The sequence below is a fragment of the Saccharothrix sp. NRRL B-16348 genome, assembly GCF_001280085.1.
In the GTDB taxonomy this organism is placed as follows: domain Bacteria; phylum Actinomycetota; class Actinomycetes; order Mycobacteriales; family Pseudonocardiaceae; genus Actinosynnema.
Window position 1 is genome coordinate 57,672 of the sequence record NZ_LGED01000208.1, and the last position, 57,671, is coordinate 115,342.

Below are 57,671 nucleotides of genomic sequence, written 5' to 3' on the forward strand. Positions count from 1 at the left end.
ACTGTGGTTCCACCAGGCCCTCGACATCGCCGAAAGGCTGAACGACCCGCGCGCGAAGGCGGCCTCCTACCACCAGCTCGGCATGGTGGCGCAGGTGCGCGGGCAGTTCGACGAGGCCGACGAGTGGTACCGCCAAGCCCTGGGCATCAAGGAACGGCTGCGCGACCGATCCGGCATGGCCGCGTCCTACCAGGCGCTCGGAGCCCTGGCCATGCAGCGCAAGCAGCTCGCCGACGTCACGCGACACGTGGACCGGGCGATCGCCATCTGGAAGGACCTCGACGATCGGCGCAACGTAGCCGGTTCACACCTCCTGCTCGGCGAGGCGTTGCACGACCACGGGCACTGGGACGAAGCCGAGCGGAACTACCGCGAAGCCATCGCGATCCAGGAGGCGCTGAAGGACCACGTGCCGATGGCCGTCGCCTACGGGCAGCTGGGCCGACTCGCCGGGGACCGGGGTGACGCCGACGGCGCGCTGGAGTGGACCATTCGCAGCGTCGCGCTCTTCGAGCGGTTCCCGCACCGGACGACCGCCCCGGCGCACCACCAACTGGCGCGGTTGCACCGCGCGATCGGCGCGCAAGCGCTGGAACGACGCTGGACGGACATCACCGGCAGCCCGCTGCCCGCCGGGGTCCGGGAGTTCCTCGAAGCCAAGTCCAAGGAGGACAGTTGAGCCAGCAGAAACCGGTGACCCGCGACCCGATCGGCCGCACGGCGCGTGCCGCGGCCCGGCGACTCGCCCCCGACCACGGCCCGGAACTGGAGGCCCAGGTCGAAGCCGCGCTCTACGCCCGAAGCGCCAACCAGTACCTCGACCCGATCGCCCTCGGCTCCCTGATCGTCAGCGTCGCCACGCTGGCGTGGACCGTCTACAACGACGTGCGCGACAAATCCCCCAAGCCCTCGCGCGAGGCCATCACCGAACGAGTCCGGGCCGGCCTGAGCACCGACGACCCGAGCCCGGCAGACCTGGACAAGATCATCGACGCCGTGGTCGAAGAGATCACCGAGGACACCGAAGGCAACCGCTGACACCGTGCCGCCTCGGCCACTTGGCGCAATCGGCGATCGCCGAGGGGTCGGCCGTGGATGTTCGGCTGGTTGGTGCAGTCCGGGTTCGGGCCGAACCTGTGTGGTGCGGGTGCGGGGCTGGTGGCTTTATGGTGGTTCGCACCCGGTGCTTTGGGAGCCGCCTGTGTCTGGTCTCGGGGACCGCGCCCTCGTCCGCCGCCGCGCGACCTCATGACCGCACCGGTAATCCACTCGGTGGCCGACGCCGAACGCCTGGCGGCCGAGCACCTGGCCCCCGAGGTCCGGGACTTCGTCTCCGGCGGAGCGGGCGACGAGGTCACGCTCGCCGCCAACCGCGCCGCGTTCGACCGGGTGTCCGTGGTGCCCAGGTCACTGGTCGACGTGTCCCGGTGCGACACCGGCCGCGACCTGTTCGGCGCGTGGTCGTCGCTGCCGCTGGCGATCGCGCCGATGGCGTACCAGCGCCTGGTCCACCCGGACGGGGAGAGCGGTGTCGCGCGGGCGGCCGCGGCGGCGGGGGTGCCGAACGTGCTGGGCATGCTCGGCGCCGAGCCGATCGAGGACGTGGCGGCGGCCGGTGGCGCGCACTGGCTCCAGCTGTACTGGCTCAAGGACCGGCAGGTCGTCGCGGACCTGCTCCGGCGGGCCGAGGGCGTCGGCTGTCGCGCGGTCGTCCTCAGCGTCGACGTGCCGGTGATGGGGCGGCGCGTCCGGGACCTGCGCAACGGGTTCGCGCTGCCGCCCGGCATGCGGCCGGTCAACATCGGCGGTGACGTCGGCGAACGCCGGGCCGGCGATTCAGCGGTGGCCCGGCACACCAGCGCCGTCTTCGACCCCTCCCTGAAGTGGAGCGACCTCGACTGGATCAAGGAGCACACGCGGCTGCCGCTGGTGCTGAAGGGAATCCTGAGCCCCGAGGACGCCCGTCAGGCCGTCGAGTCCGGTGTGGACGGTCTCGTGGTCTCCAACCACGGCGGGCGCCAGCTCGACGGCGCGGTGCCCTCCCTCGACATCCTTCCCGACGTGGTGGACGCGGTGGGCGGCCGGTGCCGGGTGCTGCTGGACAGCGGAGTGCGCACCGGGGTCGACGTCCTGCGGGCGCTGGCGCTGGGCGCGGACGCGGTCCTGCTCGGCCGCCCGGTGCTGTGGGGCCTCGCGGCGGCCGGGCGGCCGGGCGTCACCGCGGTGCTCGACGTCATCCGGCAGGAGTTCGAGACCGCGCTCCGGCTCGCCGGCTGCCGGGACGTCGAGGACGCGCGCCGGCTGCGCACGGTCAGGGTGTGAACCGCGCCCGCAGGTAGGCGGCGACCTCGGCGTGCGCCTCGCGGGCCGCGCCGAGGACTTCGGTCATCGCGAAGAACCCGTGCGCCATGCCGGGATAGCGCGTCGAGACGACGTCCACGCCCGACGACGCCAACCTCCGCGCGTACTCCTCGCCCTCGTCGCGCAACGGGTCGTGCTCGGCGGTCACGACCAGCGCAGGCGGCAGCCCCGACAGGTCGTCGGCGCGCAACGGCGACGCCAGCGGGTCGAGCCCGTCCGCCGGGTCGGCCAGGTAGTGCGACCAGTACCACGCCACCGAGTGCCGGTTGAACAACCCCGGGTCGTCGCTGTCGCGCAACGACTCCGTGTCCGCGCGGTAGTCGGTGTTGGGGTACACGAGCACCTGTGCGGCCAGCGACGGGCCGCCCCGCTCGCGGGCCAGCAGCGTCACGGCCGCCGTGAGGTTTCCGCCCGCGCTGTCACCGGCCACGGCCAACCGACCGGGGTCGACCCCGAACTCGTCGGCGTGCTCGGCGATCCACGCCACGGCCGCGTAGCTGTCGTGCACGGCCGCCGGGAACCGGTGTTCGGGCGCGAGCCGGTAGCCCACGGTGATCACCTGGCACGGCACCGCGTTGGCCAGCGACCGGCAGATCCCGTCGGACGTCTCCACGCTGCCCAACGCCCACCCACCGCCGAACAGGTACACCAGCGTCGGCAGCGGACCGGTGTCGTCGGTCGGCCGGTAGACGCGCACCGGCAGGTCGCCGCCCGGTCCGGGGACGTGGCGGTCCACCACGTGCCGCACCGGCTCGCCCGCGCCCGCACCCGCCCGGACGGCGGCCAGGTCGGCGGCGCGGGCCTGCTCGACGGTCAGCGTGTAGAGCGGCGGCACGCCGTCCGCGACGCGGCGGGCGCGCAGCTGCGCCACCTGGGGGTCCAGCGGCACGGAGGCCTCCTTCGGTCAGTCCTTGAGCACCTTGCGGATCGCGGTCGCGAGTTGGTCGCGGTCGGGCTGCACGGCCCGGTCGAGCGCGGGCGCGAATGGCACCACCGCGCCGTCCGGCCTGGTCACCCGCGCGGGCGGGGCGCTGAGGTCGAACCGCTCGGCGGCGGTGGCCAGCACCTCGGCGGCGATGCCGCACGTGCGGTTGGCGTCGTCCACCACGACCAGCCGCCCGGTGCGCCGCACGGAGCCGGCCAATCCGTCCCAGTCGAACGGGTAGACGGTGCGCGGGTCGAACACCTCCACGGACGCCTCCCCCGCCAGTTCGTCGGCGACGGCCAGCGCATCGTGCACCAGGTGGCCGATGGCGACGACGGTGACGTCCGAGCCTTCGCGGTGCACCCGCCCGACGCCCAGGGGCACCGGGGCCAGCGTGGCGAAGTCGACGTCCACCCGCACGTCCAACGCCCCGGCCGGTGCGAACACCACCACCGGGTCGTCGTCGCGGATCGCGGACACCACCAGCCCGTAGGCGTCCTCGGGCGTCGCGGGCACGACGGTCTTCACGCCCGCGTGCGCGAACAGGGCGTAGGGGTGGTCGGAGTGCTGCCCGGCCCAGCCGGCGCGCGACCCCGAGCCGGGCACCAGGTAGGTCACCGGCACGGCGGTCTGACCGCCGGTCATCAGCGAGAACTTGTGCGCCTGGTTGACGATCTGCTCGAACGCCAGGAACAGCAGGGCCGGGATCTGGAACTCGATGACCGGCCGCATCCCGGCCAGCGCCGCCCCGGTGGCGAACCCGGTGAACGCCTGCTCGGACAGGGGCGTGTCGAGGACGCGCTCGGGCCCGAACCGGCCGAGCAGCCCGGCGGTCACGTTCGACACCGCGACCCGGACGTCCTCGCCCAGCACGAACACCGCCGGGTCACGGGCCAGCTCGTCGCCCAGCGCCCGGTTGAGGGCCTTGCGGTAGGACAGCCACGGCATCAGCGACCGTCCCCCGGTCGACCGCGCAACCCGGTGGCGTACAGGTGGTCCAAGGCGTCCTCCGGGTCCGGGTGGGGGCTGCTCAACGCGAACGCCACCGCGTCGTCCACAAGAGACTCCACTTCGGCGTCGACACGCTCACGGTCCACATCGGACAAGCGGGAACCCTGGATTTCCAACGGGTCTCGCGACCGTCCTTTGACGATCTCGTCGTCCGGGCGATACCGAACCCGCGCACGGTGCTCCCACGTGTGGTGCACGTCGAACCGGTAGGTCACGCACTCGATCAACGACGGCCCGCCGCCCGCCCGGGCGCGGTCGACGGCGGTGCGCGCGGCGTCCAGCACGGCCACGGGGTCCATGCCGTCGACCGTCGTCGACGGGATGCCGAACGCCTCGCCCCGCCCGGTGATCGTGCCCGCGACCGCGTCCGCCACGGTCAGCGTCGTGGCGTAGCCGTTGTTCTCGCAGACGAACAGCACCGGCAGCCGCCACAGCGCGGCCAGGTTCAGCGACTCCAGCAGCACGCCCTGGTTGACCGCGCCGTCGCCGAAGAAGCTCACCGCCACCCGACCGTCACCCGCCCGCTTGGCCGCCCACGCCGCGCCCGCCGTGATCGGCGCGTTCGCGCCGACGATGGCGTTCGCGCCGAGGATGCCCAGCCGGAAGTCCGCGGCGTGCATGGACCCGCCGCGCCCCCGGTTGAGCCCGGTGGTGCGGCCGGCCAGCTCGGCCAGCACCCGCTTCGGGTCGGCGCCCTTGGCCAGCACGTGCCCGTGCCCGCGGTGGGTGCTGGTGATCATGTCGTCGGCCCGCAGCGCTGCGCACACCCCGGCGGCGACGGCCTCCTGCCCGGTGCAGGGGTGGATGCCGCCGACGATGTCGCCCGCGCGGACCAGCTCGACCGCCCGTTCCTCGAACCGGCGGATCAACCGGACGGTCCGGTACAGGTCGGCGTGCGCCGCCGCGCTCAGGAGCGCCACAGCGGCGGGCAGAACTCCGGGTCCGCGTAGTCCGGCCTGCCGTCGTGCGTGCGGCGCACCAGCGAGTCGTGGTTGTAGAACGCCGAGGTGCCGTCGGCGAGCCGGAAGTCGCGGAAGGCGTTGTCGCCGTCCTGGAGGTGCAGCGAGATCGCCTGGCGCGGCCGGGTCGACCGGTTGGCGGCACTGCCGTGGTAGGTGCGGCAGTGGTGGAAGCTCATGTGCCCCTTGGGGATGATCATCGGGATCTTGGACACACTCACGCCGTTGTGGGCGGCGTTGGCGGACAGCAGGTCCTCCAGGTGGTCGTGGTCGCGGTCGGCGAAGTGGCGCGTGGTGCTGTCGTCGAACCCGACCTCCTCCCAGCGGTGGCTGCCGTCCACCATCGTGATGGTGCCCAGCTCCTCGTCGCAGTCGTGGAACGGGATGAACGCGGTCAGCATCCGGTCGGAGGACGACGACGACCAGTAGTGCTTGTCGAAGTGCCACGGCACGACGTTGGACGGCTCGTCGGCGATCGGCGGCTTGTAGATCAGGGTCGACTGGAACACCCGGATCTCCGACGCCTCGGCCAGGCGCGCCGCCACCGCGCCGATGATCGGCTTGAGCAGTGCCTTGGCGATGCCGTCGCTCTCGTAGTGCACGTAGTCGTTGTGCCGCTGCACGTCGCCGTGCGCGGGCTCCCAGTAGGCCAGGCGCGGTGGACGGGAGGGCAGGCGGCGGCTGCGCTCGCCCTCGTAGTAGCGGTCCACCGCGGCGGCCAGCTCGTCCACCTCGTCGTCGGACAGCAGCTTCTTCGACAGGTACCAGCCGTGCTCGGCGAAGAAGCGGACCTCGTCGTCGGTCGGGAGCAGCTCCCGTTCCCGCTCGGTCAGCGCGAGCGCGTTCACCTCGGTCACTTGTCCTCCCCAGCGGTGGTGCCGGACAGTTCACCGCGCTTGGCCTCGTACAGGGCGCGGATGTTGCCGCTGCCGAAGGTCAGCGCGCCGCGGCGTTCGATGATCTCCAGGAACAGCGTGCGGCGGACGTGCACGGACTCGGTGAAGATCTGCAGCAGCTGGCCCCAGTGGTCGCGGTCGACCAGCACCCCGAGGCGGCGCAGCTCGTCCAGCGGCGCGTCCAGGTGGCCGACGCGGTCCTCCAGCGAGTCGTAGTAGGCGCCGGGCGTGCCCAGGAAGCGGACGCCGTGCCCGGACAGCGTGCCGACCGCGCGCACGATGTCGTCCGTGCCGAACGCGACGTGCTGGACGCCCGCGCCCTCGTGCCAGGTCAGGAAGTCGTCGATCTGGCCGGGGGTGCGGTCCGGGTCGGGTTCGATCAGCGTGAACGTCACCTGCCCGGACGGGCTCTGCACCACCTTGGAGTCCATGCCCTGCCCGCCGACCTCCACGTACTCCTCGAAGATCTGCTCGAAGCCGAACACGTCGACGTAGTAGCGCGTGGTCGGGCCCAGCCGCCCGGCGGGCACGCAGATCGCGAGGTGGTCGATGGCGCGCAGCAGCTTGCCGTCGCTGTACGGGTCGGGCTCGTCGACGACCAGCGCGCCGGGCAGGAACTCGCGCCGCGCGCCGTGCCGCTCCACCAGCCGGTGGGTCACGTCGGAGAAGCCGGAGACCTCCGCGACGACGACCCGCTGCTCGCCATCGCCGTAGACCTTCGGCGGCGACAGGGGTTGCGCGCCGCGCTCGACCAGCAGCCGGTACGCCGCCGCCGCGTCGTCCACGCCGATGCCGACGACGGCCACGCCGTCCCCGTGGCGGCGCACGTACTCGGTGGCCGGGTGCTCGGCGTTCAGCCCGGAGGTCAGCACCACCTGGATCTCGCCCTGGCGCAGCAGCAGCGAGCGCTGCTCGCCCAAGCCCGTCTCGGGGCCGCCCTGGCCGCGCACCTGGAACCCGAACGCGGTGCACAGGTAGAACGCCGCCTGCTTGGCGTCGCCTACGTACAGTTCGATGTGGTCGATGCCGGAGATCCGCATCAAGCCGCCCCGATCGCTTCCCGCAGCACGTCGACCGCGCCGTCGATGGTGGTCATCCGACCGTACTGGTCCTCGTCCAACTCCAGGCGCGCCCCGTAGCGCTGCTCGACCTGGTGCAGCAGCCAGGCCAGCTCCATCGACTCGATGCCCTCGGGCACGTCCCGCGCCGACCTGCCGTCGAGGCCGGCGAGCATCGCCACGACCTCGTCCCGGCCCGGCGCCGGCCCACCCACCCCGGCTCCCCCGTCCGCGACGGGGCGGTCTGGCGTCCTCATCGGATCACCTTCCTTCTCGCTGGGCCTGGCGGAGCACCGACCGGTCGCGCACGAGTTTTCCCGTGGTGGTGCGCGGCATCGCCGCCAGCACGTGCAGCTGTCTCGGCCGCTTGTAGCCGGCCAGCCGCTCGGCGAGACCGGCGCGGACGGCGTCGACTGACGCGCCCGTCGCGAGCTGCACGTAGCCGGTGATCACGTCGTCGTGCAGCACGACGGCGGCCTCGACGCCCGGCAGCGCGGTCAGCGTCGCCTCGACCTCGGTCAGGTCGACCTTGAGCCCGCCCACCGAGACCTGCGAGTCCAGCCGGCCCTTGACGGTGACCAGGCCGGTGGCCGGGTCGACGACGCCCGCGTCCCGGGTGCGCAGCCACCCGTCGGACCAGCGGGTCGGGTCGGACAGGCCGACGTAGGGCGATTCCGGCCTGCTCACCAGCAGTTCGCCGGCACGTTCGACAACGGCGAGGCCGGGTGCCGGGGTCAGCGCGGGGCGGTGCGCGCCGAACAGGTCGGTGGCGATGACGCCGACCTCGGTCATGCCCCACATGTTGCCCAGCGGCACGCCGTACTTGTCCAGGAACGCGGTGGCCGTCGCGGCGGGCACCAGCTCGCCGCCGGTGGTCATCCGCTTCAACTGGGGCAGGCGCGGCGGTTCGGCGACCGAGGCGAGCAGTCCGATGTGGAACGGGACGCCGAGCACCGTCGCCGGGCTGGTCTCGGCGGCCACGGCGGCCAGCACGCCGTCCCCGGTGAGCCGTTCCGGCGGCCGGATCCGGACGCCCGCGTGCAGCCCGTAGAGCAGCGCGCCGACCAACCCCAGCACGTGCACCATCGAGGCGAGCACGACGATCCGCTCGCCGGGCAGCGGCACGCCGTCGATGCGCGTGTAGCGGTCGACCTCGGCGATCAGGTCCGCCGCGGTGCGTCCGATCACCTTGGACGGTCCGGTGGAGCCGGAGCTGAGCTGGATCACCGCGTGCGGTGTCGCGGCGGGGCGGCCGGGGTGCGGGGTGACGGTCTCCTCGACGTCGGCGAAGGCGCGCAACGGGTTGCCGCGCACCACACCGGGCGCGACCACGACCTGCGGCGCCAGCCTTGCCAGCGCGGCGTCGACCTCGAACGGCGTGAGCCGGTGGTCCAGCAGCGCGACCTGCGCGCCGATCCGCCAGCCCGCCAACAGGTTCGCCACGTACGCCAGGGACGGCGGCAGGCGCAGCACGAGCGAGCCGCCCGCGCGCAGTCCCGCCGCTTCCAGCCGGACACGGCGCTCGGCGACCATGCGGCGCAGCGCGGCTCGGTCCACCGGGCCGTCGACGTGCAGGCACACCTGGGCGTCCGGGCCGCGCAGCAGGATCTCGTCCACCCACTCGGGGCCTGCCACCGGAGCGGACCCGGTCTCCGCGAGATGACGTGTCACGAACACCCCCGCCCGATCGCGCGCCTGCGGTGAACGAATGCCGAACTGATACGCGTGCCGAAGCGATACGGCAAGGAAATGAACGTGGTGAAGCCTACGTCACCGCTCGGCCGAGGCACTATCGGCCAATCGGTCGCGGGTGTCGTCGATCAATGCCGCCAGCCGGTCCAGCCCGGTGTCGATCAACTCCGGGGAAACCGCGCTGAACGAAAGCCGCAGCGCGTGCACGGGCGGCGCGCCGGCGTAGAAATGACCCATAGGCGTCCACAACACCCGGTAGTCGCGGGCGGACCGTTCCAGCAGCGCGTCGTCCACCGGGAAGGGAACGCCCACCACGACGAAGAACCCTCCGTTGGGCGCGGTCCAGGTGACGTCGCCGCCTTGCGGGAACCGCGCCGCGAGACCGTCCAGGACGCGGCGCAGGTTGCCCGCGTACAGCTCGCGCTGACGGGCGGTGGCGTCGGCCAGGCTGCCGCCGTGCTCGACCAGCGCACCACCGATCACGGCCTGCGCGATGGGCGAGGTGTTCACCGTGACCATGCTCTTGATCTTGGACAGCTCGTCGGCGAGCAGTCCCACCCCGCCGGACGCCGAGGCCACCCGCTGGTCGGCCACCACGTACCCGACGCGCGCCCCGGGCAGCACCGTCTTGGCGAACGACCCCAGGTAGATCACCCTGCGGTGCTCGTCCAGCGCCTTGAGCGTCGGCACCCGCGCACCGCCGTGGAACAGCCCGTACGGGTTGTCCTCGACCAGCAGGACGTCCTCCTCTCGCGCCACCTCCAGCAGCGCCCGCCGGGTCTCCAGGTCCATGCTCAGGCCGGACGGGTTGGCGAAGTCCGGCATCACGTAGCAGGCGCGCGGACGGCGTCCGGCGGCGCGCTCGCGGCGGATCACGGCCACCAGGTCGGCCAGGTCGACCCCGCCCGCCGAGGTAGCCACCGGCCGCACCGGCAGGTCGGCCAGCCGCGCCGCGCCGGTCAGCCCGACGTACGTCGGGGACACCGCGAGCAGGACGTCCCGGGTGTCGGCGCGGAATGCGCGCGCGACGAGGAACATCGCCTCCTGGCACCCCGCCGTGACGACGACCGACTCGGGGTCGACAACGGTTCCCTCGTCGCGCCGCAGGTTCTCGGCGACCAGTTCGTGGATGATGCCCTTGGTGCGCCCGTACTGCAATACGGTGCGCCGCACCTCGGCCGGTGTCAGTCCCCGTTTGCGTTCCAGGTGGTCGCCGAACAATCGCAGATATCGCGGCACGTCGGCCAGGTCGAAGAACTCCTCGGTGGGCCTCCCGGCGGCCAGGGAAATGGCTTCGGGATAGCGCCCGGCAATCTCGTTGAGGAAATTCATCGAGTGCGCCGCGGGATCTTCCAGACCGCCGAACAGGTCCGCGGTGGCCAGGTCGGCGGTCTCCGCGGTGCTCACGTCGCCTCCCCGCGCGCGGTGCGGCGGCGGTCGCGCGCGGCGAGCACCGAGCGCAGCAGGTCGTCCAGCTCGGTGTCGGACAGCTCGGCCAGCCCGTCGTCGGGTTCGGGTTGCCGCTCCGCGGTGACGATGGCCGCGAGCGCGGCGATGGTGGGCGTGGCGAAGATCCGGTGCAGCGGCAGGTTCACGCCGTAGGCCTCGGCGACTTTCGCGGCGAACCGCATGACCGTCAACGACCCGGCGCCGCGCCCGAACAGGTTGTCGTGCACGGCGATCCGGTCGGTGGTGCGCAGCAGGTCGGCCCAGATCCGCGCCATCGTCCGCTCGACGTCGTCCCGGGGCTGCCCCCAGTCGGGCTCGGGCAGGGTGTCGGACAGCTCGTCCAGTGCCACGAACAGCTCGGGGACCATCCGCTCCGGCAGCGTGGCGCGCAGGTGCCGCCGGAGGCCTTCGCCGCTCTCGTCGGACACCACGTACGCGACCAACGCCGTCTCGCCGTCCTTCGGCGCACCGATCACGACGGCGTCCCGCACGGCCCGGTGCGTTCGGAGTTCCGCCGCGATCCCACCGGGGTCCACCCACCTGCCGCGGACCTCCACCTTGGCATCGGTGCGCCCGACGAGGTCGAGGCGTCCGTCCTCCCGCCACCGCGCCAGGTCGCCGGTCGCGTGCTCGCCGACGTGCACCTCGCCGATGGCGCCGATCGGCACGGGCACACCGCGCTCGTCCAGGATTCCGGCTCCGGAGCGGTTCGTCGCGGGCCAGCGCCCGGCCACCGGCCAGAGCGCCGACTCGGCGTCGCCGTGGAGGTGCCACAGCTCCGTGCCCGGAGTGTCGAGTGCTTCGGCGAGCTCCGGTGTGAGGCCGGTGCACAGCCGCAGTCGCACGCTGTCCGGCACGGTCGGGAGGTGCCGCCAGGTGTACGCCGACGCGTGCAGGGCGGTGATCCCGTCCAGGTTCCTGCCATCGGTGACCACCACGTCCGCACCGCACACCAGGGGCAGCAGCAGTTCCATCAGGGCGACGTCGACAGCGGCGCCGACCGCGGCGAAACGATCTCCCGGGCCCAGCGGGAGATCACGGCGGAGCACCGCGAGCACGTCGGCCACCGCACGATGCGTGACGTCACGACCGTCGACGACGTAGGCGACCGGGTTCGGCTCCGCGGCGTCGATCGGCTCGCCCTCCGCCGAAGTGATCACGGTCGCGTCACCGATCGGGACGTGCTCCTCCTCGGTCACGACCAGCTTGAGCCCGGACTTCCGGACGCTCTTCTCCAGGCCGGGCAACGGGAGGTCCGGGTCCAGCAGCACGGCCGTCCGGCCCGCCCACCACGTGCCCAGCACGGCCACGAGCAGTCCCACACCGCGCCGGACGCACACACCGACGTGGTGATCCGTGCCCTGCTCGGCGATCACCCGGGCCAGCACAGCGGCACGTCGACACACCTCGGGCATGGGCACGGTGCCGGTGCTGTCGGTGACAGAGGCTGCCGACTCGCGGAGGGCCCGCACCACATCGAGGTCCGGCACCGTCGGGGCGACGGCCTCTTGTCCCGGCTGCAGCGGAAGGTCCGCGACCGGAGTGTCCGGGTGCTGCCCGGCGTGTTCGAGCACCGCCACGACCGATCGCAGGAACCGTTCCGCGAACGGCGTTGCGTACACGTCCGCGCGGTAGGCCAGCCTGAGGGTGCCGTTCTCCCCCGCGTCCAATTGGAAATCAGCCAACGGGAAGTCGGCCCATGCCTGACCGGTGGTGGAGAAGCCGACGACGGGACGGGCCACACCGAGTTCGGCGGCGAGCTTGTCGAACGGCAGCTCGTCGTGCGACAGCGCTTCCGCGGCCGAACCACGCACTCGCGCGTGCAACTCCGCGAACGTGCCGGTGACGGACACCCGCAGGGGCACGACGTCGGCGAACGGCCCCACGATCCGCTCCAACTCCGCCCGGACGCGCCCGCTGACGGGCAAGGCGATCACCAGGTCGCGCTGCCTGGCGTAGCGGGACAGCACGACCGCGTACGCGGCGAGCGCGGCGGCCTGGTCGCCGGGTGCCTCGGCCGTGACCTCACCCCAGGACGGCGTGGACGGCGGGTCGGCGGGCAGGGGAAGACCGGCGGGGGCGTCGCGCAGCGTTTCGCGCCACGGCGCCAGTTGCCGCTCCAACTCCTCCCCCGCCAGGCGTTCGCGATGCCACACGGCGTAGTCGCCGTAGTCCATCCAGAGTTCGGGCAGCTCTCCGCCTCCATACGCGGTGCACAACTCGTCCAGCAGGAGGTCCAGCGCCGGACCGTCGGCGACGACCCGGTGCGCGGACACGACGAGCGACGGCTGTTCCGGCGGCCCGACCAGCGCGACGCGCGCCAGCGGCGGCGTGGCCAGGTCGAACGGCTCGGCCGACTCCTCGTGCGCGACGGGCAGTTCGGCGGTGTCCGCCACGACCTGCTCCGGCTCGCCGTCGACCGTGACGACCGACGTGCGGAGGGCGGCGTGCCGGACGACCGCGGCGTCCACCGCCCGGCGCAGGGCATCGGGGTCCACCGGGCCGTCGAGCCGCCGGGCGCGCCGCAGCACCGCCGCCGGCCCGTCGAGCGACCAGTAGCGGAGCTGCGCGAACGAGAGCGGGTACCGCACGCGCTACCTCCCGCCGGTCGCGTCCGCCAGGATCCGCTGCCGCATCAGGAACTTGCGCACCTTGCCGGTCGGGCCGACGGTGACGCCGTCGTCGGCGACGGCCTCGACGCGCCGCAGCGTGCGGGCCGCCGCCTCCCCGAGCGCGCCGCGCACGACGTCCTCGTGGTCGGCCTCCGGGTCGGCGTCGTCGCGCAGGATCAGCAGCACGTCGGTCACCACCGTGCCGTCCGGCTGCTTGGCCGCCAGGACCGTGCAGTCGCGGACCTCGGGGCTGCGGGCCAGGATGCGCTCCTCGGTGAGCGCGGTGTAGATCCAGTTCCCGTCGCCCAGGTCGACCGCGTCGTTCACTCGGTCGACGTGGTAGTAGTAGCCGTCCTCGTCGCGGTACATGAGGTCGCCGGTGAGGTAGTAGCCGTTGAGGCGGGTCCGGTAGGTGGCCGCGGAGTCGTTCCAGTAGCCCGGGGCCAGCGTCGGCGACTTGAGGCCGCACTGCCCGACCTGCCCGACCGGCACCTCTTCCCCCGTCGTCACGTCCAGCAGCGCCACTTCGGCGAACGGGTACGGCTTTCCCACACAGCGGTCGTAGCGGTCGCTGCCGAGGCGGTGGGCGATGGCGAACGCGCCGTGCCCCATCTCGGTGGAGCCCAGCGTGTCGACGAACTTCGACCCGGGCACCTGGACCACGCCCTCGCGCGTCCACGTCGGGTGGCTGCCCGCCGCGACCAGCCGCCGCACGTGCGCCTCGTGCGCGCAGTCGCCGGTGCTCGACCAGTTGCGCACCGAGGACAGGTCGCGGGTGGACAGGTCGAAGCGGGCCAGTTCCGACCACGTCACGGCGAAGCCGTAGACGCCCGTGGGCCGCCAGCGCTCGATGGCGTCGAGGATCACCTCACCACTGCGCTCGAACGGCCCGCCCTGGTTGGACAGGCACAGGATCTCGTAGCCGTTGCACAGCGCCTGGTTGAGCACGATGATGCCGGCGGCGTGGGCGGCGGGCAGCGCGGTCAGCTCGCGCACCGGGCCGTGCGGCCGGGCTTCGGTGAGCCGCACCGCGCGGACGGCGGCGAACAGGCTGTGGTGCGAGTGGACGACCGCCGTGGGCGTGCGGGTGGTGCCCGAGGAGTGCGTGATGGCCACCGGGTCGTCGCCGTGGTGGCGGTAGTGCTCGGGCGCACCCCGCGGGTCGCCCGTGCCGATCTCCGCCGCGTCGCCGAGGATCGGCACGCCCAGGTCGTGCTCGCGCAGCGCCGCGTGGTCGTCGTCCACGACGACGCCGACGCCGCGCAGCTTGCGGATGAACTCCGCCGCCACGTCGATCGGCATGTTCGGGTTCATCAGCGCCGGGATCGCGCCGAGCCGGTTGAGGGCGAAGAAGTTGAGGAACACGTCCGACGCGGCGGTGACGAACAGCGCCACCGGGTCGCGCCGCCCGATCCCCCGGCGGGCGAACCACTCGGCCCGCGCGGCGACCCGTTCGGTCAACCGGCGCAGCGACAGCGGCGTCCACGCCGGGATGCCGTCCACGTCCACGTCGAAGCTCACGCGCGGCGCGTCGAGGTCCGCGCCGTGCTCGACGAGCATCAGCGGCACGTTGCCCGCACCCACGCGCATGTCCCGCGCGAGAGTCGTCCGCAGCTGGGCAGAACTCACGAGACCTCCCGGTTGAACAGGCGGATGGACCAGCCGACGGCCAGGCCGCAGGCGACGAGCATGACGATGCCGCCCTGCCAGACCGCGGGCGCGGTGAAGTGCCCGGTGAACAGGGCGCGCAGGGCGTCGGTGGCCCAGGCGAACGGGTTCCACAGCGCCACGTTCTGCACCCACAGCGGCGCCAGGGTCAGCGGGATGAGCACGCCGGCGAGCAGCGACACGGGCTGGCCGACGGTGTTGATCAGCACGCCCAGGCTGTTCTCGTTGCGGACCAGCAGGGCGATGGCGTAGGAGATCGAGATGCTGAGCAGGATGACCAGCGACAGCAGGGCGTAGGACACCACCAGGTCCAGCAGGTTCACCCGCAGCCCGAACGGCAGTGCCGCGATGGTGATCACCGTCGCCTGGAACTCCAGCAGCGCCACGTGCATCAGCGCCCGGCCCAGCAGCAGGCCGGTGCGGCTGACCGGGGTGACCCGGCAGCGGTCGATGATGCCCGCGCGCAACGAGCTGAGCAGGCCGTAGCCCGCGTACAGGCCGCCGAGCAGGCCCATCGCGACGAACAGGCCGGGCACGTAGACGGCGTAGGCGTCGCCGTAGCTCTCCACGCCCCGACCCGCCATCGCGACCTTGAGGAAGGGCGCGAACAGCACCAGGAACGTGATCGGCTGGGCCAGCGTCAGCGCGACCACGGTGGGGTTGCGCGCCATGATCCTGGTCTCGAAGCTGAAGATCAGCCAGGTGTCGCGGAGCACTTTCACGCCGGCCACCTTCAGTCGTCCAGGGTGCGGCCGGTCTTGGCCAGGAACACGTCGTCCAGGCTGGGCCTGCGGGACTCGATGGCGCTCGGCTCGACCCCGGCGCGCAGCAGCGCGGCCATGATCAGCGGGATGGCGGTGGCCGCGCCGTCCACGTACAGGCGCAGGGTCGCGTCGACCGCCTCCACGCCGCGCACGTACGGCTGCGGAGTCAGCACGTCGGCGGCGCGGCGCAGCTTCTCGGCGTCGACCTGGCCCGCCTCGTCGAGGGCCGCCAGGCCGACCGTGACGACGTCGCCGGAGATCTCCCGCTTGAGGTCAGAGGGCGTGCCCTCGGCGACGATCAGGCCCCGGTCGATGATGGAGATGCGGTCGCACAACGAGTCCGCCTCGTCGAGGTAGTGCGTGGTGAGGAAGACGGTCATGCCGTTGTCGCGCAACCGCCGCACCTCGCGCCACATGCGCGCCCGGCTGGGCGGGTCCAGGCCTGCGGTGGGCTCGTCCAGGAACATCACCGACGGCCGGTGGATCACGCCCAACGCGAAGTCCAGCCGCCGGCGCTGCCCGCCGGAGTAGGTGCGGACGCGGCGGTCGGCGAACTCCGCCAGGTCGAAGGTGGTGATCGCGGCGGCCGCCAGCTGCTCGGCCTCGGCCTTGCCCCGGCCGTGCATCCGCGCCTGGGCGACGAGTTCCTGCCGCGCCGAGGCGTCGTCGTAGGTGCCGCTGGACTGCGCGACGAACCCGATCACGTCGCGGACGCGCGCGGGCGAGCGCACCAGGTCCACGCCGCCGATGCGAGCGCTGCCGCCGTCCGGGCGGACCAGGGTGGCCAGCATCCGCAGCGTGGTCGACTTGCCCGCGCCGTTGGGCCCGAGGAACCCGAAGATCTCGCCCGCGCGCACCGCGAAGCCCACGTCCCGCACCGCTTCCACGGCCTTGGCCTTGCGTCCCCGTTTGCGATAGGTCTTGCGCAAACCGGACGCCTCGATGACCAGGTCCCGCCGCTCGCCGACGGCGGCTCGGTCCGGCACGACGGGGTCGCGCGCCGACAGCGTGGGGCGGGTGCTCATCCGCTGAGGCTAGGTTAGCTGCGGCGCAACGACAATCACGCTTTCGGACGCGCCGGCGCACCGCCGCGGGGAGTCATCCGCGCGCCGACGGCCGCGCCGATCGCCGCCACCGGGCGCGGCAGCAGCATGTGCTCGTGCTCGCAGTCCACTTCGACCACCTCCACCGGACCGTCGAGGTGGCCGTCCCACGACGCGACCTTCGCTTCGGTGCTCCGCCGCGTCCGGGTCGCCGACAGGAACAGCACCGGGCAGCGCACCAGGCCGGGCCGGTGCCGTTGCGCCACCGCGATGGTGTGGCGGATGACGCGGGGCAGCGCCCGCAACCGCCGGTCGGGCCACTCCGACAGGCCCAGCCCCGGGCGTCCGCGCACCACTTGGACCAGCCGGCCCACCGGGTCGGGGTCGTCCGGCTCGACCACCGGCTGGTAGCCGAACTCGCGCAGCACGAAGTCGCACAGCAGCCACAGGTTGTCGTCGCCGACGCCCAGGCCGTGCGGCAGGTCGGGCGTGGCGTCGCCGATGACCAGCAGCGCCACCTCGTCCCCTCGCCGCTGCAACTCCTCGGCCACCGCGTGCGCGGTGTTCGCGCCGAGGGACCAGCCGAACAGGTGGTAAGGGCCGGGGCGGGTGGCGCGGATCAGGTCGGCCCAGTCGCGGGCCGTCTCGGCCAGGTCCACCGGCAGCGGTTCGGGTCTCCGCAGCCCGCGGGACTGGAGCCCGTACACCGGGTGCGCCGCGTCCAGGTGCGGCAGCAGGGCCAGGTAGCACCAGCTCGCGCCGACCAACGGCGGCAGGCAGAACAGCGGCGCGCCGTCGCCGCCCTCGCGCAGCGGCAGCACCAGGTCCAGGATGCCGCCCGCGGCCCTGATGTCGGCCCGCCGCTGCCGCGCCCACGCGAACTCGTCCGCGGTGGGCAACGCCTTCGCTCTCAGCCCTTCCACGCGCCCATCCTCGCGGCTGGAGGCGGTCAGCCGCCAGCCGCCAGCGCGACGAGGTGCGCGGCGGCGGCGGGCGCGCCACCCGCGGCGGCGAACTCGTCGCCGATCCGGCGGGCGCCGTCCCGGTAGGCCGGTTGGTCCAGGACGGCGCGCACGGCCGCGTCCAGCTCGGCCACCGTCACGTCCAGGATGGGCACCTCGATGCCCGCGCCCGCCGCCGCGACCCGGTGCGACAGCGCCACCTGCTCGGCCCGGACCGGGGCGAGGACCATCGGGACCCCGTAGCTCAACGCCTCGTTGACCGCACCACCCGCGTGGCAGACCACGGCGTCCAAACGGGGCATCAGGTCCAGCATCGGCACCAGGTCGACGGCGATGGCGTTGCCGGGGAACGACTTCGCGTCCACCCCGGAGGTGACGAACACCGCCTGCACGTCGTCGGCCAGCGGCGCGAGCACCGCGGCGGCGCGCTCGTAGAAGTCGCCGATCATGTGGCCGACGATGGTGCCGACCGTGACCAGCACGTGCCGGCGGTCGTCGTCCCAGTCGTGCCAGGGGAATCCCGGGGCGTTGGGCCGCCTGCCCAGCGCCGCGCCGGCCAGCACCGTCCGGGGCGGCAGCGCGTCGGGCGGGGTGAGGCCGGGACTGGACAGGGCGATCACCAGGTGCGGTGAGAACCGGGGGTCCAGCGGCTCGTCGGCGGGCAGTCCGGCCAGCTCAACGGCCCGCGCGACCCGGTCGGCCACGAAATCGTCGAACCCGACCAGCTCGGGCGGTGGCGCGAGTTCCAGCAGGCCGGTGCACAGGCTGGCCCACCGCACGCCCCGGCGGTGCGCCACCAGGCCTCCTGCCAGCGCGTACTGCTCGGCGACCACGACGTCGGGCCGGTGGCGGACCACCGCGTCGTCCACCGCGTCGAGGATGAACCGGGTGAACGGCAGCAGGTAGCCGTCCCACAGCGCCCGGACGCCGGCCATGCCGGTCTCGGCGTAACGGCGGTAGGCGCGTACCCCGGTGGGGTGCACCACCGCGTCCGGACCGACCAGTGGGCGCAGCGTGTCCTCCGGACCGCACCACACCACCTCGTGTCCACTGTGGACGAGTTCTTGGCCGATGGCGAGCATCGGGAACAGGTGGCCTTGCAGCGGCAGCACGACGAGCAGGAACCGCGACATCGAACGATGATGGCACACATTGACGTCCGCCAGGACGCGTGGTGTGATCCCGATTGTGACCGCGCTCGACGCGGTGTCGGTGTACACGCCGGCTGTCCGCGTTCCCATCGAAAGCCTCGCCGAACCGCTGGGGTTGACCGACATGCAGGTCCGGCTCTTCCGGCGGTTCCACGGGCTCGGCGAGATCAGCCTCGACCCGGAGCGGTCGTTGGCCGACCTGTTGCGCGCGGCGATCGACGGCATCGGCGCGCTGCGCGGGCGTGAGCACCTGGTGCGGTACGTGGTCTACGGGCGGGCCATGCCCGTCGTGGTCCCGTACCCGGACAACCCGCTGCACGAGGTGTGCCGGGAGGCCGGGCTGGGCCACGCGCTGGCGTTCACCGTCACCCACCAGAGCTGCGCCAGCGGGCTGCTCGCCCTGGAGACGGCGGGGCGGCTGCTGGAGGCCGACCCGGACCCCGACGCGCTCGCGCTCGTCCTCACCGGCGAGAAGGCGTTCACCCGTGACGCGCGCCTGCTGCCGGGCACGTCGATCTTCGGCGAGGGCGCGTCGGCCGGCCTGGTCAGCGCGCACGGCCCGCGCGACCGGATGCTGTCGTTCGCCTGCGCCCAGCGCGGCGAGTTCGACACCGAGTTCGGGGAGAGCGCCGAGCGCTTCCAGCGCGAGTACCGGCCGTCCCTGGCCGGGGTGATCCGCGAGGCGGTGGACGAGGCAGGCCTGGCGCTGGACGACATCGCCTTGGTGCTGCCCCACAACGTCAACGTCGTGACCTGGCAACGGCTCTGCCTGCTGATGGACTTCCCGGTGGAGCGCGTGCTGCTGTCCAACGTGCCGGTCAACGGCCACCTGTTCTGCTCCGACGCGTTCGCCAACTACACCACGGCGCGCGAGCGCGGGCTGCTGCGCGAGGGCGACCGCTACCTCGTGGCCGCGGTCGGCGCGGGCGCCGGGGCGACGTTCTCCGCGATGGTGTTCCAGCACTGAGTCCCGTTCCGCCAGGAGGCCGCCATGACCGCACCCGAAGCCCAGGTCGACACCGAGTTGCGGCCCCGCGTGGTCGAGGCGATGACCGAGGTGATCGCACGGCTGTCCGAGCGGGACGGGCCGGTCACCGAGGACATGGACATGGCCGACGAGCTCGGCCTGAGCTCGTCGCTGGGCCTGGAACTGCTGCTGGAGGTCGAGGAGCGGCTGGGCGTGCAGATCGACGTGGAGAACATGCGCACCGACGAGCTGCGGACGGTGGGCCAGCTGGCCACGTTCATCGCCTCGCACTGCAGGCCCTGGTAGTGCGCGTGCTGCGCGCCGAGCGCCGGGTCTTCCCCGGCCCGGCGGTCTTCCTGGCCGACGACGCGCACCGGGCGGGTGTGGCGGAGTACCTGGCCGACCTGACCGGGTCGGCGCCGGCGCCGGAGCTGTCCGGCCAGTCCTACGGCGAGATGGCCGCCGCGCTGGTGGCCGCCGCCGCGGACGGGCCGGTGGACCTGCTGGTGCTGGCGTTCTCCATCCACGACATGTGGCCGGGCCGCGCCACGGCCACCTACCTCAGCCACGTCTGCCCCGGCACGCCGCTGGCGTTCGCGGTGTGCGACCAGGGCAGCGCCGCGCCGTTCACCGCGCTGCGCCTGGTCCGCGACCGCGCGCCGCGGCGGGCGCTGGTGGTGGCCGTCGAGCAGGGCTGGCTGCCCTACGACTCGACGGTGCCGCCGCCGCGCGAGCACCGCGGCGTCGCCCTGCTCTGCGGTGCCGACGCGGGCCACCGCGTCACCGACCTCCGCCAGTTCCCGGACGTGGCCCCGGAGGCCGCGGCGGAGCTGGCGGCCCGGACGATCGCCGACCTGTCCGCCGGTCACGACCGGGTGCGCCTCGTGCTGGGCGAGGCGCTGTCCGCGGTGTGGCCCGAAGACCCCGACCGCGTGCCCGGCGGTCAGCCGCTCACCGGGGTGTGGTGGCGGCTGGCCGACGCGCTCGCCGAGCCGGGTGGGTTGGTGGTGGTCGGCGAGTACGACCGCGAACTGCGCTACCTCTGCCTGGTCGGGATCGAGGTGCGCTGACCGGAAACCGGCCGCACGACGAAGGAGCACGCTTGACAGCCTCCCCTCCCTGAAGGGAGGGGTTCCCCGCCGGGCTCGCGCCCGGCAGTTCCTGCTTCTTCTCCCCGGAAGGGAGGTTTCGCCGGATGCCTCGCCGACTAGCGTCGGGTCGGTCTCACTCCGGCTCCACAGGCTGTGACCGCCTGCCCGGCGGCCAGGACGTTACGCGCGGCGTTGACGTCGCGATCATGCGAAACCCCGCAACCGGGGCACGTCCACTCCCGCACCCGCAGCGGCAGCGTGTCGAGCAGGTGCCCGCAGTGCGAGCAGATCTTGCTGGAGGGCAGCCAGCGGTCGACCACGACCAGGTCGCGGCCGTACCAGTCGCACTTGTACTCCAGCATCGACCGCAGGTCCGACCAGGCCGCGTCGGATATGGCGCGGGCCAGGGTCCGGTTCTTGACCATGTTGCGGACCGCCAGGTCCTCGATCACGACCAGTTGGTTCTCCTGGACGAGTCGGGTGGTCAGCTTGTGCAGCAGATCACGCCGGCGGTCGGCGATGCGGGCGTGGACACGGGCCACCCGCAGCCGGGCCTTGGCCCGATTGGCGGAGCCCTTCTGTTTGCGGGCCAGTACCCGCTGCGCGCGGGCCAGGCGTTCCCGGTCGCGTCGCTCGTGCCTCGGGTTGACGATCTTCTCCCCGGTCGAGAGGGTGACCAGGGAGGTGATCCCGGCGTCGACGCCCACGACGCGGTCGACGGTCGGTGCGTGGGCGACGGTCGTCTCCACCAGGATCGACACGTGCCACCGGCCGGCCGGGTCGCGCGAGACCGTCACCGTGGACGGCTCGGCACCCCGGGGCAGCGGCCGGGACCACACGATGTCCAGCGGTTCGGTCATCTTCGCCAAGGTGAGCCGGCCGTCGCGCCAACGGAACGCCGACCGGGTGTACTCCGCCGACGCCCTGCCGCGCTTGCGGGACTTGAACCGCGGGTAGCGGGACCGCTTCTCCCAGAACGCGGTGAACGCCGACTGGAGGTGCCGCAGCGACTGCTGCAACGGCACCGACGACACCTCGTTGAGGAACCCCAGCCCCTCCGTGCGCTTCCACTCGGTCAGCAGGGCCGAGGTCTGCGCGTAATTCACCCGGCGGTGCTCGCCGTACCACGCTTGCGTGCGGGCCTCCAACGCCCGGTTGTAGACCACCCGCACACACCCGAATGTGCGCAACAACTCCATTTCCTGCGCCGCAGACGGATGGAAGCGGTACCGGAACGCCCGCTTCACCACCTGCATGGATGACATGCCTCACATAACACCCCAGTGGGTGAGCCTTGCCGATGCGGTCGAGAGCATCGGTTTCCACCTCGGCGTGAACGCCGCGGTATCCACCGACAGGAGCCCAGAATGATCCCCCTGTTCAAGGTCGCGATGTCCGGTACCGTGCCGGCCCTCGTCGAGAAGGTCCTGACCAGCGGCTTCATCGGGCAGGGCGCCAAAGTCGACGAGTTCGAGGCCGCCCTGGCCACCCGGATCGGCAACCCGAAGCTCGCCACCGTCAACAGCGCCACCTCGGGCCTGCACCTGGCCCTGCACCTGGTGACCGGCGGCGTGGGCGGTGAGGGTGGCGAAGTGCTGACCACGCCGATGACGTGCAGCGCCACCAACTGGCCGGTGCTGGCCAACGGCCTGCGCCTGCGCTGGGTGGACGTCGACCCCGCCAACCTCAACATGGACCTGGACGACCTGGCCCGCAAGATCACCCCGCAGACCAAGGCGATCATCGTGGTGCACTGGGCCGGCTACCCGGTGGACCTGCGGCGGCTGGCCGAGGTGCTGGACCAGGCGGAGAAGGTGCACGGCGCGCGTCCCATGGTGATCGAGGACTGCGCGCACGCCTGGGGCGCCACGTTCGACGGCAAGCAACTGGGCAACCACGGCAACATCTCGGTGTTCAGCTTCCAGGCCATCAAGCACCTGACCGCCGGTGACGGCGGCCTCGTCGTGCTGCCGGACAAGGAGCTGGCCCGCCGGGCCCGGCTGCTGCGGTGGTACGGCATCGACCGCGAGACCAACGCGCGGTTCTCGTTCCTCAACGACATCCCCGAGTTCGGCTTCAAGTTCCACATGAACGACATCAACGCCACCATCGGCCTGGGCAACCTGGACCACGTGGACGAGAACCTGGCCAAGCACCGGCGCAACGCCGCGTACTTCGACGCGGAGTTGGCCGACGTGCCGGGCCTGGAGCTGACCGAACGCGCGCCCGACCGCGAGTCGTCGTTCTGGATCTACACGATCAAGGTCGACGACCGCGACGGGTTCATGCGCCGCATGGAGGAGGCGGGCATCATGGCCAGCCAGGTGCACGAGCGCAACGACGTCTACACGACGGTGCGCGAGTACGCCGCGCTGCTGCCCGGCCTGGACAGCGTGGGCACGCGGATGGTGTCCATCCCGGTCGGCTGGTGGCTGACCGAGGAGGACCGCGGGCACATCGTGTCCACCATCAAGGCGGGCTGGTAGGGACGCGCGCCGCGCCGGGACCCGGCGCGGCGCCTACCTCCGGGAGCGCGCGAAGGCGACGAACCGGTCGTTGGCCTCGGCCGTGCCGACGGTGACCCGCACGCCCCGCCCGTCCAGGCACGCCACCAGGATGCCCGCGGCCTTGGCGTCGGCGGTGAACGCGGCGCTGTCCTCCCCCAGCGGCAGCCACACGAAGTTGGCCTCGCTGTCGGGCGCGGTGTACCCGGCGTCGCGCAGCCCGGCGACCAGCCGGGCGCGCTGCGCGGCCACGTCGGCGCACCGCCGCGACAGCTCCTCGGTGACGTCCGGGTCGAGGGCGCGCAGCGCGGCGGCCTGGCCCAGGGAGTTGGTCAGGAACACCATGCCGGTCATCCGCGCGGCCATCACCCGGTCCGCGGGCAGCACCGCGTAGCCGACGCGCAGCGCGGCCAGGCCGTAGGCCTTGGAGAAGGTGCGCACCACGCACACGTTCGGGTGGTCGCGGTACAGGTCCAGCGCGTCGGGGAAGTCCGGGTCGGTGGCGAAGTGCCGGTAGGCCTCGTCGATCACCACTGGCACGTCGGCGGGCACGCGGCCGAGGAACTCGGCCAGCTCGGCGCGGCCCAGCGCGGACCCGGTGGGGTTGTTGGGGTTGCAGATCAGCACGCACCGGGTGGCATCGGTGACGGCGTCGGCCATCGCGCGCAGGTCGTGCCGGTAGCCGTCCATCGGCACGGGCACGCTCTTGGCGCCCGCGTTGGCGATGATCAGGGGGTAGCCCTCGAACGACAGCGCCGCGTGCACGACCTCCGGTTTCGGCCCGAACGACTGCACCAGGTGCTGCAGCAGCCCCGCCGAGCCCGGTCCGACGAGGACCGTCTCCGGGGTGACGCCCAGGTGCCGGGCCAGCCCGGCGGTGAGCGCCCCGGCCAGCCGGTCGGGGTAGCGGTTGAGCAGCGCCGCGCCCTCGGCGACCACCTGCCGCAGCGCGGGCAGCGGCGGGTGGGGCGTCTCGTTCATGGACAGGTCGTGCAGCCGGTCGGCGTCGACGGCGGTCATCGGACCTCGCTTCCCCTCGGGTCGACCGCGTGCGGGTCGTGGGCACGCCGGTCGGCGAGCACGCCCAGTTGGTAGAGCCGGTCGACGAACGTCAGCGGCCGGACGTCCGTGCCGGACATGTTGCCCGCGGTGCGCCGCAGCAGCCGGGGGTTGGCCGCGGTGCGGCGCATCATCCGCGCGCCGAGCAGCCGGGGTGCGCCGGACAGCGCGGTGATCATGCGGGCGGCGTTGTGGCTGACCTGCGCGATGTGGTCCAGGCTCGGCCGCCGGGCCGCCTCGTACGCCGCCAGCGCCTCGTCCACCGCCGGATCCCCGTCTCCCAGCGCTTCTCCCAGTGCCTCGGCCAGCGCCTCGGCGTCGGCCAGCGAGCTGTTGACGCCCTGCGCCGCCATCGGGTGCACGGCGTGCGCGGCCTCGCCGACCAGCGCCAGGCCGGGCACGGCCAGCCGTCCCGCCCGCAGCCGGGACACGCCGAACAGCTGCCGGCGGTGCAGGCTCGCCTCCAGCGCGGGCGCCAGCGGCGCGAGCGCGGGCACCTCGGCGAGCACGCCGTCGACCCAGCGGCCCAGCTCGGCCAACCCGGTGGCGCGGAACTCGTCCGGCGCGACCTGGACGTAGAGCCGGCAGCGGCGGCCGGGCAGCGGGTAGACCAGGCGCAGGCCGCGCGCGGTGCGGTAGGCCGTCACCTCGCCGGGCACGTCCACGTCGGCCACGTCGAAGGCCAGCAGCCGGTGCGGGTACTCGTCCCGGTCGACGGTGATCCCGGCGTCCTTGCGCAGCGCCGAGGACATGCCGTCGGCCGCCACGACCAACCGCGCGCGGACCTCGCCGCCGTCGGCCGCCACGCCCGCGACCCGTCCGCCATCGCGCAGCACCCCGCCCACGCGCACGCCGCGGACGATCTCCACGGTGTCGGGCAGCGAGCGGGTGATCGCCGCGCACAGGTCCTCGTAGGACGCGCACAGCACCTGCCGGTACGGGCCGGGCAGGGCACCGTACTCGACGGCCAGCAGCGCGGTGCCGTCGCCGTCGCGGATGGCCAGCCGGTCCACCGGGCGCGCGTCGGCGGCCCTCAGGTCGTCCAGGGCGCCCCAGTCGTCCAGCACGCGCACCGCGCCGGGCTGGAGGATCTCGCCCTTGGCGGTCGGCGCGGGGGTGCGCCTGCGGTCCAGCACCAGCACCCGCAGGCCGGTCGCGCCCAGCGCCCGTGCGGCGGCCAGCCCGCCCGCGCCCGCGCCGGACACCACGACGTCGACGGTCTCCGGCAGCGTCATCGGACGGCCGCCCGGTACTCGCCCAGCGCCTTGAGCGCCACGGCCTGCGTGACCACGCCGTTGGCGTAGCGCACGTGGTGGCGGATGTAGTTGCACACCCGCGTGGGCTCCCACCCGCCGTCGGGTGTGGCGACGGCCACCAGCCAGGCCACGCCCCGGTCCACCGCGTCCGCGCCCGTTCCCGCCGCCAGCAGCGCCTGGACCGCCCAGGAGGTCTCCTCGACCGAGCCCTCGGTCCCGTCGCCCGGGCCCCACGAGCCGTCGGGCAGCTGGGTGCGCAACAGCCACTCCACCGCCTTGCGCACGACCTCGTGCCCGCCGTGCCCGGCCCGCGCCAGCGCGCCGACCACGACGGCGGTCCCGGACGTGTGGTCGCGGTACCACAGGTTCTCGAACGTGCCGTCCGGGTTCTGCGCGGTGAGCAGCCACGCGACGGCGGAGGCCACGGCCGGGTCGTCGGCGGGGCGGCCCGCGTCCAGCAGGGCGTGGACGGCCTGGCTGGTGATCGCCGGGCACGGCCCGTCGTTGGCGAGCTTGGTGTCGCGGACCCACAGGCTCCACGAGCCGCGCGTGTCCTGCCGCCCGGTCAGCCACTCCAGCCCACCGCGCAGCTCGGCGTCCTCGGCGGCGCCGGGCAGCCCGGCCAGCGCGCTGAGGATCTCGGCCGACTCCAGCGTCACCGGCCAGCCGCGCCGGGTGGAGAAGCTCCAGCCGCCCGCCGGGACGTCGAGGACGGTGAACGGCTCGGTGGTGCGGGCGGCGTGCAGGAAGTCGCGGGCCGCGCGCAGCCGGGGGTCCCCTGCGTACCCGGCGGCGACCAGGCCGGTGGTGGCGTAGCCGGTGCGGGTCAGGTCGAGGTTGGCCACCGCGTCCCACGCGCCCTCGGGCCGGACCGCGGCGCGCAGCCAGCCCGCGATGGCGGCGGCGATGTCGGGTGCCTCGCCGGAGCGGGCCAGGCCGAGCAGCACCAGGGCGGCCGGCCACGGGTCCTCGCTGAGCGCCCCGGTGCGGCCCTCGTGCTCGTACACCGCGCGGACCAGTCGCAGCGCCGCCGGACGGGCCAGGCGCAGGGTGAACCGGCGCACCGGCCCCGTGGGCAGCAGGCCGTCCTGCATGAGCGCCAGGCCGACGAACGGCGCGGTGCGGAACGAGATCAGCCGCCGCCGCACCTTGTCGGCCAGCACGATCTCCAGCGGCAGCCGCCGCAGCGCACCCGCCTCGGCGGTCAGCCCGGCCAGGGTCAGGAACTGGCGGCACATCAGCGCGACCGCGCGGTCGGTCACCGCGTCCACGCCGCCCAGCGCGGCCAGCGCGGCACGCCCGGCGGTCACGGCCGTCGCGCCGCGCTCCGGGGAGACGATGTGCAGGGCGGCGGTGGCGATGGCGGTGGGCACGACCTCGCCGGGCGCGCCGTCCACCCCGCCCCAGGTGCCGTCGCCGTGCTGCCGGTCGCGCAGCCACGCCGCGCCGCCCTCGACCAGGTCGGCGTGGGCGACCGGGTCGGCGGCGTGCAGCGCCGTGATCGTGCCCGCGGTGCCCAGCACCGAGGCGGGCGGGTCGTCGGTGAACGCGCCGTCCGGGCGCTGCCGGGCCAGCAGCGCCTCCGCCCCGCGCTCCACGGCCCTCGCGACGTCGACCTGCGACACGGCTGTCATGTCTTGTCCTCCAACGGGATCAGGCGGCGCGGGCGGACCTCGGACGGCCGGGAGGTGCCCAGCTCGTGCCTGCCGCGCATCGCCGACTGCGTCCACCATGTCAGCGCGGCCAGCGGCAGGACCAGCCCCAGTTGCCAGCCGACGCCCAGGCCGAGGCCGACGACCGCCGAGGCGAGCACGAGCCGTTCGACCACCAGCACTTCGTGGCTCCGCAGCGCGACGACCACCGGCACGTCCGCGCGCCGCCGGACCAGGGGCGCCAGCGCGAGCACGCCCAGCGCGGCCACGACGGCCAGCGTCACCAGGTACGCCGTCCGGTCGCCGACCTCGGCCAGCAGCCCGCCCGCCACCGCCGCGCCGAGCACCGCCAGGTACAGCGCGAGGACCGTCCACACCGCGAAGGGCATGCCGCGGCGCACCGGCAGCGTGTCGTAGCCGCCCGCGCGGTCGCCGTCCACGTCGCGCAGCGTGCCGACCAGGTTGGACGTCGTGTCGTGCAGCCAGAACACCGCCGCCAGCGCCACCACCGCGGCGATCCCCGACGACGGCCACGTCCCGGCCACGCACACCCCGTACACCAGGGCGATCGCGCCGAGCGCGCCGCGCACCAGGTTGCCCGCGATGCCGCGCGCCTTGGCCCACCGGCTGTAGGCGACGATCCCGAACACGCCGAGCGCGGCGGCCAGCAGCGTCGGCCACCCGCCCAGCACGGCGATCGCCGCCACCACCAGCATGCACAGCACACCGCACGCCCGGGCGACGCGCGGGCTCAACCTCCCCGACGGGATCGGTCGGTGCGGTTTGCCGATGGCGTCCAGGTGCCGGTCGAAGTAGTCGCCCAGGTAGTGCCCGCCCAGCCAGCCCGCGGTGGGCGCGGCCCACGCCGCGAGCAGCCGCCACGGGTGCCCGGCCGCGCCGGCCAGGACCGCGCCACCGAGCCCAACCAGCCCGACGTACCAGAGCGTGTACGGGCGCCACGTCTCCACGTGCGCCCGGACCGCCGCGCCGAAGCCCACGTCCCGACCCTGGCCGGCCGGCGGTGCGCTCACCGCGCCCCGCTCGTGGTCCAGCGCGCGATGTCGGCCAGCGCGGTCGCGTGCGGCGACGGCGACAGCCCCGCCAGCCCGGCCAGCGCCCGCTCCACGTGGGACGCCATCCGCCGGTGTGCGCTCTGCACCGCGCCGGAGGCCGTCACCAGGTCCCGGACCCACCGCACGTCGCCCTCCTGTGCGGCACGGCGGCCCAGGACGTCCCGCAACTCCCGCCGATCGGCCTCGTCGGCCGCCTCGTAGGCCAGCAGCACCGGCAGCGTGGGCCGCCCGTTGAGCAGGTCGCTGTCAGCGGGCTTGCCGGTCTGCTCGGGCGTGGCGACGAAGGCCAGCAGGTCGTCGCGGATCTGGAACGCGATGCCGACGTTCTCGCCGTAGGAGGCCAGCATCGTGCCGGTGTCCGCGCCCGCGCCGCCCAGCGTCGCCCCGATGTAGCAGGCGGCCCGGAACAGCGCGCCGGTCTTGAGGCGCACCATCTCCTCGTACCAGCGCGCGCCCTCCTCCGGGTCGCCGACGAGGCGCGACTCCAGCACCTGGCCGCGGCACAGGTCGCGGCCGACCTCGGCCAGCTCGCCGACCGCCGCCACCACGCGCGCGGGCGAGGCCGACCACGGTTCGTCCACAAGGGACTCGAAGGCGCTGAAGATCAGGCCGTCACCCGCGACGATCGCGTTCGGGACTCCGTAGGCGGCGTGCACCGACGGCCGGCCGCGGCGCACGTCGTCACCGTCGATGATGTCGTCGTGCACCAGGGTCGCGGTGTGGACGTACTCCAGCGAGAGCACGGCCGCGGTGACGCGCAGCGGGTCGCCGCCGACGGCCTGCGCGGCGTGCAGCGCCATCAGCGGGCGCAGCAGCTTCCCCGCAGGCACCAGGGCGAACCGCGCCATGGAAGCCAGTTCGTCGGTCGTCTCCGGCCAACGGCGGCGCAGCTCCTCCTGGAGGAGCCGTCCCGACTCGCTGCGGGCCAGACCGTCGAGGAAAGTCCGATACTGCGGTGAGTCGGAAACGGTCATGCGCGTCCGCCCTTCGACAGGCGACAGGTTTGACGCTCAGCGTGACGGTAAGGCGCGGAGATTCGCCCGGCAAGAGGGCGATCAGCGCAACACCGCGCGGAACTCCATGAGCGCCAAGCCATCCGAGCCCGCGAACGTCCGCGCCGGCGCCAGTCCGACCGACGCGGCGAGCGCGTCGTGCGCCGCGCGGTCGCGCTCCCGGCCGCCCACCTCCACCAGCATCCGGAGGTCGAACGGCGACAGGTGCGGCACGTGCGGCTCGGTGGGCAGCACCTCGACCACGAGCACTCGTCCGTCCGGTCCTGCCGCTTCCGCGCAACGGCGCAGGATCGTCGCGGCGGAGGCGTCGTCCCAGTCGGTCAGCACGCGCGAGACGAGGTAGACGTCCGCGCCCGCGGGCAGCGGCTGGAAGAAGTCGCCCTCGACCGTCTCGACCCGGTCGCCCAATCCGTTCTCGGCGAACCGCGCCGCCGCCGTGGCCACCGGCTCCGCCCGGTCCACCAGCATCCCGCGCAGGTGCCCGTGCGCTGCCAGCAGCTCGGCCAGCAGCGCGCCCGACCCGCCGCCCACGTCGGCCACCAGCCCCACCTCCGGCCACGGGTAGAGCTTGGCCACCTGCGGCGCGGTGAACGCCTGGAGGCCGGCCATCAGCCGGTCGAAGTGCGCGCGGTACGCCGGAATCGTGTCCAGGTCGGACCAGAAGTCGAGGCCGTGCACCGACGCGTAGCCCGGTTGGCCCGTGCGCACCGCGTGCGGCAGGCCCAGCGCGGCCAGGTCCATCCGCGCCGGGAAGCCGTCCAGGTCGAGCCTCGTGCCGTAGCCGGTGTCGCCGCGGTCGCGGAGCAGTTCACCCAGTCCGGTCAACGCGAACACGTCCGGGGAGACCTCCGCGACCACGTCGCGGTGGACCAAGTGGCGCAACAACCGGCCGAGCGCGTCGCGGTCGGCGCCACAGCGCTCCGCCAGCGCGGTCAGGTCGGTGGTGCCGGCGGCGATCAGGTCGGGCACGCGGAGGGTGACCGCCGTGCGCACGGCCATCGGGGTGATCAGGTCGGTGAGCGCGTCCAAGCGCTCCCCTGCGTTCTCGGGCGCCATCGGCGCAGCGTCCCGAACCACACGACCGCAGTCAACCGTGGACCAATTCCCCTCCGTGGCACAGAATGGCCCGATGACGAGTGTGACCGCCCCGGAAATCCGCCTGGTGTCCGGCGCCCTCGGCGCGGAGATCAGCGGCATCGACCTGAACACGTTGACCGACGACCAGTTCGACCTGATCCGCGATCGGCTGCTGCGTCACCAGGTGGTGTTCCTGCGCGGTCAGCAGAACCTGACGCCTCGGGCGCACATCGACTTCGGGCGGCGCTTCGGCGAGGTGGAGCTGCACCCGTACCTGCCGCGGCTGGAGAGCCACCCGGAGATCGTCGTCATCGACTCGGAGGCCGGCGCGAAGGTCGACGTGTGGCACACGGACATGACCTTCCACGAGAGCCCGCCGATCGCGTCGGTGCTGCACCTGATCGACCTGCCGCCCACCGGCGGCGACACCATGTGGACCAACCAGTGCCTGGTGTACGAGTCCCTGTCGGCCCCGCTGCGCGACCTGGTGGACGGCCTGACCGCGATCCACACCATCCGGGTGGGCGACGAGTTCTCCAGCCGGGCCGAGCACCCGGTGGTGCGCGTGCACCCGGAGACCGGCCGCCGCTCGCTCTACGTCAACCGCCTCTTCACCTCGCACATCCCCCAGTTGTCGCGCAACGAGAGCGACGCCCTGCTGGAGTACCTGTTCCGGTTCTCCGAAGGTCCGCAGTTCACCTGCCGCTTCCGCTGGCAGCCCGGCGACGTGGCCATGTGGGACAACCGGGTGACGCAGCACTACGCCGTCAACGACTACCGCGAACGCCGCCGGGGCCAGCGCATCACGGTGCTGGGCGACGTGCCGACGGGCAACCCGCCGCGCTGGGAGCACTACGAGCCCGCGCCGGGTGAGCGGTACTGGCCCGACCGGGTCAACGCGGTGGAGAGCTACTGATCCTCCCGCCACACCACCGGGAACTCCTCGATGCCCCCGTTGATCCGGTCGTGGCGCCACGGCAGCTCCTCGACCGGGACCGCGGGCGCGAGGCCCGGAAGGCGGCGCAGCAGCGTCGCGATGGACAGCTCGACCTCCATCCGGGCCAGGGCCGTGCCCAGGCAGAAGTGCGGCCCGTAACCGAAGGCCAGGTGCGCCGTGCGGGGCACCCTGTCGATGTCGAACACGTTGGGGTCGTGGAAGACCCGGGGATCGCGGTTGGCCACCCACGGGACGGCCATGACGCGGTCCCCGGCGCTCATCGCGACGTCGCCGACGGTCACGTCCTCGGTGACGACCTGCACGCGGAACATGCTGCTGACTGCGGTGTACCGCAGGATCTCCTCCACCGCGGCGGGGATCTTCCCCGGTGACCGCACCAGGTCCGCCAGCTGCTCCGGGTGCTGGAACAGCACCCGCACGCCCGCGGCCGTCGAGCCGACCTCCAGGCCGCCGCGCAGCAACCCCATGGCCAGCACGATGATCTCCTCGTCGGACAGGCCGTGGTCGTCGCCCTCCAGCCACACCGACAACAGGTCGTCGCCGGGCTCGGCCCGCTTGGCGGCCATCTGCCCCGCCAGGTAGACCCACAGCGACTTCGCGGCCTCCATCGAGTTGTAGTCCACCACCGAGTTCAGGCCCGCGAGCCAGCCGTAGAACTGCTCGCGGTCGGCGGCCGGTACACCGATCACCTCGCAGATCACCAGCAGCGGCAAGGGCGCGACGAGGCCGCTGACCAGGTCGGCGGGCCGCGGTCCGGCGATCATCTCGTCCACCAGCTCGTCCACCAGTGCCTGCACGCGCGGGCGGTAGTGCGCCATGCGGCGACCGCCGAACGCGCGGCTGCCCACCCGGCGCACCGCCGCGTGCGCCGCGCCGTCCTGGTTGAGGTCGCGCAGCGGCGGGTGGTCCGGCGGCGGCTGGTGCAGCACCCGGCTGAACCGGGGGTCGGCCAGCACCTGGACGCACCCGGCGTAGTCCAGCACGAGCCAGGCGGGCTCCCCGTCGGGCAGCAGCACCCGGCTCACCGGGTCGGTCTCGATCATGCCGACCAGTTCCGGCGACAGCTCACCGGTGAACGGCTCGAAGGGGTACTGGCGCAGTTCGGGTGCGACGGCCACGGCGGATAACACTGCGCCCGAATCCCCTTTGCGTCAACGGATTCCGCACGACCTCAGCCCGGGGTTACCATGCCGGGTGCGCATTCTCATCTCGACGTGGGGCTGGCGTTCGCACTTCTACTGCCTGGTGCCGCTGGCGTGGGCGTTGCAGGCCGCCGGGCACGAGGTGCTGGTGGCCACCCAGCCGGGGCTGGCGCCGGTGGTGGACGAGGCCGGCCTGGTCGCCGTGCCGCTGGGACCGCACCTGGACTTCGAGGCCGTGTTCACCGACCGGATCGGCAAAGTCGGTGGCAGCACCGGCGACGGCACGCCCGATCCGGACGGTCCGGCGATCACCCCGGACGGCGGTGTGGTCCACATGGCCGACGCCTGGGTGGACGAACTGGTCGCGTTCGGACGGTCCTTCCGGCCGGACCTGGTCCTGTGGGAGCCGTTCAACCTCGCCGCGGCCGTGGCGGCGGCGGTGCTGGACGTGCCCGGCGCGCAGGTCCTGTGGGGGCCCGACCACGGCTCCACGCTGGCGTGGGACCACGACGGCGTCTTCGGTCCGATGGCACGGCGCTTCGGGATCACGCCGTCGGACGTGCGCCTGGCGGGCGGCCTGATGATCGACCCGGTGCCCGCGCCGCTCCAGGTGCCGCTGCCCGTGCCGAGCCTGCCGATGCGCTACCTGCCCTACAACGGCACCCACGTCCTCCCGCCGTGGCTGCACGAACCGCCGAGCCGGCCGCGCGTGTGCGTCACCGGTGGCACGGTCGCCGGGCCGGGACTGTCCGAGCGGGCCGATCTCGCGGACGTCATCCGCGCCGTGGCGGACCTCGGCGCGGACGTGGTCGTCGCCGTGGCCAAGGCCCACCGCGACGCGCTGCCGCCGTTGCCCGACATCGTGCGGGTGGCCGACGCGCCGCTCGCGCTGCGCCTGGCGCTGCCCGGCAGCGCGGCGTTCGTCCAGCACGGCGGTGCGGGCACGATGATGACCGCCCTCGTCCACGGCGTGCCGCAGCTGGTCCTGCCGCAGGTCGGCGACGAGCACTTCAACGCCGAACGCCTGCTGCTGTCCGGCGCGGGCCAGGTGCTGGAGGAGCCCGACGTCGCGTCGGTGCGCGACAGCGTCGCCGCGCTGATGGACGGTGGGCCGTGGCGTGAGGCCGCCGAGCTGCTGCGCGACCGCATCCACGCCATGCCCACGCCCGCCCAGGTGGTCGACCAGCTCGTCGCCTACGCCGAAGGAGGCCGCCCGTGATCCGCTTCCCGCTCCCGCCCGCGCCGTCGCTGCACCACCCGTCGCCGGAGTACGCGCGCCTGCGCGCCGAGGACCCGGTGCCGCGGGTGGAACTGCCCGACGGCACCCTCGCCTACCTCGCGACCCGGCACGCCGACGTCCGCACGGTCTTCAGCGACGCCAGGTTCAGCCGCGCCGCGGCCACCGGGCCGAAGGGGCCGGAGTGGGAGCTGGGGTCGCTGGCCGACGACTCGCTGCTGGGCATGGACCCGCCCCTGCACACCAAGGTCCGCCGCGTGGTCGGCAGCGCGTTCACCGCACGCCGCGTGGAGGACATGCGCGCGACGGTGGCCGGGCTCGTGGACGGCCTGATCGACCGCCTCGAGGAGGCCGGTCCCGGGGCGGACCTGAGCGCGCACGTGTCCGCGCCGCTGCCCATCGCCGTGATCAGCGGGTTGTTCGGCGTGGCCGACGAGGACCAGGACCGGGTCAAGGAGTGGTCGGACGCGCTGGTCGGCGATTGGCAGGCCGACCCCGGCCCGCCGCGCGCCGCGCTGGCCGCGTTCGGGGAGCTGATCGAGAAGCGGCGGGCGAACCCCGGCGACGACCTGATGAGCGCCCTGGTCGCCGCGTGGGACCGGGAGGACTCGCTGTCCGAGCGGGAACTCGTCTCGGTCACCGCCGGGCTGCTCGCCGGCGGCCACGAGTCGACCACCAACCAGATCAACCTGTTCGTCGCCGTGCTGTCCAGCCACCTCGACCAGCTCGCCGCCCTGCGCGGTGACGACCCGCGTGCCGTCGCGGTGGCCGTGGAGGAGCTGACCCGCTACATCCAGCTCGGCGAGAGCGGCATCCTGATGCCCAGGGTCACCATCGAGGACGTCGACCTGGGCGGCGTCCCGGTGCCGGCCGGCTCGGTCGTGCTGCCCGCCGTGGTGTCGGCCAACCGCGACGAGTCGGTGTTCCCGGACGCCGACCGGCTCGACCTGACCCGCTCCCCCAACCCGCACATCGCGTACGGCGCCGGCCCGCACCACTGCATCGGCGCTTCCCTGGCCCGCATGGAGCTTCAGGAGGCGTTGGGCGGCCTGCTGCGCCGGCTGCCCACCCTCAGGCTGGCGGTGCCGGAGTCGGAGCTGCGCCTCAAGCCCGGCCTGGTGGTCAGGAGCTTCCAGGAGCTGCCGGTGACGTGGGACCGATAGCGGGCGCCGTCGGGTCGAACGCGGCCGCCAACGCCACCTCCTCGACCGCGTGGAGCATCGTCTCCACCTGGTCGGTGGTGAGCACGGCCATGTCGAACACCATCTGGAGGTGGATCGTGCCGGGGCGGTCCTCGACGCTGATGAACAGCTGGTCGGGCATCGCGTCGAGGTGGCCGTCCCAGGACAGGAACGTCCGGGGCAGCTCGGCCCGCACCCGCTCCTCGGTGATCGGGTCGCCGTCGGCCAGCAGCTCCTCGGCGTCCGGACGGGTGCTGAACCGCAGGTCGCTGATGCGGCAGGTGACCGCGGCCGGGTGGCCGCGTTCGGCGTCGAGGCGGGCGACCAGGCGGTCGAGCTGGTCGGGGTCGTAGTAGGCGCGCATCCACGCGGCCGTCGCCGCCTGCCGGGTCCGCGCCACCACCTCGTCCACCGTGCCGCCCAAGTCCAGCGACACCACCGAGTTCTGGCTCAGCGTGCCGATCACGTCGGCGAAGCCGGGCCGGAACCGGTTGCTGACGATGACGTTGGTGGTGAGCGGGTCGACGCCGGTGGCGCGGCCGATCGCGATGGCCAGCACGGCCAGCAGCACGCGCGCGGTGTCGGTGCGGGTGCGGCGGGCGATGGCCAGCACCGCCAGGTGGGCGGCGGAGGAGCGGAACCGGCCGTGCCAGTAGCGGTGCCCGAGCCGTCCTTCCGGGTACTTCGGCTCCCCGAACGTCGCGCGCGGCAGGTGCCGGAGCCGTTCCTCCCAGTAGCGCATCGCGCCGTCGCTGGTGCGCCGCGCCTCGGGCGTCTGCTCGCGGCGCGCGAGGTCCAGCGCGGTGACGGCGTCGGGGTCCAACCGGCGGTCGGCCAGCTCGCCGACGCCCAGGCCGGTCATCAGCAGCAGCGTGCCCGTGCCGTCCGCGACGAGGTGGTTGACCGCGAACACCAGGTGCGCCGCCCGGCCGCGGTGCTCCAGCACCGCCAGCCGGACCAGCCACGGGGTGTGGCCGTCGAACGGGGTCATCATCCACTCGAACCAGATCTTGTGGCTGTGCCCCAGTACCTCGGCGGGGTCCACGTCGTCCTCGAAGGCGGTCACCTCGACGTCGATCTCGCCGGACTCCACGACCACCTGGCACGGCTCCCCGTCGTCGCCGACGCCGAGCCTCATCCGCAGCGCGGGGTGGCGGCACATCATGTCGCCCAGCCGGGCCGCCAACCCGTCGACGGTCACGCCCTCGGGCAGCGGGTGCGCGCCGCTGTTGTTGTGCGGCCAGCCGGTCGCGCGCATGTCGCGCATGATCGCCTTCTGGCCCCACGTCAGGGGCGCGGTGCCCGCGCCGGGTCCGGAGAACGTGACGGTGACGCGGCGCTCACGCATCGGCGCGCCCCAGGATCACGCTGACGTTGTGGCCGCCGAAGCCGAACGAGTTGGTCATGACGGTGCGCGCGGGCACGGCGAGGGCCTTGTCCCGGATGTGGTTCAGGTCGAGCGACGGGTCCGGGTCGTCCAGGTTGTGCGTCGGGGGCAGCAGCCCGTGCCGCAGCGCGGCGATGCCGATGGCCGCCTCCACCACGCCGGACGCGCCGAGCATGTGCCCGGTGACCCCCTTGGTCGAGCTCACCGGCGGCATGGCGGCGCCGAACACCGTCGTGATGGCCTTGGCCTCCGCGGCGTCACCGGCTTTGGTGGCGGTGCCGTGCGCGTTGAGGTAGTCGACGTCCGCGGTGGTCAGGCCCGCGTCGCGCAGCGCGATCTCCATGCCGGCCGCGGCGCTGGAGCCGTCCGGGCGTGGCGTGGTGGGGTGGTAGGCGTCGGTCGTCGCGCCCCAGCCCAGCACGTCGGCGTGGACGGACGCGCCGCGGGCCCGCGCGAACCCCGGCCGTTCCAGCACCAGCACGCCCGCGCCCTCGCCGAGCACCAGGCCGTTGCGGCGGCGGTCGAACGGGCGGCTCGCGGTCGTCGGGTCGGGCCAGCCCCTGGCCAGGGCCAGGGCGTTGCCGAAGGCGTCCACGAGGGTCGGGAACAGCGGCGCCTCCGAGCAGCCGCACACCACCACGTCCGCCTCGCCGGCGCGCAGGATGCGCAGCGCCTCCCCGATGGACTGGCCGCCGGCCGCGCAGGCCGTGCCGACCGACGAGGTGTAGCCGCGGACGCCGAACTTGATCGCGGTGCGCGCGGCGGCCATGTTCGGCAGCACGCCGGGCAGCATGAACGGGCTGACGCCCAGCCGTCCCCGCTGCGACCGCCGCACCGCCTGGTCGGCCAGGGTTTCCAGCCCGCCGACGCCCGACACCACGACCGCGACCCGGTAGGGGTCCACGTCACGGCCCACTTCGAGGCCCGCGTCCGCCAACGCGTCTTCGGCAGCCCGCAGCGCCATCACGATCGAGCGGTCCACGAACCGGGCGTCCTTGGCCGGGATCACGCTGTCCGCGGCGATCGGCGGTGCGAACGCCGCGACGTCCACGACGCCGTGCAGCACGTGGTCCTCCGGCGGCGCGGACAGCCCGGAACGGCCCGCGCAGACGGCGTCGAACACCTCGCCCACCGCCGTGCCGACCGGCGTGACGAGCCCGATGCCGGTGACGGCGGCCCGCGCGGTCACGTCGCGGCCGAGGTGCTGATCCGCTGGGCGACAACGGCGCAGAACTCGCCGACGGTCAGGCCGGCGAAGGCCTCGGCCTCGTCGGCCTCGAAGCGCACCCCGTACTCGTCCTCCACCCGCAGGGCGAGTTCGGCCAGGGCCAGCGACTCCAGGTCGGCGCCCGCGGGGCCGAGCACGGTGTCCTCGCCGATCTCGTCGGTGCTGTACTTCATCTCGGCGAGCGACTCCAGCAGGAAGTCGCGGATCTCAGCGGTCATGGTCCACGCGCCCTTTCCCGGCCGGTGATGGGAGATTTTTTGCCCATCGGGTCCTGGCCGTCAAGCAACCGTTCGCCCGAACCGGCGCTATGGACCGCGCTCGCTTCGGGACCGCAGAATGTGCGGCATGGCGACGACCGCGCTGGACCTGGTGACCGGCGTCGGCGCGCCGCCGGTCTCGGCCGCCGTCGTGCCGCCCGGCGGTGGCGCGTTGAGCTACGGCGAGCTGTCCGACCTGGTGGATCAGGTCGGAACAGCGATGCGGCACAACGACAAGGCCCTCGTGCTGTGCGCGGGCGACCGCGACCTGCCCACGGTGCTGGCCTATCTCGCCGCACTGCGGTTGGGCCACACGGTCGCATTCCTTCCCGCGACCACCGAGGTGCTGTCCGCCTACCGGCCGGATTTCGTCGTCCCGGCGCCCGGCGCGCACGACGACCTGACCGCCGCCGGCTACCGGCCGACCGGCGGATCCCCGGTCGGCGCCACGATCTTCCGCCGCGCCTCCGCCGGCCCGCACGCCCCGATCTCCGACGAGACGGCCCTCCTGCTCATGACTTCGGGGACTACGGGCAGCCCGAAGGCGGTCCGGCTCTCCTACTCGGCGATCGCCGACAACTCCCGGGCCATCGTGGACGCCCTGGGCATCACCGCGGCCGAGCGCGCCGCCACCACGTTGCCGATCACCCACGCCTACGGGCTCTCCGTGCTCAACAGCCACCTGATCGCCGGGGCGAGCGTCGTGCTGTCCGACAGCCCGCCGTTGGCGCTCGCGACGTGGGACCGGCTGGCCCGTACCGGCGTGACGTCGTTGGCGGCCGTGCCGACCACCTACGCGGCGTTCGGGCCGTCGCACGTGAACCTCCTGGGGCGCACGGCGATCCGCACGATGACCCAGGCGGGCGCACGGCTGGCCGACGACCTGACCACCCGGCTGGCGCGGATGATGCAACGGCGCGGCGGCCGGTTCTTCACGATGTACGGGCAGACCGAGGCGACGTCCCGGATGGCCGTGCTCGACCCGGCCGACCTGCCCGAGCGCCTCGGTTCGGTCGGCCGGGCCGTGCCCGGCGGCGTCTTCACCATCGCCCCCGGCCCGCCGCACGCCCGGGCCGTCCCGGGCGAGGGCGCGGTGCGCTACCGGGGGCCCGGCGTGATGCTGGGCTACGCGTCCTGCCGGGAGGACCTGGCCCGGGGCGCCGAAGTGGACGTGCTCGACACCGGCGACCTCGGCTACCTGCGTGACGGCTACCTGTACCTGACCGGCCGCACCAAGCGCATCGCCAAGGTGCTCGGCGTCCGCACGAGCCTGGACGACCTGGAGCGTTCGGTGGAACGACCGGGGCACCCCACCGCGGTGCTCGCCGGCGCCGACGACGTGGTCTACCTCGTCGGCGCCGGCGACGCCGCCGTTCACGAGCAGCAGCGACGGCAATTGGCCGATTCGCTCGGCGTGCCGAGCCGGCACGTTGTCCTCCGGCAGGTCGACCGACTACCGCGCACCCCTGGCGGGAAGGTCGACTACCGGGCACTGGCCGAAGTCATCGGGAGGTCCGACGGTGGAGCTGAGCAGTTGGCGTCGACTGTCCGACCGGGGACCTGAACTGGTGCTGTGCCTCGACTTCCCCGGCGGGAGGGCGTCGGCGGGCTTCCCCGACCTGGCGGCCTCGTCGACCGTCGACGCCTCTTTCCTCCAGGTGGGACGGATCGGCGCGGGCCCGCTGGACGAGGCGGTCGCCCGCTGGACGGACGAGGCCCTGGCGGGTGGCGGCACCGTCCGCGCCGTCCTGGGCTACTGCGCCGGCGCGTCGCTGGCCACCTGCGTGGCCGACGCGGTGGCCGAACGGCAACCGGCGCCGAGGGTCCTGCTGTTCGACGCCGCGCGGCCCGGCGCGGGCTCCCTGGCGGGCGAGTTCAGCGGCATCGTCGACGCCTCCGCCGAGCACCTGACCGAGCAGGAGCGGGAGGACGCCCGAACCCTCGCCGACACCCTGGTCGAGGAGCACCCCGACGACCTACCCCGCGTGGCCGACGCCCTGGCCGCGCGCTACGACGACCTGATGCGGTCGGTCGCCACCCGCCTGTCGCTCGACGACTACTTCCGCGGCGAACTGGTCAAGGGCTTCCGCACCTACCTGGACTACCTGCTCCTGGCCGCCGCGGGCCGCTTCGAGCTGAAGGCGGGCGAGCCCCTGTTCGTGCACTCCCGGGACTACCCGCTGCCGGTGGACGGCGACGTCCACCTGACCGTGTTCGACGTGGAGCACGAGGAGCTGCTGCGCGATGACCAGGTCCGCGCCCACGTCACCGCCCACCTGAAAGGAGTGCGGGCATGACCCCGTCCCGGGTGACCGAGCTGCTGCAGTCGTACCCCGGCGTCGACCGGGTCGAGGTGGCGGTCGTGCGCCACGACGGACGTGACGTCGTCGTGGCCGCCGTGCAGCCCACCGAGTACCTGAGCGGCACGGTGCTGCGCAACCACGTCCGGCAGCAGGTGGACGGCCGGGTCGGCGTGCTGGTCGTGGACTCCCTGCCGGTGACCCCCGACGACCTCGCCGCCGCCCTGGTGGACGGCCGCTGCACCCTGTTCGAGGACCCGCGGGACGACGTCGAGCGCCGCGTCGCCGCCATCTGGGCGGAGCAGCTCGACGTGCGCGCCGTGGGCGCCACCGACGACTTCCTGGAGCTGGGCGGCGACTCGCTCTCCGCCCTGGGCATCATCTCCGCCGTCGAGGCCGAGTTCGACCACCCCGTCGACGTCTACGAGTTCATGACCGCGTCCAGCGTGCGCGGCCTGGCGGAAGTCCTCCGACAACGATGAACCTCCCCGTGCGCCGGCGGATCGCCGACATCGCCCACGACGCGCCCGACCGCCCCGCCCTGATCGGCTTCGACGCCGACCTGGCGGAGGTGGCGCTGTCGTGGCGGGAGTTCGCCGACCGCGTGGCGGAGGCCGCGAGCCGGACCACCGGCCCGTACGCCGTCGTGGAGGCCGCCAACACCGTGGACGCGGCCGTCGCCATCGCCGCGGCCCTGGCGGCCGAGGTGCCGGTGTTCCCGCTCGACCCGGCGACACCACCTCCCGAACGAGACGTCCTGCTGTCACAGCTGAAGTCCCGTTTCGGCCAGGAGGACCACGGCGTCGCCTACCTCCTGGCGACCGGAGCGAGCACGGGCATCCCCAAGATCGCCGCCCGCCCGGGCCCGCTGCGCTACGACTCGCGCAGAACACCGTCGTTGGTCATCCGGCAGACGGGGTGGCGCACCGGCCAACGGCACCTGATCGTCGGCCCCCTCTACCACGCCGCGCCGTTCACGTCGTTCGTGGACGCGATCCTCGACGCCAACACCGTTGTGCTGCAACGGTTCTTCGCGCCGCAGTGGACTGTCGACCTGATCCGCGAGCACGGCGTCGAGTGGGCGCAACTGACACCCACGCACATGCGCGAGATCCTCTCGACCGCCCCGGACCCGGCCCACTTCGACAGCCTGCGCGCCGTCCTCCACACCGCCGCCAAGTGCGACGACGCCACCAAACGCGGCTGGCTCGACCTACTGGGCCCCCAGCGGGTCTTCGAGCTGTACGGCGCGACCGAGGGCATCGGCGTGACCCTGGCCCGCGGCGACGAATGGCTGTCCCACCCCGGCACGGTCGGCCGCGGGGTCCTCACCCGGATCCGCATCCAGGACGACACCGGACGCCCGACCCCGCCGGGCACCCCCGGCACCGTCTACCTGCGCACCCCGGACGCGATCACCCGCGCCGACTACCTGGACCACAGGACCGTCCGCACCACCCCGGACGGCTTCGCCACCGTGGGCGACCGCGGCAGGCTCGACGACGACGGCTACCTCTACCTGGAACCGCGCGCGCACGACACGATCAACGTGGGCGGCGAGAAGGTGGACCCCGACGAGGTGGAGGCGGCACTGCGCCACCACCACGCGGTGCTCGACGCGGTGGCGCTGGCCGTCCCCCACGACACCCTCGGCTCGGTGGTGGGCGTGCACGTGGTCCTGCGCCCGGACACGACGGTCCGCCGAGCCGAGTTGGCCGCGCACTGCGGGCGCCTGCTCGCGGGCTACAAGATCCCCAAGCACTTCACCTTCGTCGACCGACTCCCGCGCACGGCGGCCGGAAAGGTCCAGCGCCGGCGCCTGTACCCCGACTCCGAGGGCGGTGCACCACCCCGATGACCACACCCGTCGACACCGACTACCACCGCCCTCGCGACCCGGTCGAGCTGTGGCTGTCCCGCGTCTGGCAGGACGTCCTCGGCTTCGGCGTGGGCATCAGGGAGAACTTCTTCGGCATAGGCGGCAACTCCCTGGACGCGGCCCGCGTGATCAACGCGGTGCTGACCGAACTGGACGTCCGCCTGCCCCTGAACGTCATGACCGAACACCCCACGGTCGAATCGCTCGCCGCGACCCTGCGCGAGCACAACGGTCGCCTGGCAGGCCCTCTGGTGCCCGTCCAGAACGGCGGCGGCATCCCGTTGTTCCTGATCCACCCCGACGACGGCCAGGTGGCCCGCTACGCCCGACTCGCGCAGGACATCGGCGAGGACCACGCGGTGCACGGCCTTCAGGCGCCCGGCCTGTACGGCGACACGGCGCCCGTCGACTCGGTGCCGGCGCTGGCCCGTGCCTACGCCGACGAGATCCGGGCCGCTCACCCGTCCGGCCCCTACGTCTTGGGCGGCGCGGGCGCGGGCGCGGTGATCGCCTTCGAAGTCGCCGCCCTGCTTCCGGACGTGCGCCTGATCGCCGACCTCGACCCCGGCCTGGTCGAGGCGGGAACCCCCGACATCGCCGACCCGGAGCAGGCGCTGGCGGGCTGGAAGGCACGCGACCTGGTCCCGTCCGACACGACACCGGAGTTCGTGGCGCGGGTGACGCGAGTGCGCGAGGCGTTGGTCGTGGCCGTCGCCGCTTGGCGGCCGTCGCCGTCGACCGCTCCGGTCGACGTCTTCGGCGAGACGGCGAACACCTGGCCCGACGACGTCACCGTCCGCCGACACCGGGCGGCCGACCTGACGGCGGCGCTGCGAACGGCACTGCGGTGAACGCGCCCACCCAGCCCCGGAAACGACGGGTGCGCCTGACCGCCGTGCGCACGGAGGCGGTCGGGTTCGCCGGCCTGAGCCACCGCGAAGGACCGCTGACCCTCGGGCAGCTGAACATCGTGCGCTGGCTGATCCGGACCCCGGACCACTTCCACGCCACCCTGGCCGTGGACATGCCGGTGCCCCCGGGTGCTCACGTGCCGGACGTGACCGCCGCCCTGGCCGTCCTGGTGGCCCGCCACGAGGGCCTGCGCACCTCGTACTCGGGCCGTGAGGACCCCCGTCAGACCGTGGCGGCGTCCGGGGCGGTCCCGGTGGTCGTCTGCTCCCTGGGCGAAGGCACGTGGGACGAATCCGACCAGCCCGCGGCGTCGTCGGCGCTCCTTCGCTGGCTCCAGGACACCCCGGACGGCACGCGGCCCGCGGTGCGCCTGGTGGTGGCGGTGGCCCCGGAGCGGGACGACCTGGTGGTGGCCTGCGCCGCCGAGTTCTCCCACCTGGCCGTGGACCGGGCGGCGATCGAGGTGCTCAAGCACGAGTTCCGGGAACTCATCGCCACCCCGTCCCTCCGCGAGGTCGGCCCACCGCGTCGCCAACCGCTGGACCAGGCGGAGATCGAGGCCACCCCGCTGGAACAACGCCGGGCACGGGCGGCGCTCGCCTACCTCGACTCGATGTCCCGCCGCACCCCCCGCACGCTCTACCTGCTCCCCGGCGCCCGCGCCACCGGCGAGTCGCTGGCGGTGGAGATGTCGTCCCCGGCGGTGGGGCGGGCGCTGCGCCGGATCGCCGCCCGCACCAGGACGAGCCGCTCCAGCGTCGTCCTGGCGGCGATCAGCGCCATCCTGTCCCACCGCACCGGCCACCGGGAGCTGATCCTGCCCCTGCTGTCGGGCAACCGCTTCGACCGCGCCCTGACCGGGTACGTGGGCACCCTGGCCCAGGGCTGCCTGGCCGCCGTGGACGTGGCGGACCACGACTTCGACGCCTTGGTCAAGCACACCTGGACGGCCGTCCTGGAGTCCAGCAGGCACGGCCGTTACGACGCCGCGGCCCGGGCGGCGTCGGACGGGCGGATCGAGCACGAACGCGGCCTGGTGTTCGACTACGACCCGCTGTTCAACAGCACGGTGCCGGAGTCGTGGTTCGGCCCCAACACCCCCTTCACCCGCCAAGCCCCCGCACCTCCCACCCTCGACGAGACGACGATCCGCTGGCGCCCGACCCCTCGCAACGGCACCCCGCTGCGCTTCGGCCTGACCAGCGTCGAGCCCCACCTGGTCCTGGACGTCTGGACCGCCGACACCGGCCTGGTTCCTCGGGAGGAGGTCGAGTCCCTGCTCGCGGCGGTCGAGCGCCTGCTCCTCGCCGCGGCCCACGGGGACCTGACCCCCGCGCGGCAGCGGGAAGCGATAGCCCTGCCGCCCATCACCCGCCCCGACAACTGGCACTTCGTGGACAACTGCTGGGTGGACCTGACCGAGGTACAGGCACTGCTGGACGACGCACTGGCACCGTCCACCAGCCGAATCCTGCCCGCCGAGAACGGCACACCCCTGGTGGCCCACCTGACCGCCACCCCCGAGATCCGCACACCGGAAGACGCCCACACCCGTTGCATGGCCGCGCTCCCCCGCTACCCCGCGGCCCTGACGCCACGCCGCTACGTGCTCCACGGGTCCGCTCTCACCGAGCCACCGCTGACCTCCGGCACCGGCCGCTGACACCGCCCTGCCGTTGAGCGAACACCGGTCGTAGCGAGCGCCGACACGCTGGTGCGTCTCCTCGAGTAGGGAAAAAGCGGCGCTGGTCAACCCCGCGTTCCGAGCCGCACCGGGTGATGTGGCTGCCCGGCGGGGTGAACCGTGGCCCGGCCGGTGGCGCGGTGGGCTGCGGCGGAGGTAGGCACAGGTGGTGTGGCGGGGAACCGTGGCCACCGTTGACGTGTCGCCTACACGAGGATGGACGATGTCCGCACCGACGCTGAACCACCTGGCTACCGGCTACGACGCCCGTCAGGCGTACTGCCTCGCGAAGGCCGCCGAACTGGCCTACGGGGGCCGGGCCGAGATCGAGGCCACGGCCGGTGAGTGGGGGTTCGACCGCGTACGTCACCACCACTCGACGTTCAAGCCGCCGTTCGCGATCAGCGACACCCAGGCGTACACGATGGCGAGCCCGACGATGATCGTGACCGCGTTCCGCGGCACCGAGCCGCTGCAGCTGCGGGACTGGTTCTCCGACACGACCATCCCACCGTGGCCCGGACCGGCGAAAACCGGCCTGGTCCACTATGGATTCGCCGCGGCGTTGCGGGCGGTGATCCCGTCCGTGGTCGCGTCCGTCGAGGAGTTGCGCGACGGTGAGCAGACGGTGTGGTTCACCGGGCACAGCCTCGGCGGGGCGCTGGCGATGCTGGCCGCGGCGTGGCTGCACTTCGAGGAGCCGGCGCTCTCGGCGCACGGCGTCTACACCTTCGGGCAGCCCCGCACGTGCAACAACGTCCTGGTCAAGGCCTACGACCGGGCGCTGGCCGGGCGCACGTTCCGGGTGGTCAACAACAACGACATCGTCGCGCAGGTCCCGCCCGGGCCCGTGTTCCGGCACGTCGCGGCGCTGCGCTACATCGACTCCGCCGGCAAGGTCCGCGACTCCATGCCCCGGGTGTCCAAGCTGCTCGACCGCGCCAGGGGTCTGACCGCCGACCTGCTCGCCCCGGCCGCCGACGGGATGCGCGACCACCTCATGAAGGCGTACGTGGCCGCCCTGGAGAAGAACCTCCCCTGAGAACTCCGCACAGGCCCTTGACACAGTGCACCCCTTTCAGGGGCATGACACCCGATAGGTGGTAACCGCTCGCGGGGACTCGACTCGCTGCGGTACCTGTTGCCTGCTGGGGCGGCGGCCCGGCCCGTGCGCGAACTGACCACCCATCCCCGAGAACGAAGGAAGAGCCGTGCTACGACCGAACGCCCACTACCCCACCACCCGACCGCTGTGACGGCCCGCTCCGAGGACTCCGCCCTGCGCGACGGCGACCGGGCCGCGTTGGGCTTCGCCGGCGCGATCAACGCTCGGCTGCGCGAGGTGTTGTGCACCCTGGCCCGCCGCGGCGTCGCGATCCGGCAGGACGACCCGCGCCGTGCCCAGCAGATCCTCGACGCCCTGGCGCCCTGGCCGTTCTACAAGGGCGGCCAGTTCCTGTTCGACCTGCTCGAATGGGAGGACTTCATGCTCGACGGCGAGCCGCCGCCGATCGTGTCCCGCGGCACCTTCGGCGTGCTGCTGGACGCGCCGGTGCGCTGGGTGGACGCCACCGTCGCCGCGATCGACACCCACGCGCCGCGCCCGCTCCGGCAGATCATCGCCCTCCCGCAGGTCCGGTGGATGACCGACACCGCGCAGTCGACCCTGCACGGAGTGGTGCGCGGCCTGACCGGGCTGCTCGCCCCGCCGAGCGCACCCGACACCGACGACGACGCGCTGCCGCCCTTGGAAAGCGGCTTCTACCTCTACGGGGACGTCGTGCTCGGCCTGTTCGACCTCGTCGGCGGACGCCTGCCCCGCGTGGTCGAACCCGTGGATCCCACTGCGGGAGCAGGGGGCGCGCCCTCGATCGCGGTTTTCCCGATCGAGGAGACGTTCCGGGTCGCCCAGGCCGACGAGCTGGAGCACGACTGGACGTTGCGTGGCGACGCCACCCTGGCGGGTGACGACGGCCTGCAACTGACCCCTGCCGCGCCGCAGAAGGCGGGAACGGCGTTGCTCAACGTCCCGTTCCCCTCCACGGCCGGTGTCGCGGTCGACTTCGACTTCTTTTGCGCGGGCGGGAACGGCGACGGTTTCGCGGTCTTCCTCATCGACGGCGCACACGACACCGACGTCGGCGGCTACGGCGCCGGTCTCGGGTACAGCCGCGGTCCCGACGGCAAGGGCGACGGCGTCACCAAGGGATGGCTCGGCCTGGGCTTCGACAAGTGCGGCAACTTCTCCGGCAGCTCGGCCGGGCCGTGCACCGAGGACGTCGGCAAGCCGAACCACATCGTGCTGCGCGGCTCCGGTGACCGCGCCGACGGGTTCGCCTACATCACCGGCGCCCCCGCCCCCGGCGGGTTGGACGCGGTCTGGGCGGACCGGGCGCACGTCCAGGTGCTGATCGTCGACGCCGTGGTGACCGTGCACGTCACCCGTGGCGACGTGACCACGACCGTGATCGACGGTGTCGACCTCAAGCTCGCCCCGGGGCAGGCCCCGATGCCGGAGACGTTCAAGCTCGGCCTGTCCGCGAGCACCGGCGGGGAGATCTCCCGGCACTGCCTGCGCAACCTCGTCGTCGCCCTGCCCGCCGCCCTGCCGCTGACCGTCGACGGCGCCGTCGAGGCCCCGGCCGGCAGCGAGATCAGCTTCACCGCCACCGTCCGCAACGACGGCCCGAACGACGTCCCCGACGCCGTGGTGACCGGCACGATCGACCCGGCGCTGTCCGACGTGGGCATCGCGGTCTCCGGTACCGCCGGCGGCGCGTCGGCCACGGGTGCGGGCAGCGCCGACGACGGCACATTCCGGCAACCGCTCGACCTGCCGGTCGGCGGCGCCGCGACGATCACCGTCACCGGCGTCGTCGACCGCGCGGCCACCGGCGAGGTCACCTGCTCGGCCAAGGTCGAGTCGGAGACGTACAGCAACACCTCGCCGAACGCCTCCGACTCGCACCGCACCCGGCTGACCGAGCACGTCCCGAAGGACGACCTGAAGGTCTGCCAGCACGCGGCGGTCTCGGTCGCGCCCGGCGCCGAGGGGCACATCGCGATCAGCGTCGAGAACCCGGACGACCACCCGATCGACCTGGCGAAGGCCGACCTGGTCTTCGACGCGCCCACCGGGTTCGAGTGGACCGGCACGATCATGTTCACCTACTACAACGTCGGCGGGCAGAGCCAGGGCAGCGGCGAGACGACGCTGACGCCGTCCCTGGAGAACGGCGACCGGCGGCTGCGGCTGACCGGGCTCCAGGAGTTCCGGGCCGACCAGGGCTACGTGCTCACCTACACCCTGGGCATCAGGGCGAAGGCGGACACCGAGCCCGGCCGGTACACCGACGGCAAGGCCGTCGTCGCCGACTCACGACCGCTGCGCCTGACTGCCACCGTGCCGGACACCGCGGAGCCGCAGACCTTCACCAACAACGACACCGCGCTGCCCGTCGTCCAACCCGCCCTGCTGGAGGTCAAGCAGGGCGAAACCGGGTTCATGGCCGTCACCGTCGGCTTCGAGCAGGACACCGGTCAAGCCCTGGACAGCCTCGCCCAGCAGTTCACCGCGCCGTCCGGGTTCCGCTGGAGCGGCTTCGTCTCGTACTCCTACTACACCGGCGGCCGGAACACCCAAGGCAGCCAGGGCGACCTCCAGCACAAGATCACCAGGAACGGCGCCGTCCTGAAGATCACCGGCATACCGCCGCTCAAGGCGTCCAAGGGGTTGTACCTGACCTACGTCCTCGGCCTCACCGCGAACGAGAACGCCACGCCGGGACTGCACGGCAACGGCAAGGCCAAGATCGGCACCGCCCGCGAGCTGGCCCTGCACGCCAAGGTGATGGACAAGGACGAACCTTCCCGCTGCAACCGCTGAGCAGTCCAAGCCCGGCACCGCGGAGTCTGTGCCGCACGTCGTCCGGACACGAGACCATGGAGGACCTGATGTTGAACCTGTTGCCCAAGATCGGTGTCGAGATCCCGTGCAGTTGCCTGGCCGTCAACACCCCGATGACCATCGGCACCAGCCTGTTCACCCTCGACTTCAAGGGCGGCATCAAGATCCGGGTCGAGATCAACCCCAATGAACCGCTCAACTCGGTGCGGCTGCGCGTGGTCGGGCACAAGGTCAGCGCGGAACTGCCCGCGGACGACAGCCTCGGCGGCTCGAAGCCCACCACGATCACGATCGAGCAGAACGACATGGACATCGACGCTAAGAGCGTGCTGCGACTGATCTCGAAGTTCCCGCCGAAGTTCGAGCAGCTCATGGTGCTGAGCTTCACGATGACCATCGACAACCCCGGAGCCGTGCTGCAGAACGCGGGGATCCAGGCGACCGTTCCCGACGAGCCGCTGGTGCTGTCCACCAAGAACCCGGTGCAGTTGACCAGCAAGCTCACGAAGTTCCCGCCGAAGGGCGACCTCTACAAGCTGACGGATCCGATCGAGCTGGTGCTGCCGGACAACCCGGACACCACGATCGTGCGGATCGACCAGTTCCCGGTGAACGTCGGCAAGCTCTGACCTGTCCGGCGGCGCTGTCCTGCCGAGCGGAGGTCCGTGTCACACGGACTCGGGCAGCGCGGCCGGACGTTCGACGGTGATCCGTTGTCGCGGCGCCGCCGGAACCGTCCGCGGTGGGCGGACGGCGGTGGCCGCGAGCACGGCCCCGCGCAGCACGCACACGATCACCAAGGCGAAGAACAAGCCGAACACCACGTGGAACTGCACCAGCACGCCGTACACCGCGGCCGTCGCCAGTCCGAACAGGACCTGGTTGCGCGGCCGGACGGGCGTCGTGCCGGGATCGGTGATCATGTAGTTGGTGAACAGGATGAACGCCGTTCCGCTCAGCGGCAGCAAAGCGCTGACCAGCGAGATGTCCGTGACGCCCCAACGCAGCACCGCCTGGGCGACGAACCCGCCCACCCAGCCGAGGATCAGCGGCAGCTTGCCGGTCAGCCGCGCGTTCACCGTGGTCCCGGCCACCAGCAGCAGGGCCGGGACGACCGCGCCCCACCACCCGGTGACCCCTTCGGTGAACTCGTACGGTGGCGCGATCCCGACCCACGGGAAGGCGAGCAGCACCACGACGATGCCGAAGTTGCTCGGGTTGAGCACGTGCCGTGAGCGTCCACCGACAGGCACCCGGATCACGTACTTGCTCGCGACCCCGACCACCGTGGCGAGCACCGTGGGCAGCAAATTGTCGTTGGCGTACAACAACATCGCGCACGCCATGCCCGTGATGTAGGCCGGCAGCAGGAAGTCCACCACCGCGCCCGGCCGACCGAGCCATCGCGGGCGGCGGCGCTCCGCCGTCGCCTCCACCGAGTCCAGCACGACTTCCGTGACGAGCCCGGCGAGGACCGCGATCACCGGGGTCAGGTACGCCTGCTCGAAGCCGAGCACGGTGTGCCCGAGCACCGTCAGCGCGGTGATGGACAGCCCGAACCGGCGCAGGGCCGCGGAACGGCGATCACGGCCGGTCTTGGTCACTTGTCCTCCCGCACACTGCCGTCGGGTTCCAACCGGAGCACGTGCCAGCCGGGCGACAGGGAGACCGCACCGGTGTGCCGGCGCCCGCACCCGTCCCGCCACGCCAGCCGGACCGGCACCGTGGCGGCCGGGTTCGCACCGAGACCGAAGTGCAGGTCCGCGGCGTTCACCCCGTTGTGGCCGTTGGCCGGGTAGAGCTGCGCCACCCTGGCGCCGCCGTCCGCGGTGACCACCTCGGCCTCCGCGCCGATCGCCGGCCTCGTCGGCCCGCCCGCGCCCGCGACGCACCGGCCGTCACCGGTCGGCAGGCGCAGCCGCAGGCCGAGGAAGCTCCCCGCCGGGGACGTGTTCCGGTACAGGGTCGACGGCGCCCACTGGTTGGCGACCACGAAGTCCAGCCGGCCGTCCGAGTCGACGTCCCCGACCGCGAACGCCCGGCTGACCGCGGCGCTGTCCACGCCGACCCGATCGGCCACGTCCACGAACCGGCCGTCCTGTCCGCGCACGAAGAACGTGTTGCGATCGTGCCCGGACAGGTCGACGCCCTCGGTGAACGTCGGCCACAGCTCGGGGTGGCCGACCACCAGGTCGTTGGACATGGCGAGCTCCTGCAGCTGCGCCCAGCCGTTCTCGGCGCCCGCCACGAACCCGGTCGCGTGCATGACCTCGTCCGCCCCGGCGTTGTCGAAGTCGGCGGCCTTGACGTCCCACGACCAGCCCGACCGGGACAGGCCCAGATCCTCGCTGACGTCGTCGTAGGGCGCCACCCCGTGCCGCAGCCGTTCGGCCATGGCGGTCCGGCCGGCGGTGGCGGCGAAGGCGAAGTTGCTCTCGTGCAGGGCGTACGGCTCGGTGATGTTGCTGACCAGGATGGCCGGCACCCCCGTGCCGAGCAGGTCGGCGAACGCCACCCCCATGCCCTTGAACGAGTCGTGGCCCAGCACCTTCGACTTCGGCGTGGTGGCGTGCCGGACGCCGACGGCCGGGGTGAACGCGAGGTGCCCCGGCGCGGACCCGTTGACCAGCAACCGGTCCGGCCCGAAGTCGTTGGCCACGTACAGCTCCGGCAGCCCATCCCCGTCGAGGTCCTGGGCGGCGAGCGCGAGCGCCCACCCGGTCCGGTCCGCCGGCGCGAACGCGTCGGGTGCCTCGGTGAAGCGCCCTTCGCCGGCGGACCGGAACAGGCGCAGCGTGCCCCCGTTGGCCGCGTGCGAGAGCGAGTCGCTCATGACGGGCTCCGGGGAACCGGCGGTCGGGTCGAGCACCCGGACGCCGTCCGGGAAGTAGTTGCCGAACACCAGGTCGAGCCGGCCGTCACCGTCGAAGTCGCCCGTGGTGGCGGCGTTGGTGTTCCACACCTGCCAAGGGCTCACCAGCTCACGCGCGGTGAACGCGGCGGCCGACGGCGCCACGCCGGGGGTGCGCCGGAACAGCACGGGCGAGCGGCCCCAGTAGTGGACGACCACGTCCTGCCAGCCGTCCTCGTCGAGATCGGTCGGCAGGCAGCCCATCGGCGCCGCGTGCGGCGGCAGCTCGAGGCCGCCGGGTACGAGCGGGAACGGCCGGTAGCGCGCGCCGGTCGTGGGCGCCGGCGCGACGCTCACCGTGTCCGTCCGCGGATCGACCAGGCACAGGTCGTGCGAGACGGCGCCGCCGTCCACGGCGAACAGGCCGGCTCCCGCGCCGAGGGAGGAGATCCAGGACCTGATGCGCTCGTAGTCGGGCGCGACGGGACGCACGCGCCGGGCACCGGGTTGGTCGGCGGGGCTGACCGGGTGGCCGGTGAACGAGAACCGCTGGGCGAGCGCGTCGCGTTCCGCGGCCGACGGCTGGGGCCCGGCGGTCGCGGCGAACACCGCGGCACAGCCGAGCAACGCGACCACCCGGGCGGCGTGCCGGCGCAGGAACGCCCTCACGTCTCCTGCCTCATCGCGATGCTCCGCCGCGCACCAGCGCGCGCTCGAACAACGCGGCGACCAGCAGCGGCTTCGCCTCCCGTTGGAAGTCGACCTCCGGGTGGAACTCGCGCACGGTGCCTTCCAGGACCAGCAGCGACAGGATCGGGAACACGAACTGCGGGTCGGCGTAGAAACCGTGCCGCCGCTGCACGTCGAAGAGCGTGGTGGCGAACGAGATGAGGTCGAACTCCTCCGCCCGCCGGCCGGCGCTCGCCGCCACCAGGGCCGCCAACTCGGCGCGGAAGCCGTCCGGGTCCGCACCTGGCACCGTCGTGGCCGTCGAGGCCACGATGTCCGCGCACGCCGGCCCGTCACCGCGACCCATGCAGTAGAAGAACGCCGCGAACTTCTCCCGCGCCGAGTCCGACAGCCGCACGGTGAACCCGGCGTCCAGGATCACGATCGAGCCGTCCTCCCGGAAGTACAGGTTCCCGGGGTGCAGGTCGCAGTGGACCACGCCGTCGAGGAACAACATCCGGTACACCGCACGCAGCGCGGTCACCACAGCACGTTGCCGGTCCGCCACCGAGAGCTGATCAGGCCGGAAGCGGACCAGGTCGCCGACGAAGTCCATCACCAGCCTGTCCGGTGTGGACAGCTCGCGGTCGACCGCCGGCACGGTCACCCCGGGCACGTCGGCCATGGTCCTCCGGAAGCCGTCCAGCAGCTCGGCCTCGCGGGTGAGGTCGAGCTGCGCCCGGATGCCTTCGGTGAGCTGCCGGGCGATCTCGACGACCGGTGCGCCGCGCAGCACGCGCAGCCGGGCCAGCACCCCGGCGACGCTCTCCAGCACGGCCAGGTCCAGCGGCAACGACCGCACTACCTCCGGCCGACGGACCTTGACGGCGATGTCCCGGCCGCCGGCGACCCGAACGCGGTAGACGCAGGCGATGCTGCCCGACCCGACCAGCGTCGCAGGCGTTCCGGCCAACCCCCGCAGTGCCGCGAACGAGGACGCCGGTTCCGGGCGCACCTGGTCGTGGAGCCGGGCCAGCGCACGGCAGACGTTCGGCGGCAGCAGGTCCGCCCGCGTGCTCAGCAACTGCGCCGCCTTCACGAACGCGGCGCCGAGCTCGACCACCGTGCCCGCCAGCCACGACTCCAGCACGGGCCCGGCCCGGCCCCCGCGCAGCCGGCCGGTCGCCGCCAAGCAGGCCAACAACACCGAGCGCCTACCAAGAACCGCCAGAACCCGTGCGAACCGAAGGATCACCGCGCCCCGGCTGACATTCCCGACGGCCATCCACACGAGCGCCTCCGAATCACACGGGCACGACATCGCGTCGAGACGCTAGCAGCGACCAACCACACCGGCCGACGCACAATCAACCAACGGGAAACACCCGCTTGAGCGAATGCTCTGCCATCAATACGAGTGAAGAAGGTCAACCCCGCAGACCCAGCGTCAACGCCGAACTCCGCGAGGTCGACAATCGGTCAGCCCTGACCGCCCGGACGGCACCGATCGCCGGACCGGAAATGTCTCCGACTACGGTGCGCACACACCACTTTCGAGCAATCGTGAATCCAACGTCACCGCGGGTCGGGCGTCCGTTCGAAGCACGTCTCCAGCACCACGATGGCATTCGTGCCGGACACGCCGGCGATGTCGTGCACGTCCTTCAGCACCGCCTGCAACGCGCGCGTATCGGCCGTGCGCACCTTGAGCAGCAGCGACGCCGTCCCCGCCACGATGTGCGCCTCCTCCACCGCGGGCAGGGCGCGCAGCGCGTCGGCCGTCTCCGGCGAGCCGACCCACGCCGAGGAGTCGACCAGCACGAACGCCAGCACGGCCAACCCGAGCGCGACCGGGTCGATCTCCACGGTCGTCCGTCTGATCACCCCCCGCTCGCGCAGCTTGCGCACCCGCTCGTGCGCCGCCGCCGCCGACAGCCCGACTCGCGCGCCCAGCACGGCGTACGACTGCGCGGCATCGTCCCGCAGGGCCGCCAGCACGGCCCGATCGGTGTCGTCCATCTCCCACCTCCACCTGACGTCATCAAGCAGTATAGGCTGCAAACCAGATGAGATTCGGAGCGCAAGGGGAAACCATGGACGTCATCCCGACCACGGTGGAATCGTTCGACGACCGGCTGCTGCTGTTCGGCGACGACCTGCTGGAACGCCTGGCGACCGGGTGCAAGTGGACCGAGGGCCCTGCCTACGTCCCCGCCGGCCGGTACCTGCTGTTCAGCGACATCCCCAACGACCGCGTCCTGCGCTGGGACGAGACCACCGGCCACGTCGGGGTGTTCCGCTCACCCGCCGGCTACGCCAACGGCCGCACCCTCGACGCGCAGGGCCGCGTGGTCACCTGCGAGCAGGGCGAGCGCCGGGTCGTGCGCACCGAGCACGACGGCTCGACGACGGTCATCGCCGACCGCTTCGACGGCAAGCGGTTCAACAGTCCCAACGACGTCGTGGTCGCGGCCGACGGCGGCGTGTGGTTCACCGATCCGCCCTACGGCATCCTCAGCGACTACGAGGGCGTGCGCGCGGAGTCCGAGATCGGGGCCTGCCACGTCTACCGCGCCGACCCCGTGACGGGCGCGGTCGAGGTCGTCGCGGACGACTTCGTGCGCCCGAACGGCCTCGCGTTCTCCCCCGACGGCACCCGGCTCTACGTCGTGGACACGCGCCGCAACCACATCCGGGGCTTCGACGTGGACGGCGCGCGGCTGCACGGCGGCGACGAGGTGGCCCGCTGCACGAACGGCCAGTTCGACGGCATCCGCCTGGACGAGGAGGGCCGGATCTGGGCCGCCGCCGGGGACGGCGTCCACTGCCTCCACCCCGACGGCACGCTGCTGGGCCGGATCGGCGTGCCCGAGGTGGTGTCGAACGTGTGCTTCGGCGGCCCCAAGCGGAACCGCCTGTTCATCACCGCCACCACCTCGGTCTACACGCTGCTGTTCAACGTCAACGGCACCCGGCCGCCCTACTCGGTCGCCCAGGAATCACCCGGCGCGAACTTGCCCGCCTAGGACGCGGTGACCAAGCGGGTCCACAGTGGACCGTTGACGGCGAATGCACGCGTGGGCCGGAAAATTCCTGCCATTGAAGGAAATTCACGTCGCCGGCCACCACGGTTCGGCAGCTGTTGCGGAGTGGTTCACGAACGACACCGCCCGGAGTTCACGTCCGCCCGCTTCCCTGACCGGACACGTCGAGCGGGGCGACAGGTGCCGCCACCGGGGCGCTGCCCACCTCCCTCGACGGGAAGGAGCAGTGGTGGAACGTCGTACCTTCCTGCGCGCCGCCGTCGCCGGCGGCGGGTCGATGGCCTTCGGTTTCACGCTCTGGAGCGAGGCGCTGGCCTACCCGGCGAAGACCGGGACCAGCCCCTACGGCAGCCTCCAGGCCGCCGACGCCAACGGCATCCAGCTGCCGTCCGGGTTCACCAGCCGGGTGATCGCCCGCTCCACCCAGACCGTGCCCGGCACGGGCTACACCTGGCACAGCGCCCCGGACGGCGGCGCCTGCTTCGCCGACGGCACGGGGTGGGTCTACGTGTCCAACGCCGAGATGGGCAGCGGCGCGGGCGGCGCGAGCGCGGTGCGGTTCGACTCCAGCGGCGCCGTGACCGGCGCCTACAGCGTGTTGTCCGGGACGACCCGCAACTGCGCCGGCGGCGACACCCCGTGGAACACCTGGCTGTCCTGCGAGGAGGTCGACCTCGGCTACGTCTACGAGACGTTCCCGTTCGGCGGCCGGGCGGCGGTCCGGCGGTCGGCGATGGGCCGGTTCAAGCACGAGGCGGCGGCGTGCGACCCGGACCGCAAGGTGATCTACCTGACCGAGGACGAGACGGACGGCTGCTTCTACCGCTTCGTCCCCACCACCTGGGGTGACCTCTCGTCGGGCACCCTCCAGGTGCTCAAGGAGGTCGGCGGCGCGCTCTCCTGGGCCGCCGTGCCCGACCCCGACGGCAGCCCCACCCGCACCCGCAGGCAGGTCTCCGGCGCCAAGGTGTTCAACGGCGGCGAAGGCGCCTACTACCGCAACGGCACGTGCTTCTTCACCACCAAGGGCGACAACCGCGTCTGGGCCTACAACGCCGTGAACAACACCATCGCCATCGCCTACGACGACAACCTCACCGGCAACCCGCCGCTGACCGGCGTCGACAACATCACCGGCGCGACGGTCGGCGACCTCTACGTCGCCGAGGACGGCGGCAACATGGAGATCTGCGTCATCACGCCCGACGACGTCGTCGCCCCGTTCCTCCGCGTCACCAACCAGAGCTCCTCCGAGCTGTGCGGCGTCGCGTTCAACCCCGCCGGCAACCGCCTCTACTTCTCCTCCCAGCGCGGCACCAGCGGCTCCAGCAGCGGCGGCATCACCTACGAGGTCACCGGCCCGTTCCGCACCTCCCTGTAACGGCACCCGCGCCTTCCCGTCGCCGGTCGGCCGAGCCGACCGGCGACGGGTCCCCCAATGGTTCAACCACTGTGCGCGAGTTGTTCCCGCGCACGTCGGCGCCGTGGCACGCGGCCTGACGAGGCTTCTCGCCACCCCACCGGCAGAGAGGCACCTTCATGGCGGAGAACCGAGTCGGACGGCGCGCACTGCTCCAGGCCGCGGTCGCGGTGCCCGCGACCGCGATAGCGCCGGCGGTGCTCGCCCCCGTCGCCCACGGTGACGAGGGCAGGGCCGGCCGACCGGACACCGCCGACCCCCGCTTCACCATCGCGGTGCTGCCCGACACCCAGTACCTGCTCGACGAGGGCGGCTCGGACCCCGAGCCGGTGCGGGTGGCGTTGCGCGAGGTGGCGCGCCGCCGTGACGCCAACGTGGTGTTCCTGACCCACCTGGGCGACGTGACCGAGCACGGCACGGAGACCGAGGTGCGGCTGGCCGACTCGGTGTTCACCGACGGCGTCCCCTACAGCGTGCTGGCGGGCAACCACGACGTGCCGGGCAACACCGACGACCGGCGCGGGCCGACGCCGTTCTCCAGGGTGTTCGGGCCGGAGCGGTTCCGCCGCATGCCGACCTTCGGCGGGTTCGCCCCGGACGGCTACAACAGCTACCACGTGGTCCGCGCCGGCGGGCGGCGGTGGCTGGTGCTCGCGCTGGACTGGCGGGTGTCGGACCAGGGGATCCGGTGGGCGCAGGGCGTGCTGGACCAGCACCGGTCACTGCCCGCCGTCCTCACCACGCACGACCTCGTCGCAGGCAGCCCGGACGCCGAGCTCTCCGCGCACGGCAGGCACCTGTGGGACAACCTGATCCGCCGCAACGACCAGATCTTCCTCACCCTCAACGGGCACTACTGGCCGTCGGGCCGCACCACCCTGGTCAACGACCACGGCCACGCCGTGCACCTGCACCTGACCAACTACCAGGACCGCTACTACGGCGGCGCCGGCATGGTCCGCTTCTACACGTTCGACCTGGCGCGCGACGTCATCGACGTGGAGACGTTCTCGCCGTGGCTGCTGCACCGGGACGGCGACACGCTGCCGGAGAACGAGACCGCGCGGCTGACCGGCGCTGCCGACCGGTTCACGGTGGAGATCGACTTCCGGGAGCGGTTCGCGGGCTTCGCGCCGCCCGTCGTGCCGCCGGCGCGTCCGGCGAGCGCCGTCGTCACCCGTGACACGGTGGCGTACTGGCGGTTCGACGCGGCCGGGTTCCCGGTGGCGGACGGTCCCGTGCCGGCGGGCGCGGTGGCGCGGGACCTCACCGGCCGGGGCAACGACCTCACCGTCACGCGCCTGCACGGGAGCGGCCCGGACGTGCTGACCTGGTCGGCCGAGCACCACGACGGCCAGCCCGCGCACGCGAG

51 protein-coding genes (2 of these 51 cut by a window edge) are annotated in these 57,671 nt (G+C 72.9%); 22 read left to right on the plus strand and 29 right to left on the minus strand.

The features are described 5' to 3' along the window. The 3 genes from ADK67_RS25460 to ADK67_RS25470 all read left to right on the plus strand — a co-directional run. Nucleotides 1-679: the end of a tetratricopeptide repeat protein gene (locus tag ADK67_RS25460; RefSeq protein WP_157620826.1), read on the plus strand. The gene continues 3,044 nt to the left of window position 1, outside the view; only the last 679 of its 3,723 coding nucleotides appear in the window; the start codon falls outside the window, past its left edge; the stop codon is at nucleotides 677-679. Beyond that, nucleotides 676-1,038, plus strand: coding sequence for a hypothetical protein (locus ADK67_RS25465; RefSeq protein ID WP_197289605.1), 363 nt, complete (start codon nucleotides 676-678; stop codon nucleotides 1,036-1,038). The genes ADK67_RS25460 and ADK67_RS25465 overlap by 4 nt, the downstream gene beginning before the upstream one ends. Before the next feature lie 210 nt (nucleotides 1,039-1,248). Beyond that, nucleotides 1,249-2,322 (plus strand): alpha-hydroxy acid oxidase, encoded by a 1,074-nt coding sequence (locus ADK67_RS25470; protein ID WP_053719025.1) that lies wholly within the window; start codon nucleotides 1,249-1,251, stop codon nucleotides 2,320-2,322. Here the strand turns inward: ADK67_RS25470 and ADK67_RS25475 are convergent. The 14 genes from ADK67_RS25475 to ADK67_RS25540 form a co-directional block, all read right to left on the minus strand. Further along, nucleotides 2,312-3,250: an alpha/beta hydrolase gene (locus tag ADK67_RS25475; protein ID WP_053719026.1), complete on the minus strand. Its 939-nt coding sequence runs from the start codon at nucleotides 3,248-3,250 to the stop codon at nucleotides 2,312-2,314. The two genes, ADK67_RS25470 and ADK67_RS25475, sit on opposite strands and share 11 nt — an antisense overlap. Nucleotides 3,251-3,265: 15 nt before the next feature. Beyond that, nucleotides 3,266-4,234 (minus strand): alpha-ketoacid dehydrogenase subunit beta, encoded by a 969-nt coding sequence (locus tag ADK67_RS25480; protein ID WP_053719027.1) that lies wholly within the window; start codon nucleotides 4,232-4,234, stop codon nucleotides 3,266-3,268. After that, nucleotides 4,234-5,217, minus strand: coding sequence for a thiamine pyrophosphate-dependent dehydrogenase E1 component subunit alpha (locus ADK67_RS25485; RefSeq protein ID WP_231648353.1), 984 nt, complete (start codon nucleotides 5,215-5,217; stop codon nucleotides 4,234-4,236). Before ADK67_RS25485 ends, ADK67_RS25480 begins: the two co-directional genes overlap by 1 nt. Then, entirely contained in the window at nucleotides 5,205-6,113 is a 909-nt protein-coding gene (locus ADK67_RS25490; protein WP_053719028.1) for a phytanoyl-CoA dioxygenase family protein, read from the minus strand. Before ADK67_RS25490 ends, ADK67_RS25485 begins: the two co-directional genes overlap by 13 nt. Further along, nucleotides 6,110-7,192, minus strand: a complete 1,083-nt coding sequence (hppD, locus tag ADK67_RS25495) for a 4-hydroxyphenylpyruvate dioxygenase (RefSeq protein WP_053719029.1) — start codon at nucleotides 7,190-7,192, stop codon at nucleotides 6,110-6,112. The genes ADK67_RS25490 and hppD overlap by 4 nt, the downstream gene beginning before the upstream one ends. Then, on the minus strand, nucleotides 7,192-7,467 hold the full coding sequence (locus tag ADK67_RS25500) for a hypothetical protein (protein ID WP_053719030.1): 276 nt from the start codon (nucleotides 7,465-7,467) through the stop codon (nucleotides 7,192-7,194). The genes hppD and ADK67_RS25500 overlap by 1 nt, the downstream gene beginning before the upstream one ends. Nucleotides 7,468-7,471: 4 nt before the next feature. Next, the gene (locus ADK67_RS25505) at nucleotides 7,472-8,881 is read right to left on the minus strand and encodes a class I adenylate-forming enzyme family protein (RefSeq protein WP_053719125.1); all 1,410 of its coding nucleotides are present in this window, start codon (nucleotides 8,879-8,881) and stop codon (nucleotides 7,472-7,474) included. Between the two features lie 99 nt (nucleotides 8,882-8,980). Then, nucleotides 8,981-10,309, minus strand: coding sequence for an aminotransferase-like domain-containing protein (locus tag ADK67_RS25510; RefSeq protein ID WP_053719031.1), 1,329 nt, complete (start codon nucleotides 10,307-10,309; stop codon nucleotides 8,981-8,983). Continuing rightward, nucleotides 10,306-12,942: a condensation domain-containing protein gene (locus ADK67_RS25515; protein WP_053719032.1), complete on the minus strand. Its 2,637-nt coding sequence runs from the start codon at nucleotides 12,940-12,942 to the stop codon at nucleotides 10,306-10,308. The genes ADK67_RS25510 and ADK67_RS25515 overlap by 4 nt, the downstream gene beginning before the upstream one ends. Nucleotides 12,943-12,945: 3 nt before the next feature. Then, complete coding sequence (locus ADK67_RS25520; protein WP_053719033.1) at nucleotides 12,946-14,592, minus strand: class I adenylate-forming enzyme family protein; 1,647 nt, start codon at nucleotides 14,590-14,592, stop codon at nucleotides 12,946-12,948. Then, on the minus strand, nucleotides 14,589-15,353 hold the full coding sequence (locus ADK67_RS25525) for an ABC transporter permease (RefSeq protein ID WP_053719126.1): 765 nt from the start codon (nucleotides 15,351-15,353) through the stop codon (nucleotides 14,589-14,591). Before ADK67_RS25525 ends, ADK67_RS25520 begins: the two co-directional genes overlap by 4 nt. Nucleotides 15,354-15,364: 11 nt before the next feature. Continuing rightward, entirely contained in the window at nucleotides 15,365-16,420 is a 1,056-nt protein-coding gene (locus tag ADK67_RS25530; protein WP_082403756.1) for an ATP-binding cassette domain-containing protein, read from the minus strand. A 35-nt stretch (nucleotides 16,421-16,455) separates the two neighbouring features. Next, nucleotides 16,456-17,361, minus strand: a complete 906-nt coding sequence (locus tag ADK67_RS25535) for a thioesterase domain-containing protein (RefSeq protein ID WP_053719034.1) — start codon at nucleotides 17,359-17,361, stop codon at nucleotides 16,456-16,458. A gap of 26 nt (nucleotides 17,362-17,387) precedes the next feature. After that, a complete protein-coding gene (locus ADK67_RS25540) occupies nucleotides 17,388-18,533 on the minus strand; it encodes a glycosyltransferase (RefSeq protein WP_053719035.1) in 1,146 nt (381 codons plus the stop codon). Nucleotides 18,534-18,576: 43 nt separating this feature from the next. Between ADK67_RS25540 and ADK67_RS25545 the strand changes: the two genes are divergently transcribed. The 3 genes from ADK67_RS25545 to ADK67_RS25555 are packed head-to-tail and all read left to right on the plus strand — an operon-like array spanning nucleotide 18,577 to nucleotide 20,588. Then, nucleotides 18,577-19,518: a 3-oxoacyl-[acyl-carrier-protein] synthase III C-terminal domain-containing protein gene (locus tag ADK67_RS25545; protein WP_231648354.1), complete on the plus strand. Its 942-nt coding sequence runs from the start codon at nucleotides 18,577-18,579 to the stop codon at nucleotides 19,516-19,518. Nucleotides 19,519-19,542: 24 nt separating this feature from the next. After that, entirely contained in the window at nucleotides 19,543-19,824 is a 282-nt protein-coding gene (locus tag ADK67_RS25550) for a phosphopantetheine-binding protein (RefSeq protein WP_053719036.1), read from the plus strand. Then, complete coding sequence (locus tag ADK67_RS25555) at nucleotides 19,824-20,588, plus strand: hypothetical protein (protein ID WP_053719037.1); 765 nt, start codon at nucleotides 19,824-19,826, stop codon at nucleotides 20,586-20,588. The genes ADK67_RS25550 and ADK67_RS25555 overlap by 1 nt, the downstream gene beginning before the upstream one ends. 137 nt (nucleotides 20,589-20,725) lie before the next feature. Here ADK67_RS25555 and ADK67_RS25560 read toward each other — a convergent pair whose 3' ends face one another. Next, entirely contained in the window at nucleotides 20,726-21,874 is a 1,149-nt protein-coding gene (locus ADK67_RS25560) for an RNA-guided endonuclease InsQ/TnpB family protein (RefSeq protein ID WP_331459340.1), read from the minus strand. Nucleotides 21,875-21,976: 102 nt separating this feature from the next. On the opposite strand from ADK67_RS25560, the gene ADK67_RS25565 reads away from it, so the two are divergent. Next, nucleotides 21,977-23,095 (plus strand): DegT/DnrJ/EryC1/StrS family aminotransferase, encoded by a 1,119-nt coding sequence (locus ADK67_RS25565; RefSeq protein ID WP_053719038.1) that lies wholly within the window; start codon nucleotides 21,977-21,979, stop codon nucleotides 23,093-23,095. A 33-nt stretch (nucleotides 23,096-23,128) separates the two neighbouring features. On the opposite strand, the gene ADK67_RS25570 is transcribed toward ADK67_RS25565, so the two are convergent. The 6 genes from ADK67_RS25570 to ADK67_RS25595 form a co-directional block, all read right to left on the minus strand. Then, on the minus strand, nucleotides 23,129-24,133 hold the full coding sequence (locus ADK67_RS25570; RefSeq protein WP_053719039.1) for a histidinol-phosphate transaminase: 1,005 nt from the start codon (nucleotides 24,131-24,133) through the stop codon (nucleotides 23,129-23,131). Further along, the gene (locus ADK67_RS25575; protein ID WP_053719040.1) at nucleotides 24,130-25,407 is read right to left on the minus strand and encodes an FAD-dependent oxidoreductase; all 1,278 of its coding nucleotides are present in this window, start codon (nucleotides 25,405-25,407) and stop codon (nucleotides 24,130-24,132) included. The genes ADK67_RS25570 and ADK67_RS25575 overlap by 4 nt, the downstream gene beginning before the upstream one ends. After that, entirely contained in the window at nucleotides 25,404-27,062 is a 1,659-nt protein-coding gene (locus ADK67_RS25580; protein WP_053719041.1) for a prenyltransferase/squalene oxidase repeat-containing protein, read from the minus strand. Before ADK67_RS25580 ends, ADK67_RS25575 begins: the two co-directional genes overlap by 4 nt. Then, nucleotides 27,059-28,111 carry a UbiA family prenyltransferase gene (locus ADK67_RS25585; RefSeq protein WP_063797723.1) on the minus strand — a complete coding sequence of 351 codons (1,053 nt, stop codon included), beginning with the start codon at nucleotides 28,109-28,111 and terminating at the stop codon, nucleotides 27,059-27,061. Before ADK67_RS25585 ends, ADK67_RS25580 begins: the two co-directional genes overlap by 4 nt. After that, nucleotides 28,108-29,127 (minus strand): polyprenyl synthetase family protein, encoded by a 1,020-nt coding sequence (locus tag ADK67_RS25590; RefSeq protein ID WP_053719042.1) that lies wholly within the window; start codon nucleotides 29,125-29,127, stop codon nucleotides 28,108-28,110. The genes ADK67_RS25585 and ADK67_RS25590 overlap by 4 nt, the downstream gene beginning before the upstream one ends. A gap of 81 nt (nucleotides 29,128-29,208) precedes the next feature. After that, nucleotides 29,209-30,222 (minus strand): methyltransferase, encoded by a 1,014-nt coding sequence (locus ADK67_RS25595; protein WP_053719043.1) that lies wholly within the window; start codon nucleotides 30,220-30,222, stop codon nucleotides 29,209-29,211. Between the two features lie 73 nt (nucleotides 30,223-30,295). Here ADK67_RS25595 and ADK67_RS25600 point away from each other — a divergent pair, with 73 nt between their 5' ends. Beyond that, a complete protein-coding gene (locus ADK67_RS25600) occupies nucleotides 30,296-31,159 on the plus strand; it encodes a TauD/TfdA dioxygenase family protein (RefSeq protein ID WP_053719044.1) in 864 nt (287 codons plus the stop codon). On the opposite strand, the gene ADK67_RS25605 is transcribed toward ADK67_RS25600, so the two are convergent. Further along, nucleotides 31,153-32,319: a cytochrome P450 gene (locus ADK67_RS25605; RefSeq protein ID WP_197289606.1), complete on the minus strand. Its 1,167-nt coding sequence runs from the start codon at nucleotides 32,317-32,319 to the stop codon at nucleotides 31,153-31,155. The two genes, ADK67_RS25600 and ADK67_RS25605, sit on opposite strands and share 7 nt — an antisense overlap. A gap of 76 nt (nucleotides 32,320-32,395) precedes the next feature. Here ADK67_RS25605 and ADK67_RS25610 point away from each other — a divergent pair, with 76 nt between their 5' ends. Together ADK67_RS25610 and ADK67_RS25615 are read left to right on the plus strand one after the other, a co-directional pair. Beyond that, nucleotides 32,396-33,562 (plus strand): nucleotide disphospho-sugar-binding domain-containing protein, encoded by a 1,167-nt coding sequence (locus ADK67_RS25610; protein ID WP_197289607.1) that lies wholly within the window; start codon nucleotides 32,396-32,398, stop codon nucleotides 33,560-33,562. Continuing rightward, nucleotides 33,559-34,743, plus strand: coding sequence for a cytochrome P450 (locus tag ADK67_RS25615; protein ID WP_053719046.1), 1,185 nt, complete (start codon nucleotides 33,559-33,561; stop codon nucleotides 34,741-34,743). The genes ADK67_RS25610 and ADK67_RS25615 overlap by 4 nt, the downstream gene beginning before the upstream one ends. On the opposite strand, the gene ADK67_RS25620 is transcribed toward ADK67_RS25615, so the two are convergent. From ADK67_RS25620 to ADK67_RS25630, 3 genes are read right to left on the minus strand one after another with little or no spacing between them, the layout of a single operon-like run. Further along, nucleotides 34,703-36,109, minus strand: a complete 1,407-nt coding sequence (locus ADK67_RS25620; RefSeq protein WP_053719047.1) for a condensation domain-containing protein — start codon at nucleotides 36,107-36,109, stop codon at nucleotides 34,703-34,705. The genes ADK67_RS25615 and ADK67_RS25620 overlap by 41 nt on opposite strands. Continuing rightward, a complete protein-coding gene (locus tag ADK67_RS25625) occupies nucleotides 36,102-37,337 on the minus strand; it encodes a beta-ketoacyl-[acyl-carrier-protein] synthase family protein (protein ID WP_053719048.1) in 1,236 nt (411 codons plus the stop codon). The genes ADK67_RS25620 and ADK67_RS25625 overlap by 8 nt, the downstream gene beginning before the upstream one ends. Then, a complete protein-coding gene (locus ADK67_RS25630; RefSeq protein WP_053719049.1) occupies nucleotides 37,334-37,594 on the minus strand; it encodes an acyl carrier protein in 261 nt (86 codons plus the stop codon). Before ADK67_RS25630 ends, ADK67_RS25625 begins: the two co-directional genes overlap by 4 nt. A 127-nt stretch (nucleotides 37,595-37,721) precedes the next feature. Between ADK67_RS25630 and ADK67_RS25635 the strand changes: the two genes are divergently transcribed. The 9 genes from ADK67_RS25635 to ADK67_RS49315 all read left to right on the plus strand — a co-directional run bounded on the left by ADK67_RS25635 (nucleotide 37,722) and on the right by ADK67_RS49315 (nucleotide 48,944). Further along, entirely contained in the window at nucleotides 37,722-39,197 is a 1,476-nt protein-coding gene (locus tag ADK67_RS25635) for an AMP-binding protein (RefSeq protein WP_053719050.1), read from the plus strand. Continuing rightward, nucleotides 39,154-39,930, plus strand: a complete 777-nt coding sequence (locus ADK67_RS25640; RefSeq protein ID WP_157620827.1) for a hypothetical protein — start codon at nucleotides 39,154-39,156, stop codon at nucleotides 39,928-39,930. Before ADK67_RS25635 ends, ADK67_RS25640 begins: the two co-directional genes overlap by 44 nt. Beyond that, nucleotides 39,927-40,415 (plus strand): phosphopantetheine-binding protein, encoded by a 489-nt coding sequence (locus ADK67_RS25645; protein WP_053719052.1) that lies wholly within the window; start codon nucleotides 39,927-39,929, stop codon nucleotides 40,413-40,415. Before ADK67_RS25640 ends, ADK67_RS25645 begins: the two co-directional genes overlap by 4 nt. Next, a complete protein-coding gene (locus ADK67_RS25650) occupies nucleotides 40,412-41,791 on the plus strand; it encodes an AMP-binding protein (protein WP_053719053.1) in 1,380 nt (459 codons plus the stop codon). The genes ADK67_RS25645 and ADK67_RS25650 overlap by 4 nt, the downstream gene beginning before the upstream one ends. After that, complete coding sequence (locus ADK67_RS25655; protein ID WP_053719054.1) at nucleotides 41,788-42,663, plus strand: thioesterase domain-containing protein; 876 nt, start codon at nucleotides 41,788-41,790, stop codon at nucleotides 42,661-42,663. The genes ADK67_RS25650 and ADK67_RS25655 overlap by 4 nt, the downstream gene beginning before the upstream one ends. Beyond that, the gene (locus tag ADK67_RS25660) at nucleotides 42,660-44,387 is read left to right on the plus strand and encodes a condensation domain-containing protein (protein WP_157620828.1); all 1,728 of its coding nucleotides are present in this window, start codon (nucleotides 42,660-42,662) and stop codon (nucleotides 44,385-44,387) included. The genes ADK67_RS25655 and ADK67_RS25660 overlap by 4 nt, the downstream gene beginning before the upstream one ends. Nucleotides 44,388-44,631: 244 nt before the next feature. Continuing rightward, nucleotides 44,632-45,450: a lipase family protein gene (locus ADK67_RS25665; RefSeq protein ID WP_053719056.1), complete on the plus strand. Its 819-nt coding sequence runs from the start codon at nucleotides 44,632-44,634 to the stop codon at nucleotides 45,448-45,450. A gap of 210 nt (nucleotides 45,451-45,660) precedes the next feature. Then, complete coding sequence (locus ADK67_RS25670; protein WP_053719057.1) at nucleotides 45,661-48,294, plus strand: DUF11 domain-containing protein; 2,634 nt, start codon at nucleotides 45,661-45,663, stop codon at nucleotides 48,292-48,294. A gap of 68 nt (nucleotides 48,295-48,362) precedes the next feature. Further along, a complete protein-coding gene (locus ADK67_RS49315) occupies nucleotides 48,363-48,944 on the plus strand; it encodes a hypothetical protein (RefSeq protein ID WP_157620829.1) in 582 nt (193 codons plus the stop codon). A 39-nt stretch (nucleotides 48,945-48,983) separates the two neighbouring features. On the opposite strand, the gene ADK67_RS25680 is transcribed toward ADK67_RS49315, so the two are convergent. From ADK67_RS25680 to ADK67_RS25695, 4 genes are all read right to left on the minus strand, one after another. Continuing rightward, a complete protein-coding gene (locus tag ADK67_RS25680; RefSeq protein ID WP_157620830.1) occupies nucleotides 48,984-49,919 on the minus strand; it encodes an RnfABCDGE type electron transport complex subunit D in 936 nt (311 codons plus the stop codon). After that, nucleotides 49,916-51,835 (minus strand): CRTAC1 family protein, encoded by a 1,920-nt coding sequence (locus ADK67_RS25685; protein ID WP_053719058.1) that lies wholly within the window; start codon nucleotides 51,833-51,835, stop codon nucleotides 49,916-49,918. Before ADK67_RS25685 ends, ADK67_RS25680 begins: the two co-directional genes overlap by 4 nt. A 10-nt stretch (nucleotides 51,836-51,845) precedes the next feature. Continuing rightward, nucleotides 51,846-53,042, minus strand: coding sequence for an ABC1 kinase family protein (locus ADK67_RS25690; protein WP_053719059.1), 1,197 nt, complete (start codon nucleotides 53,040-53,042; stop codon nucleotides 51,846-51,848). Between the two features lie 368 nt (nucleotides 53,043-53,410). Then, complete coding sequence (locus tag ADK67_RS25695) at nucleotides 53,411-53,854, minus strand: Lrp/AsnC family transcriptional regulator (protein WP_053719060.1); 444 nt, start codon at nucleotides 53,852-53,854, stop codon at nucleotides 53,411-53,413. 74 nt (nucleotides 53,855-53,928) lie between these two features. On the opposite strand from ADK67_RS25695, the gene ADK67_RS25700 reads away from it, so the two are divergent. The 3 genes from ADK67_RS25700 to ADK67_RS25710 form a co-directional block, all read left to right on the plus strand. Then, the gene (locus tag ADK67_RS25700) at nucleotides 53,929-54,861 is read left to right on the plus strand and encodes an SMP-30/gluconolactonase/LRE family protein (protein ID WP_053719061.1); all 933 of its coding nucleotides are present in this window, start codon (nucleotides 53,929-53,931) and stop codon (nucleotides 54,859-54,861) included. Between the two features lie 247 nt (nucleotides 54,862-55,108). After that, a complete protein-coding gene (locus ADK67_RS25705; RefSeq protein ID WP_053719131.1) occupies nucleotides 55,109-56,260 on the plus strand; it encodes an alkaline phosphatase PhoX in 1,152 nt (383 codons plus the stop codon). 158 nt (nucleotides 56,261-56,418) lie between these two features. Then, on the plus strand, nucleotides 56,419-57,671 hold the 5' portion of the coding sequence (locus ADK67_RS25710; protein WP_053719062.1) for a LamG-like jellyroll fold domain-containing protein. It continues 571 nt past the right edge of the window; the window shows 1,253 of its 1,824 coding nt (coding positions 1-1,253); its start codon is at nucleotides 56,419-56,421; its stop codon lies beyond the right edge, outside the window.

What these genes read in the sequence shown, in the direction of transcription:
- ADK67_RS25550 (WP_053719036.1), top strand. Translation starts at nt 19,543, where the DNA reads ATGACCGCACCCGAAGCCCAGGTCGACACCGAGTTGCGGCCCCGCGTG.
- ADK67_RS25470 (WP_053719025.1), top strand. Translation starts at nt 1,249, where the DNA reads ATGACCGCACCGGTAATCCACTCGGTGGCCGACGCCGAACGCCTGGCG.
- ADK67_RS25530 (WP_082403756.1), bottom strand. Translation starts at nt 16,420, where the DNA reads ATGAGCACCCGCCCCACGCTGTCGGCGCGCGACCCCGTCGTGCCGGAC.
- hppD (WP_053719029.1), bottom strand. Translation starts at nt 7,192, where the DNA reads ATGCGGATCTCCGGCATCGACCACATCGAACTGTACGTAGGCGACGCC.
- ADK67_RS25500 (WP_053719030.1), bottom strand. Translation starts at nt 7,467, where the DNA reads ATGAGGACGCCAGACCGCCCCGTCGCGGACGGGGGAGCCGGGGTGGGT.
- ADK67_RS25595 (WP_053719043.1), bottom strand. Translation starts at nt 30,222, where the DNA reads ATGGCGCCCGAGAACGCAGGGGAGCGCTTGGACGCGCTCACCGACCTG.
- ADK67_RS25570 (WP_053719039.1), bottom strand. Translation starts at nt 24,133, where the DNA reads ATGACCGCCGTCGACGCCGACCGGCTGCACGACCTGTCCATGAACGAG.
- ADK67_RS49315 (WP_157620829.1), top strand. Translation starts at nt 48,363, where the DNA reads ATGTTGAACCTGTTGCCCAAGATCGGTGTCGAGATCCCGTGCAGTTGC.
- ADK67_RS25480 (WP_053719027.1), bottom strand. Translation starts at nt 4,234, where the DNA reads ATGCCGTGGCTGTCCTACCGCAAGGCCCTCAACCGGGCGCTGGGCGAC.
- ADK67_RS25590 (WP_053719042.1), bottom strand. Translation starts at nt 29,127, where the DNA reads ATGACCGTTTCCGACTCACCGCAGTATCGGACTTTCCTCGACGGTCTG.
- ADK67_RS25630 (WP_053719049.1), bottom strand. Translation starts at nt 37,594, where the DNA reads ATGACCGCTGAGATCCGCGACTTCCTGCTGGAGTCGCTCGCCGAGATG.
- ADK67_RS25580 (WP_053719041.1), bottom strand. Translation starts at nt 27,062, where the DNA reads ATGACAGCCGTGTCGCAGGTCGACGTCGCGAGGGCCGTGGAGCGCGGG.
- ADK67_RS25665 (WP_053719056.1), top strand. Translation starts at nt 44,632, where the DNA reads ATGTCCGCACCGACGCTGAACCACCTGGCTACCGGCTACGACGCCCGT.
- ADK67_RS25600 (WP_053719044.1), top strand. Translation starts at nt 30,296, where the DNA reads ATGACGAGTGTGACCGCCCCGGAAATCCGCCTGGTGTCCGGCGCCCTC.
- ADK67_RS25650 (WP_053719053.1), top strand. Translation starts at nt 40,412, where the DNA reads ATGAACCTCCCCGTGCGCCGGCGGATCGCCGACATCGCCCACGACGCG.
- ADK67_RS25560 (WP_331459340.1), bottom strand. Translation starts at nt 21,874, where the DNA reads ATGTCATCCATGCAGGTGGTGAAGCGGGCGTTCCGGTACCGCTTCCAT.
- ADK67_RS25565 (WP_053719038.1), top strand. Translation starts at nt 21,977, where the DNA reads ATGATCCCCCTGTTCAAGGTCGCGATGTCCGGTACCGTGCCGGCCCTC.
- ADK67_RS25655 (WP_053719054.1), top strand. Translation starts at nt 41,788, where the DNA reads ATGACCACACCCGTCGACACCGACTACCACCGCCCTCGCGACCCGGTC.
- ADK67_RS25540 (WP_053719035.1), bottom strand. Translation starts at nt 18,533, where the DNA reads ATGTCGCGGTTCCTGCTCGTCGTGCTGCCGCTGCAAGGCCACCTGTTC.
- ADK67_RS25620 (WP_053719047.1), bottom strand. Translation starts at nt 36,109, where the DNA reads ATGCGTGAGCGCCGCGTCACCGTCACGTTCTCCGGACCCGGCGCGGGC.
- ADK67_RS25700 (WP_053719061.1), top strand. Translation starts at nt 53,929, where the DNA reads ATGGACGTCATCCCGACCACGGTGGAATCGTTCGACGACCGGCTGCTG.
- ADK67_RS25635 (WP_053719050.1), top strand. Translation starts at nt 37,722, where the DNA reads ATGGCGACGACCGCGCTGGACCTGGTGACCGGCGTCGGCGCGCCGCCG.
- ADK67_RS25695 (WP_053719060.1), bottom strand. Translation starts at nt 53,854, where the DNA reads ATGGACGACACCGATCGGGCCGTGCTGGCGGCCCTGCGGGACGATGCC.
- ADK67_RS25575 (WP_053719040.1), bottom strand. Translation starts at nt 25,407, where the DNA reads ATGACGCTGCCGGAGACCGTCGACGTCGTGGTGTCCGGCGCGGGCGCG.
- ADK67_RS25645 (WP_053719052.1), top strand. Translation starts at nt 39,927, where the DNA reads ATGACCCCGTCCCGGGTGACCGAGCTGCTGCAGTCGTACCCCGGCGTC.